The sequence below is a fragment of the Nonomuraea sp. NPDC059194 genome, assembly GCF_042754765.1.
Classification (GTDB): Bacteria; Actinomycetota; Actinomycetes; order Streptosporangiales; family Streptosporangiaceae; genus Nonomuraea.
The window spans coordinates 1-54,033 of the sequence record NZ_JBHZBH010000034.1 but is presented as its reverse complement, the minus strand read 5'-3'; the positions used below and the strand labels follow the sequence as shown (position 1 = coordinate 54,033).

General features: G+C 68.7%; 61 protein-coding genes (1 of these 61 only partly in view). 30 read left to right on the top strand and 31 right to left on the bottom strand.

The window, feature by feature from the left end; translation table 11 throughout:
- The 6 genes from ACFXJ8_RS32705 to ACFXJ8_RS32680 all read left to right on the top strand — a co-directional run.
- Positions 1-513: the 3' portion of a glycosyltransferase family 2 protein gene (locus ACFXJ8_RS32705; RefSeq protein WP_379647850.1), read on the top strand. Its footprint begins 384 nt before the window's first position; only the last 513 of its 897 coding nucleotides appear in the window; the start codon falls outside the window, past its left edge; its stop codon occupies positions 511-513.
- 2 nt (positions 514-515) lie between these two features.
- Entirely contained in the window at positions 516-1,784 is a 1,269-nt protein-coding gene (locus ACFXJ8_RS32700; protein ID WP_379647849.1) for an O-antigen ligase family protein, read from the top strand.
- On the top strand, positions 1,781-3,307 hold the full coding sequence (locus ACFXJ8_RS32695) for a polysaccharide biosynthesis C-terminal domain-containing protein (protein ID WP_379647848.1): 1,527 nt from the start codon (positions 1,781-1,783) through the stop codon (positions 3,305-3,307). The genes ACFXJ8_RS32700 and ACFXJ8_RS32695 overlap by 4 nt, the downstream gene beginning before the upstream one ends.
- A complete protein-coding gene (locus tag ACFXJ8_RS32690; RefSeq protein ID WP_379647847.1) occupies positions 3,304-4,197 on the top strand; it encodes a sulfotransferase domain-containing protein in 894 nt (297 codons plus the stop codon). Before ACFXJ8_RS32695 ends, ACFXJ8_RS32690 begins: the two co-directional genes overlap by 4 nt.
- An 83-nt stretch (positions 4,198-4,280) precedes the next feature.
- A complete protein-coding gene (locus tag ACFXJ8_RS32685; protein WP_379647846.1) occupies positions 4,281-7,076 on the top strand; it encodes a fibrinogen-like YCDxxxxGGGW domain-containing protein in 2,796 nt (931 codons plus the stop codon).
- Between the two features lie 38 nt (positions 7,077-7,114).
- Positions 7,115-8,146, top strand: a complete 1,032-nt coding sequence (locus ACFXJ8_RS32680) for a glycoside hydrolase family 26 protein (RefSeq protein WP_379647845.1) — start codon at positions 7,115-7,117, stop codon at positions 8,144-8,146.
- Here ACFXJ8_RS32680 and ACFXJ8_RS32675 read toward each other — a convergent pair.
- From ACFXJ8_RS32675 to ACFXJ8_RS32630, 10 genes are all read right to left on the bottom strand, one after another.
- Positions 8,121-8,633: a glycosyltransferase gene (locus ACFXJ8_RS32675; RefSeq protein WP_379647844.1), complete on the bottom strand. Its 513-nt coding sequence runs from the start codon at positions 8,631-8,633 to the stop codon at positions 8,121-8,123. The genes ACFXJ8_RS32680 and ACFXJ8_RS32675 overlap by 26 nt on opposite strands.
- Before the next feature lie 65 nt (positions 8,634-8,698).
- A complete protein-coding gene (pssD, locus tag ACFXJ8_RS32670; RefSeq protein ID WP_379647843.1) occupies positions 8,699-9,148 on the bottom strand; it encodes a PssD/Cps14F family polysaccharide biosynthesis glycosyltransferase in 450 nt (149 codons plus the stop codon).
- A complete protein-coding gene (locus tag ACFXJ8_RS32665) occupies positions 9,145-10,305 on the bottom strand; it encodes a hypothetical protein (RefSeq protein WP_379647842.1) in 1,161 nt (386 codons plus the stop codon). Before ACFXJ8_RS32665 ends, pssD begins: the two co-directional genes overlap by 4 nt.
- Positions 10,302-11,207, bottom strand: coding sequence for a polysaccharide deacetylase family protein (locus ACFXJ8_RS32660; RefSeq protein ID WP_379647841.1), 906 nt, complete (start codon positions 11,205-11,207; stop codon positions 10,302-10,304). Before ACFXJ8_RS32660 ends, ACFXJ8_RS32665 begins: the two co-directional genes overlap by 4 nt.
- Positions 11,204-12,259, bottom strand: coding sequence for a GNAT family N-acetyltransferase (locus ACFXJ8_RS32655; RefSeq protein ID WP_379647840.1), 1,056 nt, complete (start codon positions 12,257-12,259; stop codon positions 11,204-11,206). The genes ACFXJ8_RS32660 and ACFXJ8_RS32655 overlap by 4 nt, the downstream gene beginning before the upstream one ends.
- Positions 12,256-13,416 (bottom strand): ATP-grasp domain-containing protein, encoded by a 1,161-nt coding sequence (locus ACFXJ8_RS32650; RefSeq protein WP_379647839.1) that lies wholly within the window; start codon positions 13,414-13,416, stop codon positions 12,256-12,258. The genes ACFXJ8_RS32655 and ACFXJ8_RS32650 overlap by 4 nt, the downstream gene beginning before the upstream one ends.
- Positions 13,417-13,431: 15 nt before the next feature.
- Positions 13,432-14,886, bottom strand: a complete 1,455-nt coding sequence (locus tag ACFXJ8_RS32645; RefSeq protein WP_379647838.1) for a sugar transferase — start codon at positions 14,884-14,886, stop codon at positions 13,432-13,434.
- A gap of 173 nt (positions 14,887-15,059) precedes the next feature.
- Complete coding sequence (locus ACFXJ8_RS32640; RefSeq protein ID WP_379647837.1) at positions 15,060-15,401, bottom strand: hypothetical protein; 342 nt, start codon at positions 15,399-15,401, stop codon at positions 15,060-15,062.
- A gap of 28 nt (positions 15,402-15,429) precedes the next feature.
- Entirely contained in the window at positions 15,430-16,044 is a 615-nt protein-coding gene (locus ACFXJ8_RS32635) for a GntR family transcriptional regulator (RefSeq protein ID WP_379647836.1), read from the bottom strand.
- Positions 16,007-16,879 (bottom strand): DMT family transporter, encoded by an 873-nt coding sequence (locus tag ACFXJ8_RS32630; protein ID WP_379647835.1) that lies wholly within the window; start codon positions 16,877-16,879, stop codon positions 16,007-16,009. Before ACFXJ8_RS32630 ends, ACFXJ8_RS32635 begins: the two co-directional genes overlap by 38 nt.
- A 51-nt stretch (positions 16,880-16,930) precedes the next feature.
- Between ACFXJ8_RS32630 and ACFXJ8_RS32625 the strand changes: the two genes are divergently transcribed.
- The 3 genes from ACFXJ8_RS32625 (at position 16,931) to ACFXJ8_RS32615 (ending at position 18,035) form a co-directional block, all read left to right on the top strand.
- Positions 16,931-17,326, top strand: a complete 396-nt coding sequence (locus ACFXJ8_RS32625) for a ribonuclease domain-containing protein (RefSeq protein WP_379647834.1) — start codon at positions 16,931-16,933, stop codon at positions 17,324-17,326.
- Positions 17,323-17,628: a barstar family protein gene (locus ACFXJ8_RS32620; RefSeq protein ID WP_379647833.1), complete on the top strand. Its 306-nt coding sequence runs from the start codon at positions 17,323-17,325 to the stop codon at positions 17,626-17,628. The genes ACFXJ8_RS32625 and ACFXJ8_RS32620 overlap by 4 nt, the downstream gene beginning before the upstream one ends.
- An 80-nt stretch (positions 17,629-17,708) precedes the next feature.
- The gene (locus ACFXJ8_RS32615; protein ID WP_379647832.1) at positions 17,709-18,035 is read left to right on the top strand and encodes a DUF742 domain-containing protein; all 327 of its coding nucleotides are present in this window, start codon (positions 17,709-17,711) and stop codon (positions 18,033-18,035) included.
- On the opposite strand, the gene ACFXJ8_RS32610 is transcribed toward ACFXJ8_RS32615, so the two are convergent.
- Genes ACFXJ8_RS32610 through ACFXJ8_RS32600 form a run of 3 tightly spaced genes read right to left on the bottom strand, consistent with a single transcriptional unit; the run spans position 18,022 to position 19,761 of the window.
- A complete protein-coding gene (locus tag ACFXJ8_RS32610) occupies positions 18,022-18,402 on the bottom strand; it encodes a hypothetical protein (RefSeq protein ID WP_379647831.1) in 381 nt (126 codons plus the stop codon). The genes ACFXJ8_RS32615 and ACFXJ8_RS32610 overlap by 14 nt on opposite strands.
- A gap of 22 nt (positions 18,403-18,424) precedes the next feature.
- Positions 18,425-18,901 carry a GNAT family N-acetyltransferase gene (locus ACFXJ8_RS32605; protein WP_379647830.1) on the bottom strand — a complete coding sequence of 159 codons (477 nt, stop codon included), beginning with the start codon at positions 18,899-18,901 and terminating at the stop codon, positions 18,425-18,427.
- Positions 18,898-19,761, bottom strand: coding sequence for a hypothetical protein (locus tag ACFXJ8_RS32600; RefSeq protein ID WP_379647829.1), 864 nt, complete (start codon positions 19,759-19,761; stop codon positions 18,898-18,900). The genes ACFXJ8_RS32605 and ACFXJ8_RS32600 overlap by 4 nt, the downstream gene beginning before the upstream one ends.
- A 301-nt stretch (positions 19,762-20,062) precedes the next feature.
- Between ACFXJ8_RS32600 and ACFXJ8_RS32595 the strand changes: the two genes are divergently transcribed.
- On the top strand, positions 20,063-20,320 hold the full coding sequence (locus tag ACFXJ8_RS32595; protein ID WP_379647828.1) for a helix-turn-helix domain-containing protein: 258 nt from the start codon (positions 20,063-20,065) through the stop codon (positions 20,318-20,320).
- A gap of 93 nt (positions 20,321-20,413) precedes the next feature.
- Here the strand turns inward: ACFXJ8_RS32595 and ACFXJ8_RS32590 are convergent, their stop codons facing one another.
- Positions 20,414-21,187, bottom strand: a complete 774-nt coding sequence (locus tag ACFXJ8_RS32590) for a phosphotransferase (RefSeq protein WP_379647827.1) — start codon at positions 21,185-21,187, stop codon at positions 20,414-20,416.
- 40 nt (positions 21,188-21,227) lie between these two features.
- Between ACFXJ8_RS32590 and ACFXJ8_RS32585 the strand changes: the two genes are divergently transcribed.
- Positions 21,228-21,698, top strand: coding sequence for a hypothetical protein (locus ACFXJ8_RS32585; RefSeq protein WP_379647826.1), 471 nt, complete (start codon positions 21,228-21,230; stop codon positions 21,696-21,698).
- Positions 21,699-21,757: 59 nt separating this feature from the next.
- Here the strand turns inward: ACFXJ8_RS32585 and ACFXJ8_RS32580 are convergent, their stop codons facing one another.
- Entirely contained in the window at positions 21,758-22,090 is a 333-nt protein-coding gene (locus ACFXJ8_RS32580) for an MmcQ/YjbR family DNA-binding protein (RefSeq protein ID WP_379647825.1), read from the bottom strand.
- Between the two features lie 569 nt (positions 22,091-22,659).
- On the opposite strand from ACFXJ8_RS32580, the gene ACFXJ8_RS32575 reads away from it, so the two are divergent.
- The 3 genes from ACFXJ8_RS32575 (at position 22,660) to ACFXJ8_RS32565 (ending at position 24,386) form a co-directional block, all read left to right on the top strand.
- Positions 22,660-23,160, top strand: coding sequence for a DUF6879 family protein (locus tag ACFXJ8_RS32575; protein ID WP_379647824.1), 501 nt, complete (start codon positions 22,660-22,662; stop codon positions 23,158-23,160).
- 9 nt (positions 23,161-23,169) lie between these two features.
- A complete protein-coding gene (locus ACFXJ8_RS32570) occupies positions 23,170-24,018 on the top strand; it encodes a helix-turn-helix domain-containing protein (protein WP_379647893.1) in 849 nt (282 codons plus the stop codon).
- A 62-nt stretch (positions 24,019-24,080) separates the two neighbouring features.
- Positions 24,081-24,386, top strand: coding sequence for a hypothetical protein (locus ACFXJ8_RS32565; protein WP_379647823.1), 306 nt, complete (start codon positions 24,081-24,083; stop codon positions 24,384-24,386).
- 730 nt (positions 24,387-25,116) lie between these two features.
- Here ACFXJ8_RS32565 and ACFXJ8_RS32560 read toward each other — a convergent pair.
- From ACFXJ8_RS32560 to ACFXJ8_RS32525, 8 genes are all read right to left on the bottom strand, one after another.
- Positions 25,117-26,787: a DUF3987 domain-containing protein gene (locus tag ACFXJ8_RS32560; protein WP_379647822.1), complete on the bottom strand. Its 1,671-nt coding sequence runs from the start codon at positions 26,785-26,787 to the stop codon at positions 25,117-25,119.
- A 450-nt stretch (positions 26,788-27,237) separates the two neighbouring features.
- A complete protein-coding gene (locus ACFXJ8_RS32555; protein WP_379647821.1) occupies positions 27,238-28,161 on the bottom strand; it encodes a hypothetical protein in 924 nt (307 codons plus the stop codon).
- Between the two features lie 23 nt (positions 28,162-28,184).
- On the bottom strand, positions 28,185-28,676 hold the full coding sequence (locus ACFXJ8_RS32550; RefSeq protein WP_379647820.1) for a hypothetical protein: 492 nt from the start codon (positions 28,674-28,676) through the stop codon (positions 28,185-28,187).
- A 44-nt stretch (positions 28,677-28,720) separates the two neighbouring features.
- A complete protein-coding gene (locus tag ACFXJ8_RS32545; protein ID WP_379647819.1) occupies positions 28,721-28,879 on the bottom strand; it encodes a hypothetical protein in 159 nt (52 codons plus the stop codon).
- Positions 28,880-29,490: 611 nt separating this feature from the next.
- Positions 29,491-29,724, bottom strand: coding sequence for an HNH endonuclease (locus ACFXJ8_RS32540; RefSeq protein WP_379647818.1), 234 nt, complete (start codon positions 29,722-29,724; stop codon positions 29,491-29,493).
- Between the two features lie 410 nt (positions 29,725-30,134).
- The gene (locus ACFXJ8_RS32535; RefSeq protein WP_379647817.1) at positions 30,135-30,665 is read right to left on the bottom strand and encodes a hypothetical protein; all 531 of its coding nucleotides are present in this window, start codon (positions 30,663-30,665) and stop codon (positions 30,135-30,137) included.
- Positions 30,652-30,954: a hypothetical protein gene (locus ACFXJ8_RS32530; protein WP_379647816.1), complete on the bottom strand. Its 303-nt coding sequence runs from the start codon at positions 30,952-30,954 to the stop codon at positions 30,652-30,654. The genes ACFXJ8_RS32535 and ACFXJ8_RS32530 overlap by 14 nt, the downstream gene beginning before the upstream one ends.
- A gap of 17 nt (positions 30,955-30,971) precedes the next feature.
- Positions 30,972-31,130, bottom strand: a complete 159-nt coding sequence (locus ACFXJ8_RS32525; protein ID WP_379647815.1) for a helix-turn-helix domain-containing protein — start codon at positions 31,128-31,130, stop codon at positions 30,972-30,974.
- Between the two features lie 173 nt (positions 31,131-31,303).
- Between ACFXJ8_RS32525 and ACFXJ8_RS32520 the strand changes: the two genes are divergently transcribed.
- Complete coding sequence (locus ACFXJ8_RS32520; RefSeq protein WP_379647814.1) at positions 31,304-31,960, top strand: hypothetical protein; 657 nt, start codon at positions 31,304-31,306, stop codon at positions 31,958-31,960.
- Position 31,961: 1 nt separating this feature from the next.
- Positions 31,962-33,170 carry a tyrosine-type recombinase/integrase gene (locus ACFXJ8_RS32515; protein WP_379647813.1) on the top strand — a complete coding sequence of 403 codons (1,209 nt, stop codon included), beginning with the start codon at positions 31,962-31,964 and terminating at the stop codon, positions 33,168-33,170.
- A 61-nt stretch (positions 33,171-33,231) separates the two neighbouring features.
- On the opposite strand, the gene lpdA is transcribed toward ACFXJ8_RS32515, so the two are convergent.
- Positions 33,232-34,611, bottom strand: a complete 1,380-nt coding sequence (gene lpdA, locus ACFXJ8_RS32510) for a dihydrolipoyl dehydrogenase (protein ID WP_379647812.1) — start codon at positions 34,609-34,611, stop codon at positions 33,232-33,234.
- Positions 34,612-34,685: 74 nt separating this feature from the next.
- Here lpdA and ACFXJ8_RS32505 point away from each other — a divergent pair, with 74 nt between their 5' ends.
- Genes ACFXJ8_RS32505 through ACFXJ8_RS32495 form a run of 3 tightly spaced genes read left to right on the top strand, consistent with a single transcriptional unit; the run spans position 34,686 to position 36,052 of the window.
- Positions 34,686-35,204, top strand: coding sequence for a TetR/AcrR family transcriptional regulator (locus ACFXJ8_RS32505; protein WP_379647811.1), 519 nt, complete (start codon positions 34,686-34,688; stop codon positions 35,202-35,204).
- A gap of 53 nt (positions 35,205-35,257) precedes the next feature.
- Complete coding sequence (locus tag ACFXJ8_RS32500; protein WP_379647810.1) at positions 35,258-35,656, top strand: DUF4267 domain-containing protein; 399 nt, start codon at positions 35,258-35,260, stop codon at positions 35,654-35,656.
- 12 nt (positions 35,657-35,668) lie between these two features.
- Positions 35,669-36,052, top strand: a complete 384-nt coding sequence (locus ACFXJ8_RS32495) for a hypothetical protein (RefSeq protein WP_379647809.1) — start codon at positions 35,669-35,671, stop codon at positions 36,050-36,052.
- A gap of 4 nt (positions 36,053-36,056) precedes the next feature.
- Here ACFXJ8_RS32495 and ACFXJ8_RS32490 read toward each other — a convergent pair whose 3' ends face one another.
- A complete protein-coding gene (locus ACFXJ8_RS32490) occupies positions 36,057-36,416 on the bottom strand; it encodes a hypothetical protein (protein WP_379647808.1) in 360 nt (119 codons plus the stop codon).
- Positions 36,417-36,605: 189 nt separating this feature from the next.
- Between ACFXJ8_RS32490 and ACFXJ8_RS32485 the strand changes: the two genes are divergently transcribed.
- The 5 genes from ACFXJ8_RS32485 to ACFXJ8_RS32465 are packed head-to-tail and all read left to right on the top strand — an operon-like array spanning position 36,606 to position 40,914.
- Positions 36,606-37,208 carry a biotin transporter BioY gene (locus tag ACFXJ8_RS32485; RefSeq protein WP_379647807.1) on the top strand — a complete coding sequence of 201 codons (603 nt, stop codon included), beginning with the start codon at positions 36,606-36,608 and terminating at the stop codon, positions 37,206-37,208.
- Between the two features lie 7 nt (positions 37,209-37,215).
- Positions 37,216-38,541, top strand: a complete 1,326-nt coding sequence (locus ACFXJ8_RS32480) for a class I adenylate-forming enzyme family protein (RefSeq protein WP_379647806.1) — start codon at positions 37,216-37,218, stop codon at positions 38,539-38,541.
- Position 38,542: 1 nt separating this feature from the next.
- On the top strand, positions 38,543-39,646 hold the full coding sequence (locus tag ACFXJ8_RS32475) for a thiolase family protein (protein ID WP_379647805.1): 1,104 nt from the start codon (positions 38,543-38,545) through the stop codon (positions 39,644-39,646).
- Positions 39,647-40,321 carry an energy-coupling factor ABC transporter ATP-binding protein gene (locus ACFXJ8_RS32470; protein WP_379647804.1) on the top strand — a complete coding sequence of 225 codons (675 nt, stop codon included), beginning with the start codon at positions 39,647-39,649 and terminating at the stop codon, positions 40,319-40,321.
- Positions 40,318-40,914, top strand: coding sequence for an energy-coupling factor transporter transmembrane component T family protein (locus ACFXJ8_RS32465; protein ID WP_379647803.1), 597 nt, complete (start codon positions 40,318-40,320; stop codon positions 40,912-40,914). The genes ACFXJ8_RS32470 and ACFXJ8_RS32465 overlap by 4 nt, the downstream gene beginning before the upstream one ends.
- Here ACFXJ8_RS32465 and ACFXJ8_RS32460 read toward each other — a convergent pair.
- The gene (locus ACFXJ8_RS32460) at positions 40,911-41,735 is read right to left on the bottom strand and encodes an NAD(P)H-binding protein (RefSeq protein WP_379647802.1); all 825 of its coding nucleotides are present in this window, start codon (positions 41,733-41,735) and stop codon (positions 40,911-40,913) included. The genes ACFXJ8_RS32465 and ACFXJ8_RS32460 overlap by 4 nt on opposite strands.
- A 167-nt stretch (positions 41,736-41,902) precedes the next feature.
- Here ACFXJ8_RS32460 and ACFXJ8_RS32455 point away from each other — a divergent pair, with 167 nt between their 5' ends.
- A complete protein-coding gene (locus tag ACFXJ8_RS32455; RefSeq protein ID WP_379647801.1) occupies positions 41,903-42,622 on the top strand; it encodes a hypothetical protein in 720 nt (239 codons plus the stop codon).
- A 22-nt stretch (positions 42,623-42,644) separates the two neighbouring features.
- Here the strand turns inward: ACFXJ8_RS32455 and ACFXJ8_RS32450 are convergent, their stop codons facing one another.
- Positions 42,645-43,235, bottom strand: a complete 591-nt coding sequence (locus ACFXJ8_RS32450; RefSeq protein WP_379647892.1) for a response regulator — start codon at positions 43,233-43,235, stop codon at positions 42,645-42,647.
- 65 nt (positions 43,236-43,300) lie between these two features.
- The gene (locus ACFXJ8_RS32445) at positions 43,301-44,311 is read right to left on the bottom strand and encodes a histidine kinase (protein ID WP_379647800.1); all 1,011 of its coding nucleotides are present in this window, start codon (positions 44,309-44,311) and stop codon (positions 43,301-43,303) included.
- A 135-nt stretch (positions 44,312-44,446) separates the two neighbouring features.
- Here ACFXJ8_RS32445 and ACFXJ8_RS32440 point away from each other — a divergent pair, with 135 nt between their 5' ends.
- From ACFXJ8_RS32440 to ACFXJ8_RS32425, 4 genes are read left to right on the top strand one after another with little or no spacing between them, the layout of a single operon-like run.
- A complete protein-coding gene (locus ACFXJ8_RS32440; protein ID WP_379647799.1) occupies positions 44,447-45,034 on the top strand; it encodes an SPFH domain-containing protein in 588 nt (195 codons plus the stop codon).
- A 47-nt stretch (positions 45,035-45,081) separates the two neighbouring features.
- Positions 45,082-45,540 (top strand): CBS domain-containing protein, encoded by a 459-nt coding sequence (locus tag ACFXJ8_RS32435; RefSeq protein WP_379647798.1) that lies wholly within the window; start codon positions 45,082-45,084, stop codon positions 45,538-45,540.
- 8 nt (positions 45,541-45,548) lie between these two features.
- Positions 45,549-46,835, top strand: coding sequence for an SLC13 family permease (locus ACFXJ8_RS32430; RefSeq protein WP_379647797.1), 1,287 nt, complete (start codon positions 45,549-45,551; stop codon positions 46,833-46,835).
- A 41-nt stretch (positions 46,836-46,876) separates the two neighbouring features.
- Positions 46,877-47,830, top strand: a complete 954-nt coding sequence (locus tag ACFXJ8_RS32425; protein ID WP_379647796.1) for a helix-turn-helix domain-containing protein — start codon at positions 46,877-46,879, stop codon at positions 47,828-47,830.
- A gap of 43 nt (positions 47,831-47,873) precedes the next feature.
- Here ACFXJ8_RS32425 and ACFXJ8_RS32420 read toward each other — a convergent pair whose 3' ends face one another.
- From ACFXJ8_RS32420 to ACFXJ8_RS32410, 3 genes are all read right to left on the bottom strand, one after another.
- A complete protein-coding gene (locus ACFXJ8_RS32420) occupies positions 47,874-51,578 on the bottom strand; it encodes a S8 family serine peptidase (RefSeq protein WP_379647795.1) in 3,705 nt (1,234 codons plus the stop codon).
- A 141-nt stretch (positions 51,579-51,719) separates the two neighbouring features.
- On the bottom strand, positions 51,720-52,712 hold the full coding sequence (locus tag ACFXJ8_RS32415; protein ID WP_379647794.1) for an NAD(P)-dependent alcohol dehydrogenase: 993 nt from the start codon (positions 52,710-52,712) through the stop codon (positions 51,720-51,722).
- Positions 52,705-53,094 (bottom strand): nuclear transport factor 2 family protein, encoded by a 390-nt coding sequence (locus ACFXJ8_RS32410; RefSeq protein ID WP_379647793.1) that lies wholly within the window; start codon positions 53,092-53,094, stop codon positions 52,705-52,707. Before ACFXJ8_RS32410 ends, ACFXJ8_RS32415 begins: the two co-directional genes overlap by 8 nt.
- Positions 53,095-53,183: 89 nt before the next feature.
- Here ACFXJ8_RS32410 and ACFXJ8_RS32405 point away from each other — a divergent pair, with 89 nt between their 5' ends.
- A complete protein-coding gene (locus tag ACFXJ8_RS32405; RefSeq protein ID WP_379647792.1) occupies positions 53,184-53,762 on the top strand; it encodes a TetR/AcrR family transcriptional regulator in 579 nt (192 codons plus the stop codon).
- Positions 53,763-54,033 lie beyond the last annotated feature (271 nt).

The following is a 54,033-nucleotide window of genomic DNA, read 5'->3' as shown; positions in this document are numbered from 1 at the left end:
CCCCATGGCGTTGTCACGTTCCAGCATCTGCTGCGCGACCGCGTGATCGGGCTCAACGGCTCGACCCTGCTGATCCGGCGGGACGTCCTGGTCGAGAAGGTCGGCCCGGTGGACGAACGCCTGCCCGGCAGCTACGCCGAGGACTACGACCTGATGCTGCGCATCGCCAAGCAGGGCCCCATCCCCGTGGTGAAGGAGCCGCTGGTCGCCATCAACTGGGGCAGTTCCTTCTTCGCCGACCGCTTCCCGACGATCACCAGGGCGCTGACCTATCTGCTCGACAAGCACCCCGAGTTCGACTCCGAACCGGCGGGCAAGGCCCGCGTCGAGGGGCAGATCGCCTTCTTCCACGCGGCGGGCGGCGAACACGCCGCCGCCCGTGACTGGGCGATGCGGGCGCTGCGCCACAACTGGCGCGAGCGGCGCGGCTACCTGGCGCTCGGCATCGGGCTGCGGCTGATCAGCGCGCCCGCCACGATGCGCTACCTCAACGCCCGCGGCCGCGGGATCTGACCGTGACCGCCGTGGCGCTCGCTCCGCCAGGTGCTGCCCGCGCACGGGCCGCCCGCGACCTGCCGGTATGGCCGCTGGGGGTGCTGTTCGCCGCCTTCCCCCTGTGGTGGGTGCTCGGGCTCGGCGCGTTCGTCGCGCCGATCGCGGCCGTGCCGATGGCCGTGCTGATGGTCCGCTCGCGGCGCAGAACCAGGATCCCGCGCGGCTTCCTGGTGTGGGTGCTCTTCCTGCTGTGGATGGTCATGGCCGCCACCCAGCTCGACAGCGGCCCCCGGCTGGTGGGCTTCGCGTTCAGGCTGGCCGCCTACGTCAGCGCCACGATCTTCTTCCTGTACGTCTACAACTGCTCGAACCGGCTGCTGCCCGCGGGCAGGGCGTCCGGCTACGTCACGCTGTTCTGCTGCTGGGTGGTCATCGGCGGCTATCTCGGCGTGCTGTTTCCCGAAGGGTCGCTCACCACGCCGTTCGAGAAGATCGTGCCGGGCTCGATCGCGACGAACGAGTTCGTCAAGGACCTGGTGCATCCCAAGTTCGCGGAGATCCAGGCGCCATGGGGATCGCCCGAGGTGTTCGAGCGGCCGAGCGCGCCCTTCGCCTACACCAACGCGTGGGGCAGCCACTGGGCGCTGCTCATGCCGTTCGTGCTGCACTACCTGCTGACGCGGGCCTCGGGGTGGCGGCGGGCGGCGACCATCGTCATAGTGCCGCTGTCGCTGGTGCCCGCCTTCTCCACGCTCAACCGCGGCATGTTCCTGGCCATCGGGCTCGGCCTGGTCTACGTGGCGCTGCGCTTCGCGATGCGCGGACACGTGCGGTGGCTCGGCGCGGTCTGCGGCGTGCTGCTGGTCGGGATGTCGGCGTTCTGGCTGTCGGGGCTGAGCAGCGTGATCAGCACCCGCACGCAGTACAGCAGCACGAACACCGGCCGCGCGGCCGTCTACGGCGAGGCGTTCACCAGGACGCTCGAATCGCCCATCCTCGGCCACGGCGCCCCGAGACCCTCGGAGACGCTGGGGATTTCCGTCGGCACCCAGGGCCAGTTCTGGAACATCATGTTCTCCTTCGGCTTCCCCGCGCTGATCCTGTTCTGCGTGTGGATCTGGATCCTGGCCTGGCGCACCAGGCGGGTGCCCGCGTCGCTGCTGTGGCTGCACGCCGTACCGGTGATGGCGGCGTTCATGGTCTTCTACTACGGCCTCGACGGCACCCAGCTCGTCCTGATCTTCACGGCGGGAGCCCTCGCCCTACGCCCCGCGGAGGCACCTTCGTGACGACAGCCGAACGGCAGCTCGCCGAGACGGCCAGAGGCGGCCTCGTCGGCCTGGCCGGATCCATCGTCGCGGCGGTCATGGGCTTCGCCCTCACCATCGTGGTGGCCCGCCTGCTCGGCCCCGCGCAGGCCGGGGTCTTCTTCGTCGTGGTCGCGCTCTTCATGATCCTGTCGGAGACGACCGAGCTGGGCGCGGACACCGCGCTGGTCAGGACCAGCGCGCGGTTGCGAGCGCTGGGCCGGGTCGACGAGCTGCGCCCCGTGCTGGTCTACGCGTTCGTGCCGGTGCTGGCGGTCAGCGGGCCGGCGGCGGCGGCGCTGTGGATGCTGGCCGAGCCGCTGGCGGAGATGCTGGCCGATCCCGCGCACCGCGAGGTGGCGACGGTCTTCCTGCGCCTGGCGGCGCCGTTCCTCGCGCTGTCGGCCGCCCGGTCGGTGGCGCTGGCGGGCACCAGGGGCCTGGGCAGCGTGGCCACGTTCGCGCTGGTCAACAACATCATGATCCCGTCGCTGCGGCCGCTGCTCGCGCTGGCGGGCATGGCGTTCGGGCTCGGCGCGTGGTGGGTGATGTTCGCCTGGTCGCTGCCGGTCGGCCTGGGCTTCCTGCTGGCGGGCGTGGCGCTATGGCGGCTGCTGGTGCGCGCCGAGGCCGAGCCGCGGGAGCGGGTGCCGTACGAGGAGGGCGAGCCGTCGGCGGTCAGGGAGTTCTGGCTGTTCTCCGGGCCGCGCGGGGTGGCGGCGGTCATCGAGATCCTCATCATCTGGCTGGGCGTCCTCATGGTCGGCGCGATGGTCTCCAGCCACGACGCCGGCATCTACGCCACCGCCAGCCGCTTCATCACCACCGGCACCCTGGTCGTGGCCGCGAGCAGGATCGCCATCGCGCCGCAGATCGCGGCCCTGCTCGCCCGCGAGGAGCGCGCCCAGGCCGAGCACCTGTACGGCGTGGCGACCGGCTGGATCGTGGCCGGCTCGTGGCCGATCTACCTGGCCCTGGCCTGTTTCGGGCCGTTCGTCCTGACGATGTTCGGCGACGGCTTCGACGGCGGCGCGACGCCCATGGCGATCCTGGCCGTCTCGATGCTGGTCGTCATGGCCGCCGGCAACGTGCAGACCGTGCTGCTGATGGGCGGCAAGAGCTCGTGGAGCCTGCTCAACAAGTGCCTGGCCCTGGCCACGACGGTGGTGCTGACGCTGCTGCTCGTCCCCCGCTTCGGGATCGTCGGCGCGGCGGTGGCGTGGGGGGCGACGATGCTCGTCGACACCGTGGCGGCCGCCGTACAGGTGCGGACGCGGCTCGGCCTGCGGCTCGGCGCGGGTCCTCTCGCCTACCCGGCGCTGTGGGCGCTGTTCTGGTTCGGCGCGCTGGGCGTGGCCGTCCGCTGGCTGGCCGGGCCGGGCGCGGCGGCCTTCGCCGGTTATCTCCTCGTGGCCTGCGCGGGCTACGGGTTCACGCTGTGGAGGGGACGCGCCCGCCTGCATGCCGACGTGCTGCTGGGCGCGATCAAGAGGAGGGGCACGTGAGCATCGCCGCACGGATGAAGGACCGCTCGCCACGGTGGGCGAAGGATCTGGCCAACACCATGACCAGGCAGTACGGCATGCGCACGGCGTCGCGTCGGCACCTGCCGGACTTCCTGGTGATCGGCACCAAACGCGGCGGCACCACCTCGGTGTGGAACTACCTCATCCAGCACCCGCTGGTCATGCCGATGTATCCGCCGTCGCGCGGGCTGAAGAGCCCCTACTACTTCGACATCAACTTCGCCAAGGGCGACACCTGGTACCGCTCGCACTTCGCCACTGAGGCGCGGCTCGACCGGATGGAACGCGAGCTGGGCGCGCGCCCGCTCACCGGTGAGGCCTGCCCGTACTACATGTACTGCCCGCCGGTCGCCGAACGCGTGCTGGATCGGATGCCCGACGTCAAGCTGATCATCACGCTGCGCGACCCCGTCAAGCGGGCCTACTCCCACTACTGGGAGAGGGTCGGCGCGGGCGTCGAGCCGCTCGCCTTCGAGCAGGCGCTCGCCGCCGAACCCGGACGGCTCGCCGGAGAAGTCGAGCGGATGGCGGCCGACCCCCTCTACTACAGCAAGGCCCACGACTACTACAGCTATCAGGACCGAGGGGTCTACCTACCGCAACTCGAACGCTGGACGAAGCTTTTCCCGGCGGCGAACCTGCTCATTCTCCCGGCCGAGGATCTTTACCGCGACGAGCAACGAACAGTAAACCGGATCGCGGCCTTCCTCGGCATTTCCGAGTTCGCCCTGAGAACGAAGGAGCGGCACAACCACCTGCCCGCCCCCCGGATGGCGGACGAGACAAAGGCCCAGCTCACCGAGTTCTTCCGGCCACACAATCGCGCCCTCTTCGACTTTCTCGGAAAAGATTTCGGCTGGCCGTCCTGATCCGGACACGCCCCTTTCCACAAGCGGTCCAACACTTTAGGCTATTGCGGTCCGAGCAGTTTTTCCCGTGGGGGGATCCACCCATGCGCTTACCGTTGTTCGCATTATCGGCAATACTTCTCGCGCTTTTCCCCGCGACCGCGCAGGCAGCCGCACCGCCTCCTCCAGACGGCACGTCGGCGGTCACGGCCGCGCCCTCCTGCTGGGCGATCAAGCAGTCCTATCCGTCGAGCCCCGACGGCATCTACTACCTCCAGACGCCCGCGCTGGTCGCGGCGCAGCAGTTCTACTGCGACATGACCACCGACGGCGGCGGCTGGGTCCTGCTCGGCCGGGGCCGTCAGGGCTGGGAGTTCGGCTACGGCGGCCAGAAGTCGGCCGGCGACGTGCGCAACACCCCGACGGGCACCGCCGCCTTCGCGCCCGCCGCGATCAACGGCGACACCGTCAACGGCCTGCTCAACGGCGGCAGGGTCGACGCGCTGCCCGACGGCGTGCGCATCCGCCGCGCCGCCAACCAGGCCGGGACGAGCTGGCAGGAACTCCGATGGAAGTTCGCCAACCGCGACACGTGGTCGTGGACGTTCGACGGCCAGCACGCGCTGTCGTCGGTGAAGGCCAACGCCGTCACCTACAACGGCGGCAACACCCGCGACTGGAACCTCAACAACGGCTCGCTGCGCCTGTTCACCTTCGAGTGGAACAACCACGGCTGGAAGAAGGGCTTCTCCTACGGCTCCGGCATGGCGGGCGCCTCGACCAGCGCCTCCAGCTACCTGTGGCAGAACAGCACCGAGGGTCACCCGATCCCGTTCACCCAGGTCTTCATCCGGCCCAAGCTCACCACCGTGAGCTATCCGGCGATCCCCGACACGGGTACGGCCGCGAGCACCAACCCGCCGCTGGTCTCCAACGCCACCTCGCCCACTCCCTGGGGGGTGACGGGCGTCGTCGGCGGCGGCGGTGGTGAGGAGAACATCGAGGTCCAGGCCATGGCCGTGCTCGGCGACACGCTCTTCGTGGGCGGCGAGTTCGAGTTCGTGCAGAAGGGCGCCAACCCCGTCCCGGCCGACAAGATCGCCCAGCCGTACCTGGCGGCCTTCGACGTGAACACCGGCGAATGGATCTCCTCCTTCCGGCCCGCGCTCAACGGCACCGTCTGGTCGCTGGAGGCGGCCGACGGCAAGGTCTTCGTGGGCGGTGAGTTCACCAGCGCGAACGGCGAGGCCGACACCAGCGGCCTGGTCGCGCTCGACCCGGCCACCGGCGCCGTCGTGCCCGGCTGGCGGGCCAACGTCGTGAAGAAGAACGCAGGCGCGCTGCGCGTGCGGGCCATGGACATCCAGGGCGAGTGGCTCTACGTCGGCGGCGCGTTCACCCACGTCAAGGGCGGCAACCCGATGTCGCTGGAGCTGTGGACGGAGAACGCCGCCAGGGTCAGGCTCAGCGACGGCCGTCCCGACTCCACCTGGGCCATGCACTTCGACGCCAGCGTCATCGAGCTGGACGCCACCCAGGACCGGGTCTACTTCGGCGGCCGGTTCAAGGAGCTCGACGGCCAGCCGGTCAAGAACGTCGCGGTCCTGCAGACCAGCTCGCCGCCCACCAGGGTGGCCGGGCTGAACGACCAGAACTGGCTGCCGAGCCAGACCGGCGACCCCAACCGCATGTACCGCCAGACGATCCTGGAGGTGGGTGACCGCGTCTGGATGGGCGGTGCCGAGCACGACTTCCAGATCTACACGCGCGCCTTCGACCGGATGAGCGGCAACATCACCAGGGCGGGCGGCGACTTCCAGGCCGCCGTCGAGGTCAACGGCATCGTCTACGGCTCCTGCCACTGCGGCGGCCTGGTCTGGAACGGCGCCAACACCTGGCCGAGCCCCGGCACCAACTGGACCGACGTCAACCAGATCACCTTCATCGGCGCCTGGGACTCCCAGACCGGCAAGTACCTGCCGAACTTCAATCCCAACATCGACGCCCGCGACGGCGAGGGCCCGTGGGAGCTGGTCAACGACGGCAAGGGCTGCCTGTGGTTCGGCGGCGACATGAACCGCGGCTCCTGGGTGAACGGCTCCTACCAGTGGCTCGGCGGCTTCGGCAGGCTCTGCTCGGCCGACGCCACCGCGCCTGCCAGCCCCTCGAACCTGCGGCAGCAGGGCGCGGGCATCGCCTGGAACGCCGCCACCGACGACAGCGGCATCGTGAGGTACGAGGTGCTGCGCGACGACCGGGTCATCGCCAACGTCAACTCCCTGTCGTTCACCGACACCACGGCCTCGGGCACGCACCGCTACTTCGTGCGCGCCATCGACAACGCCGGCAACCGTTCGGCCAGCACGCCGGTGCTGCTCGTGCAGCAGACCGAGACGTTGCTGCCGCTCGGCGCCACGTGGAAGTGGGTGCACGACGGCGTCGACCAGGGCACCGCGTGGAAGGAGGCGGGCTTCGACGACTCGGCGTGGGCCGCCGGGGCCGCCGAGCTCGGCTTCGGCGACAACGACGAGACCACCGTCATCCCCGCGGGCGCCACGCCCAGACCCATGACGGCCTACTTCCGCACCACGGTCGACGTGCCGAACCCGTCGGCGTACGGCGACCTGCTGCTCGACCTGATCAGGGACGACGGCGCCGTCGTCTACGTCAACGGCGTCGAGGTCGGCAGGGACAACCTGCCCGCCGGAGCGATCACCCACAGCACCGCCGCGCTGGCAGGGCTGCAGACCAACGCCGAGGAACGCACACCTGTCCGCTTCACCGTCCCCTCGTCCGCCCTGGTCGCGGGGACCAACACGATCGCGGTGGAGATGCACCAGGCCAACGCCTGGAGCGCCGACCTCAGCTTCGCGCTGAGCGTCGCAGCCGTCGTGAACTGACCCGCCGTCGTGAACTGACCACAAGGAGGGGCTGTCCCATGCGTCTGGGCCGATCGACCCTGACGGCGATGCTCGGCCTCACGGCCGCGGCCTGCCTGACGCTCGCCTTCGTGCAGGCGCAGGAGCCGGATCAGGGACAGCCCTCTCCCGTGTGCTCGGTCGACGAGATCCTCGTCCCGTCGTGCGGAGCGTGGTGGGGCGTCTACTCCATCAAGGGGAAGACGCTCACCACCTCCGTCACCGACATCGAGCAGCGCGTCGGACGCCGGTTCGACATCGTGCTGCGCTACCACGACTTCTCCGGCAAACCGGGCCCCGGCGTGTTCCCCGACGCCTCCGAGATCGAGCTCGGCGCCTCCAGGATGCTGTTCTTCGCCTGGGAGAGCCGTCTGTACGGCGACGACGTCAACCTCACCTGGCCCGACCTCGCCGCGGGCGCGCACGACGAGGTGATCCGCCAGGCCGCGACCAGGATCAGGGAGTACGGCAAGCGCGTCTTCGTCTCCCTCGACCCCGAGATGGACCGCCTCAGCGACCACGGACCGAAGAAGGGCACTCCGGCCGACTATGTCGCCGCCGCGCGCCGCGTCCACCGCCTGTTCGAGGAGGCGGGCGTGACGAACGCGGTGTGGGTGTGGACGGTGACCGGCTATCTCGGCGGCGCCAACGGTGAGCGGATGAAGGCGATGTATCCGGGCGACGAGTACGTCGACTGGGTGGCCTACGACCCCTACAACTTCTACGCCTGCCAGCAGGCGCCGTGGGAGACGTTCGAGGAGTCGATCGCCAAGCCGTACCACTGGCTGGAGCGGGAGGGATTCGGCGACAAGCCGTTCATGCTCCCCGAGTACGGCACGCAGTTCGATCCCGCCGACCCCGGCAGGGCACAGCAGTGGTACAGGGACATCCCGGCAGTGCTGAAGGAGAAGTTCCCCAACATCAAGGGCATGATCCGCTGGAACTCCGACTTCAACTGCGGGCTGGGGCTCGACAACGGCCCCGGCATGCTCGATGCGTTCGCCGAGGCCGGTCGAGACCCCTACCTCAACCCCGGCGTCGCCACGGACTGACGAGCTGCTCGACGAGCCTGACGAACCGCTCGATCGCCGGGCCGACGTCGCCGCCGCCGGGCGGCACGGTGAAGGCGTCGGGCTCGCGGACCGCGTGGTCGAGCAGGGTGTGCAGTTCGTGCTCCGTCTCGGCCAGCGCGATCTTGCCCAGCTCGGCCACCCTGCGGGAGAAGCTCACCTGGTGGTCGTCGACCACCTCGTCGTACCTGGCCAGCCTGGGCACGACGATCGGCAGCCGGCCCGCGCGCCGCGCCTCCATGATCGAGCCGGGGCCGCCCTGGCAGACGACCGCGTCGGCGGTGGCGAACAGCTCCAGCATCTCGGGGTGCGGCAGGAAGTCGTGGCAGCGCGCGCCGCCCACCGGGCGGGAGGAGCCGTGCTGGACGACCAGCTCGGCGCTGCCGTTCCAGTTCTCCAGCCAGGTCATGAGCCGGTCGAACTTGTGGTGGTCGGTGCCGACGGTGACGAAGACCAGCGCCGCCCTCACAGGCCCTCCTTTGTCGGGCCTGTGAGGCCAAGCCGCTGTGTTGATTGGTTCGCTCGCAAGCTCGCTCACAGAAACTGCCCGACGACGACGCCCTTGGGATAGCGGCCCAGCTGTTCGGGCCACTGCAGCAGGAACAGGTCGGCGAAGGGATAGCACAGCCGCCCGGTGAGCGTGCCCGAGTCGATCCTGTCGTAGACCTCCAGGTAGACCAGGCGGGCCCGGAACACCTTGCCGAGCAGGAAGAACGGGAAGGCGACGGCCGCGCCCGTGCTGACCACCACGTCGGGCCGGAAGGAGGGTAAGAGCCGTAACGCGATCCAGGTGTTGCGTAACAGGTTCCACACGTTCCTGGTCGTCGGGTGGTGGGCCCAGGTCACGGCCTCTCCTTCGAGCAGCGAGCGGGCGTCGGCCTTCTCGAAGGTGACCCAGTGCCGCTCCTGCTCCGACCACCAGGGTCTGAGCTGGTTGAGCTGGGTGAGATGGCCACCGGTGGAGCAGACGAGCAGAACCTTCACCACTCCTCCAGACGCGCGAGCTCGTCGAAGATGTGCGGGTGGAAGCGGTGGCTCCACCCTCCGCCGCCGCGCTTGAGCCGGTAGGCGCGCAGGAACATCTCCAGCAGGTACAGGTTCGCGGCGGGCCCGGTCGTCCTGGCCGCTTCCACCGCGCCGCGCAGGCCGAGGCGGCGCACCACCATGGCGACCTGGAAGCGCCAGTGCGCCTCGTCGAAGCCGGACGGCACGCCGGCCGCGCTGTGCTCCCAGTCCCACACCTGGAGGGCGCCGCGGTGGCGGCCGAGGTTCCACGGCACCCAGTCGCCGTGCCAGCGGCCGAAGGTGTGGACGTCGTCGCCGTGCCGGTGCTCGACCCTGTCGGCGACGCGCGCCATCGCGGCCGACAGGTCGGGCTCGTCGGCGGCCATGCCGTCGATCTCCGCCCGGACGGCCGACCAGAAGCCGGACTCGCCGAGCGTCTCGGAGCGGGTGCCGTCGACGGCCGCGATCGCCTCCAGCACCGCCCGGCCGGGCGGGCCGTCGACGTCGGCGTGCCTGCGCGTGCCGAGCGGCAGCGGCGCGGTGACGGTGAGCGCGTAGTCGCGCCAGTGCCCGTGATGCAGCAGCTCCGGAACCTGGAACAGGCCGGATCCGCGCACTTTGGCCAGGACCTCCGCCTCGGTGGTGACCATGGCGCGGGTGGCGTCGTTCCAGCCGACCTTGACGTAGCCGACCGGCCTGCCCGCCGGTGAGAACAGCTGCAACACCGGCTTGAGGTTCGGGTCGGGGTAGCGGACGCCCGAGCCGATGACGATCTCCTGCCCGAGCACCTGGCCCAGGTGTTCCGACAGCAGCTCGGAGCGTTCCGCGGCGGGGACGCACACGACGAGGCGGTGTCTGAGCGCGGCCTGGGACAGGCCCACCAGGAAACCCGCGCCGAGCAGCGAGCGCGTCAGCCGCGTCTTGACCGGGCGCAGGCCGTTGTAGCGGCTGACGGTCGCGGCGGCCGACACCCTCGTGCGCAGCGGCACCAGGAACGCCGCCCGCTCGGGATCGGGCACCACGGCGTACGTCTCGACCGCGACGTGCCCCTCGGGCACCTCCCCCGTCGTGACGACGGCGGGGGCGGGCCAGAGCTGGGCGACGAGGTTGGTGAGGGAGCGGCGCTGCGGGTTCACCGCGCCACCACCTTCCTCAGCTTGCCCGCGACGCGTTCGACCGCCGAGCCGGTGAAGGTCCTGTGCGGGTCGAGCATGATCCGGTGACCCGCGGTCGCACAGGTCGACCTGCTGTTCAGGCCCGCCTCCGTCGTCAGGCCGTGCGCGTAACCGGCCTTGCGCGCGGCGCTCTCGGTCTCGCCGCTGACCGTGTCGGGCTGGCCGTACGGGTAGGCCACGACGTTGATCTCCACGCCGAGCCCGTCCTGCAGCACGCTCCTGGCCGTGGCCAGGTCGGCGACCTGCTCCTCGGGCGTCTCCTGCGCCAGCGCGGCGTGCCTGAGGCTGTGCGAGCCCACGTCGAACCCCCTGGCCACCAGCTCCTTCGCCGCGGCCCAGTCCATGAACATCTCCACGTCGCCCGGCTCGCCCTCGGGCGCCAGCGCCTTGACCAGCTCGGGTACGGCCTCCTGCCGGGCGCGCTCGTCCATGGCCCGCAGTTCGTCGGAGACCCTGACGTAGTCGGCCCTGCCGGTGGTGTAGATGCTGCTCCGCCAGCCGAAGGAGTCCTTGGTGCTGCGCTCGAACGCCCAGCCCAGCACCTCCCACCAGGCGCGGGTGCGCCGTGAGAGCAGCTCCGGTACGAGGAAGAACGTGCCCGGCAGGCCCAGCCGCTCCAGGATCGGCACCGCCAGGTCGAGGTTGTCGCGGTAGCCGTCGTCCCAGCACAGCGCCACCGCCCGCGCGGGCAGCGGATCTCCCGCGTGCAGCCGGTCCAGCGCCCACTCCAACGGCACCACCTGTGCGGTACGGCGCAGCCACCGCAACTGCCGTTCGAGGCCCCGCGCGCCGCGAGCGGCGGGCACCGGAAAGCACCAGGTCGACTCGACGTTGTGCCAGCCGAAGATCGTGAGTCTGTTCACCGCACCCTCGCCAGCAGCTTCTTGGCCCTGCGGGCGGTCTGGCGCAGCGCCGGGTTGCCCACGATGAAGGCGCGCACCGCGCGCGGCGGCACGTGCCGCAGCCGGTAGAGCGAGGCCCGCGCCGACGCCCTGGTCACCCAGCCCTCAGCGAGCGGGATCTCGTGGCTGGCGAAGGAGGCCTTGTAGGGGTTGTCGCCCCTGCCCAGGTCGAGGGTGGCGATCCCGTCGGCGGCCGCCGCCTCGGCCAGCCGTAACAGCAGGATGAGGCCCGGCGAGTAGGCCGCGTAGGCGGTGTCGTAGGCGGGGAACCACCAGGACAGCACGCCGCCCGAGCGGGGCCCGAAGTGCGCGGCGATCGGGACGTCGCCCGCGTGGAGCACCGACAGCAGGCATCTGTAGGAGTCGTCTCCCGTGCCGAACGACTCCTCGACCAGGCCGCGCAGCCACGGCCAGGCAAACCTGTCGTCGCCGCCCGTCCTGCGGTACTGGGCCGACTTCCAGTCCATGAGCGCCTGGAGCAGCTTGGGGTCGCGGCAGTCGTAGTCGAGCCTGACCTCGCCGACCTCGCGGGCGAGCTTGCGGGCCTTGCGCTCGGTGGAGGCGACGAGTTTGCGTGAGGAGGGCCGCCGGGCGTCCAGGTAGGCCTGGTATCCGGCGGACAGGTCGAGCGCGGGCGAGCCCACCGGCCGCACGTCCCGGTGGGCGCTCGCCTGGTCGGCGACGAGATGGTCGAACTCCCACACGGCCAGGCCGGTGCCGGACAGGATGGCGTCGGGCGAGATCCGCGCGCCGGGGGCGTGCACGGCCCCCTGGCAGTCGGAGACGCCGAGCCCGATCGCCCTGCCGACGCCGCCGCCGGCCCGCTCGAACGGCAGGAAGGCGTCCTCCATCACCGCCACCATCGCCGAGCCGCGATGCCTGGAGACGGCGAGCGTGAACTCGGGCGAGAGGAACGGATTGGCCAGCGCCGGGGTGGCGCGCTGCCAGGCACGCCACCGCTCCAGCTCCACCCTTCCCAGCTCCTCCGGCCTGACCTCGGTCAGCATCGTCATGACAGGCGGCTCGCGATCCGCTGCGAGACGCGCTGGCCGACCAGCCCGAGGAAGGGCATCGGGTCGTCCCACCGCCAGTAGCCCTTGGCCGCCGAGCGCAGCGCGAACGGGAACCACCGGGTCAGCGGCTCCTCCCACTCCCGCGCCGCCGCCAGGTCGCCGGGCGCCACCCACGTCGTGCCGTACCTGGGCGGCCCCGCCTTCGGCCGTGGCAGGCCGAGCAGGTCGGCGTAGACGAGCGCGGGCAGGTTGACGCCCGCCCGGGCGCCGGGATGGTGGACGAGGTTGAAGCGCGGATTGACCTCCATGAGATAGAGCCGCCCGTCGACGTCGCGCTTCATGTCGAACTTGGCGACCCCGCCGCGCAGGCCGAGCTTTCTGACCATCTCCCTGCCGAGCGCGGTGAGATCCGGCAGGTTCGAGACGCGCAGCGCGGTGGTGTGGCCCTGCAGCCGGGGCCGGGTGCGGATCTTCCTGTCGGTGAAGTCGGCGACGACCTCGCCCTGGCCGTCCACGTAGACGTGGTAGCTCTCGACCGAGGTCTCCTCGCCGGGAACGTACTGCTGGGCCAGGTACTTGCCGCCCGCCTCGGCCAGGCGCGGCCACAGCTCGGCCATGTCCTGCGCGGTGTCCACCCTGAGCGCCTTCTTCCAGCCGCCGATCGGGATCCACTGCGAGTCGAGCCGCTGGTGCGGCTTGATGATCAGCGGGTAGCCGAGGTCGGACAGGTCGGCGAGCGGCTCGGCGGAAGGCTCCACGAACCTGGTCGCAGGGACCGGCAGGTCCAGCTCGGCGGCCAGGTCGCAGAAGGCCCTCTTGTCGGTCAGCGCGACGTTGAGCTCGTGCGCGTGCAGCGGGATGCGCAGGTACGGCTCCAGCTCTTCCCTGTTGCGCGAAAGGAACAGCAGGTGCTCGTCCCACTCGTAGAAGACCGGTGGCCGGTCCCGCAGCCGCTTGGCGTAGCGGATCAGCAGGTCGATGGTCCTGCGCTCCCAGTCGGGACGGCTGGTGTCCCAGTCGCCCAACGTGCGCACGTGCCTGGACAGCCGGGTCGGGTCCCGGCGGGGGGTCATCACCGCGCAGCGGATGCCCTCCAGCGCCAACGGGCGCACCAGCTCGATGTGCCCGAAGACGATCGCCGGAAGGTCAGTTCTCATAGATGCGTTCCTTGATCAGTAGGCTCCGGCGCCGCGGAGCACCGCGGATCCGGTCTTCCAGAGGATCTGCAGGTCCAGGGCGAGCGACCAGTTCTCCACGTAGCGCAGGTCGAGCCGTACCGACTCCTCCCACGACAGGTCCGAGCGGCCGCTGACCTGCCAGAGGCCCGTCATGCCCGGTTTGACCACCAGGCGTCTGCGCACGTCCGTGCCGTACTGCTCGACCTCCTCCGGCAGCGGCGGGCGGGGGCCGACCAAGGACATGTCGCCGCGCACCACGTTGAACAGCTGGGGCAGCTCGTCGACGGAGTAGCGGCGCAGCCAGCCGCCGATCCTGGTGATCCTTGGATCGTTCCTAATCTTGAACAGCACGCCGTTGCCCTCGCTGCGGGCGACCAGGTCCGTTTTGATCGCGTCGGCGTTCAGCACCATGGTGCGGAACTTCAGGACCGTGAACTCCCTGCCGTGCTTGCCCACCCTGGTCTGGGCGAAGATCGCGGGCCCCGCGCTCGTCATCCTGATCAGCGCGACGATCGCCAGCATCAGCGGCGAGGCGAGGACGATCGCGACGATGGCCAGGGCCTTGTCGAAAGCGCTCTTGATGATCTGGCGCATGCCGTCGAGGTCCGGGTGTTCCACGTGCAGCAGCGGGAGCCCCGCCACGGGACGGATGCTGATGCGCGGGCCCGCCACCTCCATGAGGGCGGAGGCCACGTACAGCTCGGTGTCGGTCTCCTCGAGCTTCCAGGCCAGTCGCCTGAGCGCGACACCGTCGAGTTCGGGGCAGCTGAGCACCGCCACCGTGTCGGCCCTGGTTTTGATCACGACGGCGCTGACGTCCACGAAGTCGCCGAGCACGGGGACGCCTGCCACCTCGCGTGGCAGGGGAACGCCGGTGATCCTGGGTAAGCAGGCCGCCACGACCTCCATGCCGTGGTGCGGCGCCCGCCGTAACTGCCTGACCAGTTCGTCGACCGCGGCCGCGTGCCCGACGGCGACGACCCGGCGCAGGCATTCGCCTTTCTTGCGGCGGGCGGTCAATTTCCGCCGCAGCCGGTGTCGGAAAAGAAGATCCAGAAAGGCGGCCAGCGGAATACCGGCCATGACGAAACTCCGGGCCACCGGAGTCTGAGTGCTGTAGGCGAGAATCGCCACCGCCGACGCGAGCCCGATGGCTGCCTGGATTATCTTCCGGTATTCCTCCCACCCATCCCCGAGATAACGCTGGTGATACCCCCCGGCCAACGCGATTGCGGCCGGCCATAACGAGACCAAGATCAGCCCAAGCACCGGCTCGGACCAGTCGGTTCGTTCGATCAGCATCCGCACGGACACCAAACAGGCGAAAGCGGTCACGGAGCAGGCGACGTCACCCACGAACGCGCCCGCCACGTACCGCCTTTCCCATCCGGACGTCGGGGAATCTAACCCCTCATCCAGCCCGCGCGCCTCCCCAGTAATCGCGGTCATCCACTACCTCGTCGTCCTCGCAGACCCCACCCAACGCACGGTTAACCGCTTATCCGGAACGAACTTGAGCCCAAGATCCGAGAGTAGGAAGGCGAAGACGATATTGTAAATACGCAACGAACGTCCGAATGAGGACACAAATCTTGGGGTTGCGCGCTTGACGAGAAGGTCGCTCAGTCGTACTCGAGATCAGGCAGAGACGAGGGCGGCTCAGGACTGCGCCACACGACGATCACCGAATCGCGCGCCGTCTCGGCCGCCAGGTGCAGCCGCTCGAGATCGAAGTCGGGCAGATAGCGCAGCCGGGCCAGGAACGTGGCGTCGGTCGCCGACCTGGGCACGACACAGCCCTCCCCGTCGCGGTCGAGGAGGATGTAGAGGATCTCGGTCTCCGTCTCGGCCGCGACTCGCACCTCGACGACGTCTTCCCAGGCGAGGGCCTCGACGCTGCCGTCAGCGTAGTGACGGGTCACGCCCTCCTCTGTGACGTACACGTAGGAGTCCGGCACGTGCATGGGCGCGATTCTCGCGACATTTGCCTGGTTACCGCAAGGGATCGGCGCCCCAGGAATGGCCGAGATGTTGCTTGACAGCGGCCCGGGCGTCGCCGTCCGCTATCGCGTCAAGGAGCGCGCGGTGCTCGGCCACCAGTTGGTCGCGGTCCTCGTAGACCCTGCGCAGCCGGACCAGGCCCAGCCGCGTCTCGGCGGCCAGCGCCCCGTACAGCCTGACCAGCCGCGGGCTGCCGACCGCGTCGATCAGCGCGGCGTGCAGCGCCATGTGCTCGGCCACCACGTCAGACCAGGGCGCGTCGTCCGGCAGCGCGGCCATCCGCTCCAGCGCAGCGTCGGCCTCCGGCACCCGCCGGCCCGCCAGCGAGCGCGCCATCAGGTCCTCCATCGGCCTGCGGACGAACATCAGGTCGTCGAGGTCCTCGATCGTCACCTCGGGGACGTAGGCGCTGCGGTTGCGCTCGCGCCTGAGCAGCCCCTCGTGCACGAGTACGGCCAGCGCCTCCCTGACCGTGGGCCTGGCCACGCCGTAGAGCGCGGCGAGCTCCTGCTCGGGCAGCGGCGTGCCCGGATCGATCTCGCCCGACAGCACCCGCTGCCGCAGCGCGTCAGCGAGCGCGCTGACCGTCGACACCGGCCTCAGCACTGATCGGCTCCTTTTCCGACGCAGGCCGCCTTTCGGGGACGGCCACCGCCACGAGGCTAACGCCCAGCAGCACCAGCCCGCCCCACGACACCGGGCTCAGCGTCTCGTGCAGCACGACCACGCCGAGCAGCGCGGCGACCGCGGGCTCGGCCAGGGCGAGGGTGGCGGCGGTGGCGACGGGGGTGGTGCGCAGGCCCCTGCCGTACAGGAAGTAGGCCAGGGCGGTGGTGCCGAGGCCGAGGTAGAGCGCGGCGAGCAGGCCGCGCGGCTCGGCCAGCCAGCCGGGACCCGTCGCGATCAGGACGGGCAGCATGATGGCGGCGGCGCCGCCGAACATGACGCCCATCACGCCGTCGGACGGCGCGCCCGCGTTGATGGCGCGGGCGGCGGTGACCGCGTAGAAGGCGTAGATGAGGCCGCCGAGCAGGGCCAGCAGCACGCCCTCGACGACCTGGTCGCCCGCCTGGGCGCCGCCGCCGCCCGCGATCAGCGCGGCGCAACCCGCGATGGCGGCGGCGGTCGCCGCCGCCCACCGCGCGGAGAACTGCCGGGAGAGCAGGCCGGTGAAGACCGGGCCGCTGCCGATCGCGACGACGGTGCCGATCGCCACTCCGGTACGGCTGACCGCGGCGAAGAAGCACAGCTGGTAGGCCGCCACGGCGACCGCGCCCAGCAGCAGGGCGGGCGTGATCCGTACCCCTCTGACCATGAAGACGAGCACGAGCCCGCCGAGGACGAGGCGGGCCGCGGCGACCGAGACGGGATCGGCGGTGATCAGCAACCCTGCCGTGCCGGCCGTGCCCCAGAGGACCGCGGCGGCGAGGACGTTCTTCATAGGAGGATTGTCTGACAACTAGACAAGGTTCGTCTAGGGATTTGTCCGGGTATGCCACGTGAGGTGAATCTCAAGGGCATCGCGGCGGTCCCTCTCGTCATCGGGACGTTCATCGGGGGCTGCGGTGCCGCCACCGTTCCGGAGACACTGCCCTCTGTCGCCCTTCCGGAAAGAGCGCTGTCGTCGCTTCCCGCTGAGGCGGCCAAGACGTGGCGGCTCATCCAGAGCGACGGGCCCTTCCCCTACCGGCGCGACGGCGTGGTCTTCCAGAACCGCGAGCGCCTCCTGCCGCCGCAGAAGCGCGGCTACTACCACGAGTACACGGTGCCGACCCCCGGCTCACGCGACAGGGGCGCGCGCAGGCTCGTGACCGGCAGCGACGTCGACGAGCTCTACTACACTGGCGACCACTACCGATCATTTGTCGTGGTGGACGTGAAACAATGACATTCGAGCACCGGATCCACGGCACGCTGCTCGACACCTCCGACAGCGTGATGACCGCGATCGCCGCCGCGCTGAAGTTCCCCTCCTACTTCGGCTACAACCTCGACGCGCTCTACGACAGCCTCACCGACCTGTCGTGGCTGCCCGCCGGGGAGCACGTGCTCATCTGGTCCGACCCTGGCACGCTGCGCGCGGCCGACTCCTCCGCCTACGACGCGATCGCGAGCGTGCTGGCCGACGCCGTCGCCGACGGCACCGGCGGCGAGGCCCGCCTGTCCGTCCTCCTGCGCGCCGCCCGCTGACGCCGCCTTGTGGGCGATGGACGCCCCCGGATACTGTCTCCGACGTTCGCTGGTGTGGACTGCTTCGCCGGAGGCGAGGAATGAGTGAAGACTGGTTAGTCCGCCCGTACATGATGACGCGCGGCCGCACCCGCCCGACCGGCGACGACTTCGACCTCATCGCCATCGTGGCCGCCACCGGCGTACCGTCGCCCTCGGCCGGTCTCACCCCCGAGTACCTCAGGGTGCTGGCCGCCTGCCGCCACCCCGTCTCGGTCGCCGAGGTCGCCTCCGCCACCGGGCTGTCGATCGGCGTGATCCGCGTCCTGCTCGGCGACCTGCGCGAGCGCCAGCTGGTCACCGTACGGCACGCCGCCGAGGACGTGAGCGTGCTCCGCGACGTCCTGCAGGGCCTCAGATCTCTGTAGCTTCTTCCATGAGTTGCTCCAGCAGCCACCTCGCGGGCGAGACGACCTCCGCGGTCTGTGATTCCAGCATCGATAACGCCTCGTGGACGCTCTCGGCGCGCCTGACCGGCAGCTCGATCAGCGCCCGCTCCTCCACCGTCGCCTCGCCGTTGACATGGAAGAACTGCTCGGAGTGGGTGAAGGACACCGCGAAGCGCACCATCCGCCCGTCGGGCAGCGTGAACAGCACCCCCGTCGTCCACCCACCCGGCTGGAAGTAGGTCATCGGCTCGCGCCTGAGAAAGGGATGGCGCAGCTCGTCGAACGCGGCCGCCGCCCGGCTCATGGCCGCCAGCAGGCCGGCCACCGCCCGGCTCTCGCTGTCCACAGCCTGAGCGTAGAGGAGCCGATCAGTCGGTGGCCAGCCGAGCGTGCCGTTCGACGTCGTGCCGAACCCCGTCGTAGACGAGCTTTCCGCGCTCCACGCCCTCGACCCTGAAACCGGCCTTGACCGCGACCCGGCACGAGGCGGGGTTGTTCACCCGGTGCCCGAGCTCCAGCCGGAACAGGCCGCGCTCGGCGAACGCCCACTCCGCGAGCAGGCTCGTCGCCCGCGCGGCCACCCCCCTGCCGCGGGCGCGGGCGGTGGTCCAGTAGGAGACCCAGCCGTTGTCGTGCCGGTCGATCCCGGTGACGGCGACGTTGCCCACCACCTCGCCGTCCAGGACGACGGCGAACGCGTGCCCCCTGGCCGGCCAGCTCTCGATCCATCGGATGGCGTCGTCCGCGGTCGTGATCGGCTCGGCGGCCTGGGTCCGCATGTCGGCCGCGCCGAAGGCCTCCACGATCGCCCCGGCGTCGCCGGTCGTCCACTCGCGCAACCTCACAGCGCATACCTCTTCGGGTCGGCGGCAAGCAGATCTTTCAGGAACCGCGCGTGCCTGTCGACGTGCCACTCGCCGTTGATCGCCGTCCAGACACCCCACTCCAGCATCATGTACAGCAACGCCGTCGGCCACACCGCGCGCTCCCCCTCGGTGAGCTCCACCCTGGCCAGGTAGGCGTCGCGGAAGACCGCCCACTTCTCCCGCGTGAACAACCGGGCGGGCTCGCCCTCCAGGTCGTTGTGGAACAGCAGCGCCGCCAGCGCCAGATCGAGCACCCGCGGGGCGCGCTCCCCGTTGTCCGGGTCGACCAGCACGGGCCCCTCGCCGGTGTAGACGAGATTGACGGCCTTGAAGTCCATGCTGACCTCGGCCACCGGCAGGTCCGCGTCGCGAACGGCGGGCAGGGTGGTGGTCATGAAGTCACGCAGCGGCCCCTCGAACCTGTCCGTGTACGGCGCGAGCCCGTCGACGTCCTCCTCGACCGAGGCGGCGTCGTGGTCGGGCCACTCGAAGTCCTTGAGCCCCTCCTTGGTGCCCGCCGCGTGGATCCGTCCGAGCAGGTCACCCGCCGCCGCCAGGTCCGCCCGCGACCCGTCGTAACCGCGCCCCTCCACCCACGGGTAGGCGACCCACGTGTCGTCCCCGATCTCGTACGGCCCCGCGACCGGCGTCACCACGGGCAGGCCGAGATGATCCTTGAGCCTGCGCACCCACTTGGCCATCGCCTCGGCGTCATGGGTGCGCTTCACCGCCACGGGACGCCCGTCCACCTCACCCCTGAAGACGGGAGCGTAGGAGTAGATCGAGTCCTGCCGCGGGATGCCGAACCGATCGAAGACCGCGGTGTGGTCAGTGGTCACGGAGCCCGAGGCTAACGGCCCGTTCCAAGCCTCCGAATTTCGGCTGGCCGTCACTCGTTGCGGATATTGCGAATATGGCGGATACTTCGTTTGGAGGAGGTGGTAAGAGATGACGGTAGCCCCCATCCAGCCAGGTTCACCGGATGTCGCTGCGGCTCGAGATGCTCTGCGACGCGTTCGCGGGTACCTCAAGCGTCATCCCGAAAGCCCTTCGCGGATCCGAATCGCAGTAGAGGAGACTCGCGAGGAACTGACGCTGCCGCGAGGAGCTGTCGAGTTGCTTGCGGCCATACTCGCGCACATGGCTGCGGGGCGCGGCGTATCAGTGGTCCCCTCCCATGCCGAACTGACGACTCAGGAGGCAGCTGATCTGCTCAACGTGTCGCGGCCCTACCTCATAGGCCTCCTCGAAGCGGGAGAGATCGACTATCGCCTGGTCGGCACCCATAGAAGAGTTCGCGTGGACTCGCTGCTCGACTACAAGCGCAGGGACGACCTGAGGCGGCGCGAGGCGGCAGACGAGCTTTCAGCTATGACCCAGGAGTTGGGTTTCGACTGAAATGACCTTTGCTGCCGTCTTTGACGCCTGCGTGCTGCGGGCAGCCTAAGCCGATGTGTTCCAGCCATCCGGTGGTTCTTGGTGCGGTCCGGTTCAGAGGCGGGCCGTGACGCCTGCCAGCCCTGACTCCACGCTGGCAGGATCGTCGTTGTCGAGGCCGTAAAGAACCTCGTGCCAGGGGCCGAGCTGGTGCCAGACGAGCGCGCGGTCGCGCTCTTCTTCGGTCACGCCGTACTCGTCGGCGACGGCCTCGGCGAAGGCGCGGGGCGTGCCGTACAGGATCCAGGACAGGTCCAGCGCGCGATCGCCCACGTGGGCGTCGGAGAAGTCGATCACCCCGGTCAGCTCGCCGCCCTCGGCCAGCAGGTGCTCGGAGCCGAGGTCGCCGTGGACCACGGTGTCGGCCGGCAGCCCGCCGACCCTGTCGAGCAGCGCCATCGCCGGGCCACGGTCGACCAGCCTGGGGACGACCTCGTGCCGCAGCCGCTCGACGAGCATCTCGCGCTCCTGCGCGGCCCGGTCCGGCAGGCCCCGTCCGACCGCCTCCGCCACGTCCACGCCGTGCAGCGTCCTCAGGAAGGCGCCCACCTCCCGACCGTGAGCGGCGGTCAGCTCGTCCACCGGGCCGCCGGGCACGGCCTCGTGCCTGACCACCAGCGGGTCACGACTCACCACCCGGGGAACGGGAACCCGCATCGGGAGCCGCGGGGCCAGCCACGGCATCACGGTGGTCTCCATCAGCAGCAACGCGGCCACCTCGGGCCTGCGCGGCCGCCGGTCGATCCACCTGCCGTCGACCAGCGTCGTCACGCTGTCCCAACCTTGCGTCAGTTCCATGGAGTCGAAGTAGACCACGAGGCCGCGCATTGTGCGGGCCTGCATTCCACGGTCAGCAGACAATGAGAATGTGTGCACAAGAAATGCCGACGCCGTCACCTTCTCGGACCTGTCGAGAAACCCCCGAGCCGTCGCGGAACGCGCCGCACGCCTCGGTCGAGTGCGGGTCACTCACCGCGACGCCCCCGACTTCTACCTGACCGCGGCCGACCGTGAAGACCGGCGTGAGCAGACGCTGGCCACTGCGTCCCGGCTGTTCCTCGCCCTCATCAAGCACGATCCGACCGCCAGGGCGCTGGTCATCGCCATGCCCGAGGTCTTTCCGTGGGTCCGCCACCTCACCGCTGCCGAACTGCGCGCCTTCACCCTGGAACTGGTCGAGGCCCTCTCCGATGCCGCGGAACTCGATGTCGATTCCACCACGCAGGAGGTCATCGCGGGCTGGCGGGCAACCGCTCGAATCAAAGCCGACCCCGCCCACTACGCCCAGGCCCGCACGACCACGAGCGGCGACTTCGGGCCGGTGGAGGTTTCGGCCTGAGTTGGCTTTCCTGCTGGTACTGCCCGAGCCGCCTAACGCGAGCAGCGCGCCCCACACCGTCATACAGACGACAGCAGGCGTTTGGGCGCCGACAGCGACCACGCCTCGAAGACCATCTCGTCGAGCTCGTCGGCCTCGATCCCGGCCAGCTTCACCACGACCCACCCGAACCGGCCCGCCGTGAACTGGACCTCGAACACCTCGGGCCGCTCGGCCACCAGCGCGAGCTGTTCCTCGACGGTGGCCTTGAGCCCGACCGTCTCGGTCTCCTCCCACAGGTAGCCGAACCCCTTGCCCGCCACCTTGAACCCGACATAGCCGGCGCTCTCGTGCTGCGACACCTCGGGCAGCCGCATGACGATCCGCAGGAACTCCTCAACGCTCACACTCATGCCCCGATGAAACCAAACCCCACCGACAGTCCGGACGCGCCCCCGCAACCCGGGGACGCGTCCGGTCCAGGCGCGTCACATATTGATCATGTGGCGCTGTACTCGGTAGCACACCCAGGATGATCAGGTCAAACATTCCGAGAAGCCCCAGCTCATGCCCCATATCGTGAGTCTGGGGTTTCTTGTTGTTTCGGGTTGATCATGGCTGCTGTCAGCACTGGTGCTGACGTTGTGCTGACCCCGATGACGCCCCATCTAGCGGAACCTCTTGACGGTCCTGCCATGGCCGTTCAGGCTCACGGGTGCAAGTTCGAGCACACTCGGAGCAACGGAGGGCGACATGGCGCTACGGTTCATCGGCATCGACCCGAACACGGACGGGAACAACTGCCCCTCCGTGTGGGTGGACGAGAAGGACGGCAGCATCGTCATACAAGGGTGGGAAGTGACAGGGGCAGACGATCTAGCCCAGGTCGCCGCGCGTAGTCCCATCCCCGACAATGAGAAGGTCGTCCGCGTTCCGCGACGTATGGCCAAGCTCCTGATGGAGGCATGTGGTGGGGCCGCTCATGACGTTTGAGGACATGCTGGCAAGCGCCAAGCACTCAGCGGTTCACCTGGAGATGCGGGATGCCTACGTTCCCGACGATCCTTCGTTCATCGCCTGGCAGGGCGGGCCACCCTACGACCGCACGGCCAGGGAGCGGGACTGGCACCGGCTAATAGGCGACACCCGAGCAAGAGGCGTCGAGGTTCGCCGCGCACGGATCGTGTCAGAACCGGTTACCGACTACATCCGGTTCGAGCACTCCGTGACGGAGTCGATGAACATCAAGGCGGGAGAGCTGGTCAGGTGGCTCCCCCGGCGGCAAGCTTCCGACCTTCTCCTACCCGGAAACGATCTGTGGGTGTTCGATGACCACCTGGTCCGCTTCGGGTTCTTCGCTGGTGATGGTCGCTATCTCGGCGAGGACTTGGTCCAAGACCCCGGCGTGATCAAGCAGTGTCTCACCGCATTCGAAGCGGTCTGGGAACGCGCTATTGATCATGCGGAGTACCGGCTCGTCTGACCGTTGACCATGCGCACCTCGCCGTCTTCAAGCGCGCAACAAGCACGCCAGGGCATCTCTCAGCGCCTACGCGAGATTCGGCTTGATGCCGGATTGACCGCGCGTGCAGTCGCCAAGGCGGCGGGGTGGCATGAGTCCAAGGCATCGAAGATCGAGCACGGTCGAACCGTGCCCTCTGAGGCCGATATTCGCGCCTGGTGCGCCGCTTGCGATGCCGAAGATGCGGTCACAGAGCTGATCGGTGCCTCGCGCGCCGCTGACCTGATGTACGTGGAGTGGAAGCGGCTCCAAAAGACGGGCTTGAGACAGCTCCAAGTCTCAAAGATCAAGATGTATGAGCCCGTGAGGCACTTCCGTGTCTACTGCTCCAACGTGGTGCCCGGACTCTTCCAGACTCCCGCTTACGCTGAGGCCCTGTTGACCTCCATCGCGGACTTCCGGGAAGCCCCCAATGACGTTGCCCAAGCTGTGGCGGCGAGAGTGGAGCGGGCGCGCTTCCTTCACGAGGGCAACCACCGTTTCGCCGTCTTGGTCGAAGAGTGGGTTCTGAGGTGCCGCATCGGAGACGCGGAGGTTATGGCCGGACAGCTTGGCCATCTGTTGGCGGTCATGTCGCTGCCGTCTGTTTCGCTGGGGATCATCCCGCAGGGGGCGGGTCGGCGCATGTGGCCCGTGGAGACGTTCAACATCTTCGATGACACGCTTGTGCAGGTAGAGCTACTGACGGCGGAGATCAACGTAAGCCAGCCGTCAGAGATCGCCCAGTACGTCAGAGGGTTCAACCGGTTGTCCGAACTGGCCGTGTACGGGGCACCTGCACGACAGCTCGTGTCTGCGGCAATCTCGGATCTGAGCTGATTTCGGAGCAAGTTCGAGCACACTCGTTGAGACCCTGATTCGGACCCTCCTACCGTCGAAGCATGCCTCCCGGACGAACGGTAGAGAGTCTGTCTGACAAGCTCTCCCAGCGCATTCGTGACCTCACCACCGAAGAACTGGCCGCGCTCAACCAAGAGTCGGACGTGATCCCGTCGCCCTCGTGGACTCGTGACGAGTACTGGGCGCAGATGCTTGCGCGGGGTGTGGCCGAGTCCGGCCGCCCCGGCACGGCAGGCATAGACGGCTATCTCGCTCTGGCCGACGAGTTCGGCGTGCTGGAGAAGCGCCCCAACACGCTGTGGGCCGATGGGGAGTCTGACGTGAAGCGCGCAGGGGTGGTGATGTAGCAATGCGTTGGGACAACCCTCAGCCGTTCCTGATCGAGGGCTGGATTGTGATGGACGGAGCAGGTGGAGGCTACATCGCGTTGCGAATCGTCACCCAGACGCACAAGGACAACATCGTGTGCGCCGCCGACCCCCCAGCGCTGCGTCGGCGAGTTGCCAGTGTCGAGAGGATCACGCCCCTCCAACTGGCTACCCGCCAGCCCCGCAAGCGGGCGCACCTCAAGGCGGTGAGCTAGCTCGATGACGCTTGACGAACTGAAGACGAAGTACGGCTCCGGGTGGGAGTTCTTCCCCGACCTGGCTGTAGGTGTCGCGGCAGCACGCCGGACGGTCCCCTCTGCGGACGAGTACGCGCGTGGCATGCTGCCTGTCCTCTTCGCGTGGGATCTGAATGACCTGATACCGCAATTGGATGAGCAAGCGACGCGAGCCAGGCACCTGCCGTACTCATAGACCCACACCGATCTCCCCTGAGGGTCGGGTGTCGGGCGGCCGGGGCGACCCTCAGGGGGCATTCGGCCCCTGGATGGGCAGGAAGAGGTTCCGTTCATCCAGGGGCATTTTCGTTTGGTTTCGGCAGCGAACATCTTGATGCAGGCAGCTACTTGATTCATCATGCTCCGGGCGGGCCGCGACCGCCGTACGTCACCGATTTCACGTACGCCGGTCGGCGGGTGACGTACGACAGACCAGGCCCCCGCCGAAGCGGGGGACCTGGTCATTCGCTAGCTCAAGCGGCCACGTCTGCCGTCGCGTCGGCCTTGGCCTTGCTCCTGGCCCGGGAAGCCCTGGCGGGCTTGACCTTCGTCATGGTGCCGACCTTCGGAGCGGTACCGGCCTCGTTGGCGTCCAGGAGGGCGCGAAGCGCATCCATCCCGAGCGGCTTGGCAGGAGCGGCGTTGACCTCCTGAATGGGCTTCTCGTCCTTCGGGCCGTCCAGGAGAGCCCTCAGGGCTTCCACCCCCATGGGGAGGTTCGCGGGCACGTGCACCAACTCAGTGGGCGGGATGACTGGCTCAGGCTCAATGGTGGCCTGAGCGTCGATGACATCCCATTCGTGGTCCGAGAGATAAGGCAGGAACGCCGTGCTCTCCTCCACCGCCTCAATCTGCTCCGCAGGGGGAGCCGTGCCAGCGGCCTCCTCCACACCAATCGCGGGCTCCTGCCCGAGCAGTTCGTTCGTTTCCTCGGAGACCTCAGACTCAACGTAGAGGTATCGCATGGTCGGGCGTCCCCCGGTGCCCTTGGCGCTCTGCCCCTTCACGACCTCGATCGTGTCGAGCTGGGCGACGATTTCCCGAAGATCGATCGCCTTGATGTTCAGCGCTCGATAGATCTCGGTAGCCGTACGGCCTTCCGGCCCAGCCTCTCGAACGAAGTTCTCGACCTTGACGGAGAGACTGGCCTCCTCCGAAGCCTCAGCTTCGGGCAGCACGTATGCGATGGTCTCGATGGAGTAGCAGACCAGGGCCAGAGCAGCGTCAAAGTCCCGCTCGCTGATCTCGTCACGGCGTTCCGACAGTGCGAACAGTCCGGCCAGCCGGATCATGTACGCCATCGCTCGCTCTGCATACTGGCTCATGGCCTCGGTGGAGATCATGGCTTCCACAATTGGCCGGTGCTTGGCCTCGAAGACTCGTGCCACGTGCAAGGGCACGGTCACAGCGTCCACCTGGCGGGCGTAGTCGCCAGCCTGGCGAAGGGCACGCGCGGCCTGCCGGATGACCTCGTGGGCATCAGAGGACTCGAAGACGGGCAGCGTCTTGGACTGCTGCACCCAGACAGGGAGAACGCGGTTCCACGTTCCGCCCGTAGCGTCCTTGCCGTTTGCCACCGCTGCCCAGTTGCGCGGCTGCACGTGCATGATCAACCCCAGGTGGGGACGGCGCACCCGAAGGTCATCCATCTTGGTCTTGTGCGCGATGGTCTGGGCGTCGAACGCCTTGCGCAGGTAGACGCCCACCTTTGCGTCACGGCGCGCGTTCGACAGAAGGGCGTCCCCCTCCTCCTCGATGAACCAGACCGGGTTGGCGAGCGTCCCCTCAGCACGGTCAGCCAGCTCGGTGATGAACCCCAGGCCGGTGGCGGGGAGCCCTTCGACCACGCTCTCTTCTGCGAAGTTGGCGAACGCTGCCTCGACCACGCGCCGTGCGATGCCCGTTGCGGTGCCCTTCCTGCCGACGCCGCTACGCCCCACAAGAACGCCCCACAGCGCCAGCGGGGAGGAGCCCTTGCCCGTCTCCACGGTCGGCCCGTAGCCGATGTAGGCGCTGTAGGCGGACATCAGGGACACCATGACGCCGACCTTGGACCCTTCGGTGTAGGGGTCGAGTGCTTCAGTGATGCGGCCGAAGAGAGCGTGGAACGCTTCGTTGGAGATGACAGGGGCGTTGCTCTGCATGGCTTGATAGCCTTCCCTTGGTGGCCCCAGAGCGTTGAGACGCCAATCCGATGCGCTCTGGGGCTGTCCTATGTCTGAAGCTGGTCTCTCAGTCCCGAATTTCTTCGTTTGCTCGGTTGAATCAGAGCCAGCGACGAGAAAGCTAGCCATCAGAGTTTCGGCTGTCAATAAGAAACAACGAAATCCCAGATAAATGATGGTTTGTTAGCTCAGCCCCCTACCCCGGGGGTAAGCACTATCCGATCTGACCACAAGCCCCGTAGGGGGTGCCTCCTCCGACCAGATACGAGTCTGGGGTTTCCTACAAAGATACAAGAAGTGGTTCACGGCCAGGTCAGACAGGCCGCCCACAGCGTGGAGAAACTATTCCAAGTGACTGGCGGCATATACAAAAGACCTCCCAGACTCTCCATTTCGGAGAATCTGGGGGTTCAGGATCTAACTAACGAACTAGGCCGTCCACTTTACGGCGGCCTTCACCAGTCCTTCCGAGCCCTGCACAGCGGCAGCGGGAGTCGTGGGCTGCTTGCCACCAGGGAAGGACAGCACCCGCGCGCCGTACAGGTGTAGGGCGTCGATCTGGTTACGGCGGAACTTTTCCACCGGCTGTTCACGGAAGCTGGTGAACTGGCTCGCGAAGGTCGTGAATGCTCGATGGCCAGCAAGGATGTCTACTCCTGCGGGCATCGCCGTCGTGGACAGGACGGTGAAGCCTGCCAGAGCTGCCACCACGCCGATAGCGGTCGCGCCACCTTCGCCCAGGGCTGCGGCGTTCGCGATGTCAGGGGCGCGCAGCAGGTACCGCTTGGCCCTCGGACCGACGACCACGTATCGGCCGTCCGGCACCTTTCCGGTGTCGAGCTTCTCCATCATGTCGAAGATGGCTTCCAGCAGCGCCTCACCCTTGTCCCGGCTGTCGGCCTGGCCGCTGACGTCTACCTGGGGTAGGCCGGTGGCAGAGGCTGCAATGGTGGTCCCCACGAACGCATCCGTAGAGGCGGCAAGCGCTCGGATGGATTCCAACGATGCCGGAGCTGCCAGCGCCCCAGCCACCTGGACCTTTTCAATATCGCGAACATAGAAGGCCACATAATCGGCCTCAGTGATATCAACATACTGTTCAACGGTCTTCAGATCTTCGATCGTCATCCCGGCAACGTCGTTGTACTTTCCGACGTTGGGCCGAATCAGACCGTTGACCACCATTCGGTCACCCTGTGCGGTGATATCGCCCTCATAGTCGGTGTTCACCACAAGCGGCGAAGCCCATACAAGTAGCGGATCAAACTGGGTGAGTAGCTCGTTGCTCCACTCGGTGGGAACGAACGCATGCGTGCCCGCATGCGCGTATGCGGGGATCGGGGTAATTGCCAAAGGGAAAATCCTTTCAGTAGCGGTTAGCGGCGTGCCCGCGCGTCCAAGGACATGCCACGCTCAGGGGGTGTGCCGTTTCCCCCTTGCGGGCCGATGCCCACACCTTGGGGATACGTGGGCTTCTTGGCTGTTGATCCGAGAGAAGTAACGAACTCCGTGATTGCTTCAAGGTCTGTCGCTCCTTCCTCGGTAAGGAAGGCGGACATGTTGAGCTTGGACATCGCTTCTGGGGCCAACTCCATACCGCGCATATGCGCGGCCTGTTGAAGCTGGGTCTCAGCCAGCGTGAGAGCGTGCTCTTGCTTCATCACGGCCAGAGCCTGTTCCAGTTCTGCACTCTTGGCCGTTGCGGCCTCCAGTTCGGCGCTGGCGGCCTTCCAACGCGTCTCATTGGTTCGGCTGAGGCTCTTCCATTTCTCGATCTCAGAATCCATGTCAGGGCCTTCTAGAGTCACTTCTGCAGCGCGATCCGTTTCGGTTTCGGCGTCAGCAGGATAGCTAGGAGAGTCGTCCATTTCGGTTGCTCCCTTCAAAGGCTTGCGTCCCATCTGCGTACGGATCACCAAGTGCGCAGACGAAGCTCCTGGTGATCAGGCGTGGTGTGCCAGGCGTAGGTGATCGCGCGAGGGTTGTCCAGATCGCCGATGGCGGACACGATCCGAATCGACGGATCAAGGCGGCGTTCCCGCCAAGCCGTGAGGATCTCCAGAGCGGTCATGCTTGACAGCTGGTCATGGGTAATCATCAGTGCTGTACTCCAAACGGTTATGGGGTGTGAGGAAGGCCCCCGGCACGAGGTCACCGAGGGCCTTCAACATCAATGAACTAGAGAGGAAGAGTTGAAATGTCCTCTCACTTATTATTAGAGGGCCTAAACGCACAATGGTGCGAGAAACATCAGCTCACCACCGTGTACACCTCCCACCGCGCATCAAAACATGACGGCGAGCAATACGGCGCGAAGTCCTCGACCACAGCCTTCTCTCCACACTCCAAGCACACTCCCTTGCTGCGGCGATACCTGCGCTGGGCGTGTTCACGGTCCCGAAGCAACTTGGCTACCCTGCCGCACTCCGCTGAGCAGTACCGGCGCCAAGCACCCCGGCGACCTTCACCGAGCTTGCGCGTCTCCTGCACCCGCTTCCCGCAGTGCGGGCAATCAAAGACCTGGGTGAGGTGGCTGCCGCCACCCCTGGCATGCCACGACACGCCTTCTCCTCTCTGTTGGCAACTGTCACTGCGGTCAGCCGTTCTCGTCATCGCCGCCGTGACCGGCCGGGAAGCACAGCGGGCAGCGGACAAAAGAAACGAACACACGACTACCCAGACTCAGCGAGACCGCCGAACTCGGTCTCTGCGTGACTTCGCACCATGACAAGCACGATGGGCGCTGCGGAGGTTGGCCTGATCCCAACTACCGCCATCGGCGACGGCCACCACATGATCCACCTCATCGGCACCAACACGACCACACAAGTAACAAACTCCCCTATCACGCCTGAGAACCGCCGTCCTACGGCGGCTCCAATCCGTAGGTCTACTTAAGTTCCTCTTGGACGTCATAGCCCACGGCTTAGGCCGATGGGCCTGACACTTACCTCCAGGGCCGGGGGGAACAATCCCCCGGCATCCTGACTGTGAACAGATCTTGTTAGCTCGGGCCAAAGGCCCTCCTTCTAAGAGAGAACAGAACTTCCAAATCAACTGGCAGCCCTCAACGGCTGCCATGTGAGGTCACTGGTAAATAGGTAGCTGGCTGAGAATTTCCCCAAGGTCCTTCAGGCCCTTAGTGGGAGTAGGTAGGTCCAGCTATCATCTGCCGATGAGAGGGCTGGCCGCTGCCCAGCCCTTCACCTTCTGCTGATACTCCTTCTAGCTCTACAGCTAAGGCTGTAGCTAGGTCTTGAACTCAAACTGACACTGGTACTACTACTGCTACTTGGTCACCGGTATACGGTGCGCTAACGGCTACTTCAGTGCTTGAACGGGTCATAGTACGGACCAGTCTGCCACTGTCCTCCCGTGGCCGGTGGCGTGATCGACGGCTTCTGCTGGACCATCCGAAGGTCGGAAACCGCCACCGTCTCTTCATCAAGCGAATCCAGCAGCTCGCCGAAGCCGCCGTTCTTGACCTTGCTATACGGCTCGACAAGCGTGACCGGCATCGACAATTTCAGCCGAGGGATCTTCCCGCCCTTACCGCCTTCCCCGTCCTTGGTGAGAAAGCCGCGCATAAGGAGGTGACGAAGCTGGCCGTACATGTCATGTCCATTGCCGGAGTATCCGGCCATCCGTGCGATGTACTTCACTCCCACTTCTGAAACACCCGTGCGCCCATTCACTGTCATGGCAACACCCATGGCAAGTTCCAGCGCATCCCTACCGATCTCGCCATCCCGCAGGAGTCCCTTCCTGCCCCCGTATTCCCGATACACCATTCGGAGCCATTGCAGGGTGGAGGCGCTGTCGGGGCGCACAACATGGCGGGGCTCAACCGCGCTCATTGGCGTCCCTGGGCGTGAGACCAGCAGCGGTCATGATTGCCATAGCGATTGACCGTGCGGGGGCGCTGGTATGCATCAAGGGATCTTGCGGGTCTGTGCCGTACTTCTCTGGCCACAGGAGTTGGCAGACCAAGTCACAAAGATTGCTGTAGCGCTGGGCGTCGTCGGCCAGCACAACGTGGTCAACCGTGTTGGCGTACCTTCGCTCCAGGGCGGTGAGCAAGTCAGGGGTCAACCGGTCGGCAGGGTCGGGGATCAAGTTCTCGGCCTTCATCGTCTCAGCGTTCATCTACGTCTCCTTGGTGATCACTTGATGACCTGGCTTTCTAGCCAGGCCTCGATGTTGCGTTGCCTGAACTTCAGGTAGCGGCCCACCTTGTAGCCCTTCAGGCCCCAGGGTTTCCACTGGCTGTACACGGTGCTCTTCGGCACCCCCAGGTAGTCGGCGACCTCCTGAACCGACATCACTCGATTGCTGCCTCCGCTACTCAATCGGTCTCCTTGCTGCCGTCTGTGGGCGCGTGCCCGCGCCGGGGGCGTATGGCTGTTGCTGTCGTCGCTGTTGAGTTATCAAGCTGCATCTGCACCCGATTCCAACCTGGCCCCGTGTGCCGAACATTGCTCGACTATAGGCAATCGTGACACTCGGCGCAAGCCGGGTGTCGTGTGCTACCGTGGTCGGCATGGAACGACGACAACCGGTCAACCTGACCACCCACGGCTGGACACTCCCGCCCGGCTGGACCCTCTACACCGCAGCCCGCTACGACGACCAACCCGCCGAACTTGAAGGCGTCTACGACGTGCAGGGCTGCATCGTCACGATCACCTCCGACATTCACGCCCCCATCAGCGGCCCCGCAGAGGTCCGCATCCGCGACCTTCTCGCCCCCGACGCCATGGACCGCAGCATCCAACGCGACGGCATCACCCTCGACATCCTGCGTGCCGTTCCCCTCGGAGATGCACGCAAGGTCCTGGCCGAATGGCTGCCCCGTCTGCGAGCGGCCTTCTCCCCCGACGACGCCCCCAAGCCGCTACCCGCACGGGTGGAATCCCCGCACGATTACACCCTTGTCGCCGCCGAATACGTCCGACTGGTCAATGCCGGAGAACGCCGCCCGATCCATGTCATGTCTGAGGTCTCCGGCGTCTCCCGAAACACCATGAGCGCCCGCGTCCGGCGAGCACGAGACATGGGCCTACTCCTTCAGATCGGCACCGGCGCCAAACTCCGTGCCGAACTCACCCCACAGGCAATCGCCGAACTCAACGAGAGCGAGGAAACGAACTAACGTGGCCAGCCTGATCAAGAAGTGCGAGTGTTCCACCACCAAGGCCGGACGCACGCTCAACCTCCGCAAGACCGACGACCGCAAGACCGCCGAACGCACCTGGGGCAAGTGCGCACACGCCTGGGTCGTCCGCTACCGACTCGGCGGGCGCGGCACGAAGCAGCAAGAGCAGTCTTTCCCCCACGACATGAAGCGCGACGCTGAAGCGTTCATCCTGGAGATCAAGTCCGACAAGGTGAGCGGCCTACGTCGCACCATCGACCCCAAAGCCGGAGCGATCACCTGCGCGGATTACGCGGATAGGTGGCTCTCCGGCCGTGTCGGGCTGTCAGCCAGAAGCCGCGAGTTCTACAGCTCCGCTCTGAGAAACCAGATCAACCCGACCCTCGGTCACCTGCGGCTCAATGCCGTCACACGGCAAACCGTCAAGACGTTCGTCTCCGCCCTGATAAAGGGAGGCTACGCGCCGAACACCGTCCACAGCGCCTTCACGATCGTCTCTGCCATCTTCAGCGAGGCGGTCAAGGACAAGCTCATCCCCGAATCCCCCTGCACCGACATCGAGCTTCCCAGCACGGCGCAGAGGCAGGAGTTCCTGGTCCCCTCCTGGACGCAGATCAAGAAGCTCGCCGACTCCATGCCTGCCCGCTGGGCAGCGACGGTCTGGCTGATGGCCGGGTGCGGTCTCCGGGTATCTGAGGCATTCGCGGTTGCCGAAGGGTGCGTGATGTTCGGCGGCCGGAGGCTGCGCATCCACGAGCAGGTGACCCGGAAGCGCGTGTTGGGTCCTCTAAAGCACCGGGAGGAAGGTGACTACCGAGACATGCCGCTGCCGCCGTTCGTTCACGCCGCCGTCGCGACGCATATCGACACTCACGGGACCGCAGAGGGGTACCTGTTCCAGGCGGCGAGAGGAGGAGGCCGGGTCCGGTACGACTCCTATCGGGTGGCGTTCGCAGCCGCAGCCAAGGCAGCGGGTCTTCCTGAGGACTTCACTCCTCATGGACTTCGCCACGCCTATGCCTCCATGCAACTGGCTCAGGGCATCCCGATCACGGACGTGTCCCGATGGCTGGGTCACCAGGACATCGGGATCACGTTCCGTACGTATGGCCACCTCGTTGACGAAGCGTGGGACAGGGCGCTTGACGTCATGGAGGCCGCCTATCAGACAGGCATCTCGACCGAAGCCGCGTCAGCGGTGTGCTGACTTCGTGCTGACGTCGGAGAACCGGAAATGCCTGTCTACCTTGGGGTTTTGCCACCAGCGACTACATGTTGATCATGTGGCCCGCGAGGCCGTGGATCGCCTCCTTGACCGCCTCACCCAGCGTCGGGTGGGCGTGGATGTTGCGACCGACCTCGTGCACGGTCAGGTCCCACTGCTGGGCCAGGGTCAGCTCGGGCAGCAGCTCGGTGACCTCGGGGCCGATCAGGTGGGCGCCGAGCAGCTCGCCGTGCGTGTCGTCGGCGATGATCTTCACGAAGCCCTGGGCGTCGCCAAGTCCGTGGGCCTTGCCGTTCGCCGTGAAGGGGAACTTGACGACCTTGACGTCGTAGCCCAGGTCGCGCGCCTGCGCCTCGGTGAAGCCGAAGCTGGCGATCTGCGGCTGGCAGTAGGTCGCGCGCGGGATCATCACGAAGTCGACCTCCATGGTCTCCGCGCCGGCGATCGTCTCGGCGGCGATGATGGCCATGGCCTCGGCGGCGTGGGCCAGCATCAGCTTGGCGGTCACGTCGCCGATGGCGAAGATGTGCGGCACGTTGGTACGGCCCCGCCCGTCGACCTCGATCGCGCCGCGGTCGGTGAGCTTCACACCGGTGTTCTCCAGGCCGTAGCCCTCGACGCGCGGCTGGAAGCCGATCGCCTGCAGCACCTTGTCGGCCTCGAGGACCTGCTGCTGGCCGTCCTTGCTGACCGTGACCTTGACGGAGGCGCCGGTGTCCTCGATGTTGTCGACCCTGGTCGAGGTGAGCACGTCGATGCCGAGCTTGCGGTAGCGCTTGGCCAGCTCCTTCGACACCTCCTCGTCCTCCAGGGGCACCATGCGGTCGAGGAACTCCACGATCGTCACCTTGACGCCGTAGTTGTGCAGCACGTAGGCGAACTCGACGCCGATGGCGCCGGCGCCGGCGATGATGATGCTGCCGGGCAGTTCCTCGGTGAGGATCTGCTCCTCGTAGGTGACCACGCGGTCGGACAGGCTGGTGCCGGGGATCAGCTTGGTCGTGGTGCCCGCGGCGATGATGCAGTGGTCGAAGGTGATCGTGTCACCGTTCACCTCGATGGTGTTGGCATCACGGAAGGTGCCGCGACCGTCGAACTCGGTGATCGCGTTCTTCTTCATCAGGAAGTGGACGCCCTTGACCCGGCCGTCGGCGACCTTGCGGCTGCGCTCGAAGGCGGCGCCGTAGTCGAAGGTCACCTCGCCGTTGATGCCGAAGGTCTTGGCTTCCTTGGTGAAGATGTGCGCCAGCTCCGCGTTGCGCAGCAGCGCCTTGGACGGGATGCAGCCCACGTTCAGGCAGACGCCGCCCCAGTACTTCTCCTCGATGACGGCCGTGCGAAGGCCGAGCTGGGCGGCGCGGACCGCCGCCGTGTATCCCCCGGGCCCCGCGCCGAGGACGACAACGTCGAAGTGAGTGCTCATGTCCCGGACACTATTGGACGCCGTCCGCTGACCCGAACTTGACCCCGTTAGTGATTAGCCACTAACTTACCCTCATGGTCAGGATGAGCGCCGAGGAACGGCGAGAGAGCGTCATCCGCGCCGCGATCTCCGAGTTCGCGCGCGGCGGCTACCACGGCACCTCCACCGAGGCGATCGCCCGCCGTGTCGGGGTCAGCCAGCCGTACCTCTTCCGGCTCTTCCCCGGCAAGCAGGCCATCTTCCTGGCCGCCGCCACCCGCTGCCTGTCGGAGACCCGCAGGACGATGGAAGAGGCCAGAGACCCCGACGACCCCCACATGTCGATGGCCGCCGCCTACAAGGAGCTCATCAAGGACCGCGACATGCTGCTCATGCAGATGCAGGTCTACGTGGCCGTCGCCTCGTTGGAGGGCGAGTTCGGCGCGGAGATCCGCAGGCTCTGGGAGGACTGGTGGGACTCCATGCACCTGCTGCTCGGCGCCGACGTGCACGAGACGACCTTCTTCATGTCGTACGGCATGCTGATCAACACGCTCGTGTCGCTCGGCTTCCCCCCTGACCACCGCGTCTGGTCGAACTTCGCCGCCCCCTGACGGCGTTTCACGCCCGCAAAACTTAGTGACCAATAACTAACAAAGGAGCAGCCATGATGTCCCGCATCGCCACCGTCCTCGCCGTCCTGGGCGCCCTGTTCATCGGCTACATCGGTATCAGCTACCTCACCGACCCCCAGGCCATCGCCGCCGGGTTCGGATTCCGCCAGGTCCCGGCGGACAACTCGTTCCTGCTGGTCAAGGGCGTTCGCGACCTGGTCAGCGGGCTCATCATCGTGACTCTCCTCGTTACCGGCCAGCGCCGCGCCCTCGGCTGGACGATGCTCGCCCTCGCCGCCGTCCCCCTCGGCGACGCCATCGTGGTCCTCAGCCAGAACGGGGTGCCCGCCCTGGCGTACCTCATGCACGGCGGCACCGCCGTGATCGTCGCCCTGACCGGCGCGCTCCTCCTGCGCACCAGCCGCCGCCTTCCCACCAAGACGGCGGCATGATTGGCTGCCCTGGTGACCGATCAGGTAGTCAGCCGGATGCCCGCCACGGTGGCCGTGGCCAGAGGGATCATGGCCGTCCAGGCCGCCCTGGGCTGCGTCGGCCTGCTGTTCCTGGCGGGCATCGTCGACAGCGGTTTCCTCGGCCTGACCCTCTTCCTTCCGGCGCTCGCCGTGACCGCCACACTGATCCTGCTCGTCGCCAGGTGGCGGTCCCGCCGCCGGTGGGTGTGGATCGCCGCGCTCGCCGTCGAGGCGCTGGCGGTCGCTCTGCAACTGCTCCCACCGCTGCTGTATGAGCCGCGGCTGAGCGACGTGCTGAACCCCCACCTTGCCATGGCCGTCGCCACGCTCGTCCTGCTCGGGCTGCGCGACGCGAGGAGCTGGTTCGACCGCTGACCGCTCACGGCTCGTCGGGTGGTGGGGTGTCCTTCCTGGAGGATCTGATCATGCGCCCGACGACGAACCCCACGGCGATCGCCCCCGCCACGATGAGGACGGGGCGCTTCCTCACCAGTCCCCCGAAGTCCTCCGCGATCCCGGCGAACCCCCGCCGCTCCAGGTAGTCGGCGGCCCGCTCCCCCGCGTCCACGATCTCCTGGACCGCCGTGTCCACGGGAGATCCCGGCTCGGCCTCGTCCGTCATCGACTTCAGCTCGTCGGCCCACTGGCGGATGCCGCGCGCGGCCCGGTGCGCCTGGGAGTCCGCCTCCTTGCCGATCCGCTCCCTGAGGTAGTCGACGACTCCGTTCGGTTCGGACATCACGGCTGCACCTCCAGACGACCTCGAAGCAGACCACCACGAGACCCTGCCGCTACCCACGACGGACGAAACCACGCATGTCAGCGGGCCGGGTACCGTTGTCACGTCCTTGTTGCTCAGACGAATGCCGGGAATGTTGTGGGAAGTCTCCATGCTTGAACCCCCACGTCCTGGTGTGGGATCAGACGCATGAAGAATGAATCCCCCAACCGCCGCCGGTTCCCGACGGGAGACCTCGCGAGGATCAGCGTGTTCGCCGCGCTCATCGCCGTCCTCGGTCTGCCGGGCGCCCTCAACGTCTTCGGCAACGCCGTACCCATCACGCTGCAGACGTTCGGCGTGATGCTGGCCGGCGCGATCCTCGGCTCGTGGCGCGGCGCGCTCGCGGTCGCCGTCCTGATCCTGCTGGTGGCCGCGGGCCTGCCGCTGCTGGCGGGCGGTCGCGGCGGCCTCGGCGTGTTCACCGGGCCCTCGGTGGGCTTCCTCCTCGCGTGGATCCCGGGCGCGGCCCTCACCGGATGGATCGTCGAGCGCGGCGGGACGTCGCCGAGCAACCTGCGCCTGCTCGTCGCGTGCCTCGCGGGCGGCATCGGCGTGATCTACCTGATCGGCGTTCCCGTCCAGTCGGCGATCACCGGGCTGCCGCTCGGCGCGGTCGCGCTGGCCAGCGCGGCGTTCCTGCCCGGCGACGTGATCAAGGCGGTGCTCGCGTCGATCGTGGCGCGCGGCACGCAGCGGGCCTACCCCGACGCGATCCCGGCCGTCCACCGCGAGCGGGTCAAGGCTGGTTGAGCCGAGCATGCCCGTCGCCGCGCAGGTCAAGCGCCACGCCGTCGAGCGCCCTCACCGGCCTGCGCTGTGCGGCCCCCAAGGGTCCCTCACCTACGCCGAGCTCTGGCGGGAGGTGATCGCCCGGCCCCTGCCCCACACCGGCAAGGGGCTGGTCGCGATCACCCTGTCCGACCCCGTCGACCAGCTCGTCGCCGTGCTCGCCGCCGACCTGGCCGGCGCCACGCCGCTGCTGTGCGACGAGGAGCAGCGCGAGCGGATGGCGGACACGGTCCCCGTCGACCTGTCCGTCGACGCGCCCCTGCCGCTCGCCGAGGGCGCGGGTGTCACCACCGAGCCCACGGCCGGCGACCTGGTGTGGGCGTGCCTGACCTCCGGCAGCGCCGGCCGGCCGCGTGCCGTGGTCCGCACCCGCGCGTCGTGGGCGGGCTCCTTCCCGCACCTCGACGACCTGGCGGGCATCGGCCCCGACGACGTGGTGCTGGTGCCCGGCCCGCTGGTCTCCTCCCTGTACGGCTTCGCCGCCGTCCACGCCCTGGCCACCGGCGCGACCGTCATCGTCCCCGGCCGCTGGTCGCCCGGCTCGCTGGCCACGCAGCTCAGGCAGGCCACGGTCGTCCACCTGGTGCCGCACCGGCTGCCCGCCGTGCTCGACGTGCTCGCGGAGGTCGGCGGCCCGCTGCGCACCGCGGTCGTCGGCGGCGCGGCGCTGCCTCCGCATGCCAGAGACCTGGCGGCGCGGGCCGGAGTCAAGGTCGTGGCGTACTACGGCGCGACCGAGATGTCTTTCGTCGCCGTCGACGCCGACGGCACCGGCCTGCGGCCCTTTCCCGAGGTCGAGATCGAGGTACGCGACGGCGAGGTGTGGGCGCGCTCGCCATGGCTGGCCGAGGGCTACCTGGCGCAGGCGCCGGGCCCGCTGAAGACCGACGTCGAGGGCTGGATGAGCGTGGGCGACCTCGCCGAGCCGTACCGGCCTGGGCAGCCGCTGCGGCTGCGCGGGCGCGGCGACGGCGCGATCCAGACCGGCGGCGCGACCGTGGTGCCCGAGGACGTCGAGGCCGTGCTGCGCGGCGTGCCGGGCGTGACCGACCTCGTGGTCATCGGCTCGCCGCACCCCGAGCTCGGCTCGGTCGTGACCGCGGTGCTGGAGGGCACGCCGCCCTCGCGGGCGGCGCTCGAAGCGGTGGCGCGCGGCGGCCTCGACGCGGCGCAGCGGCCCAGGCGCTGGTACGCCATGGGCGACCTGCCCCGCACCCCCACGGGCAAGCCCGCCCGTGCCCTGGTGGCCGCCCGGCTGGCCGAGGGTGACCCCGAGATCAGGCGGCTCGGCTGACATGAGCGAACAGCCTGTCGTGGTGGCGGCGCGCCGTACCCCCATCGGGACGGCGGGCCACGCCTACAAATCGTTGACCGCCGACCGGCTCGCCGCGCCCGTGATCGCGGCGGTCGCCCGCGAGGTCCCGCACCTCGCGGTCGACGACGTCGTGCTCGGCAACTGCATGGGCCCAGGCGGCAACCTCGCCCGCGTCTCCGCGCTCGCGGCCGGGCTGGGGCACGAGGTGCCGGGGGTCACCGTGGACCGCCAGTGCGGCAGCGGCCTGGCCGCGATCCTGCTGGCCGGGCAGGCCGTCCGCGCGGGAGAGGCGGACCTGGTCATCGCCGGTGGCGTCGAGAGCGCGTCGACCGCGCCGCTGCGGACCATGCGCGGCGCCGCCGAGCCGTACCAGAGGGCGCCGTTCGCGCCCGCGGGCCACCCCGATCCCGACATGGGACCCGCCGCCGAGGCCCTGGCCGCCGCGCGCGGCGTGTCGAGGGAGCGCCAGGACGGCTACGCCCACCGCAGCCACGCCAGGGCCGTCGCCGCCCGCTTCGACCAGGAGCTCGTCGAGATCGACGGCAGGCTCGCCGACCAGCGGCCCCGCAACCTGCGGATGGAGACGCTCGCGCGGCTGCCCGCCGCCTTCGTGCCGGGTGGCACGGTCACCGCGGGCAACTCCTCGCCCATCAGCGACGGCGCGGCGGCCGTCGCCATCGTGCCCGAGCGGCTGCGCGACGGGATGCCGGGGCTGCGGCTGAAGGCGGGCGCGGTCACCGGCTGCGACCCTGCGCTGCCTGGCTGGGGTCCCGTGCCTGCCGTACGGCGGGTGCTGAGCCGTACCGGAGTGACCATGGAGGACGTCGCCGCTGTGGAGATCGTGGAGGCGTTCGCCGCGCAGGTGCTCGCGGTGACCGACGCACTGGAGGCCGACCTGGACCGGGTCTGCGCCGACGGCGGCGCGCTGGCCCTCGGCCATCCGTGGGGCGCGACTGGCGCGGTGGTGGTGACCAGGCTGTTCAGCAGGCTCGTGCGCGCGGGCGCGCCATCGGGGACGCTGGGTCTGGCGACGGCCGCGGTCGGCGGCGGCATGGGCGTCGCGGCCCTGTTCGAGGTGGTGTGAATGATCGAGTTCAGCGGTGTCAACGTCACGTTCGGCGAGCGCGAGGTGCTGTCCGGCCTGACGCTGGCGCTGCCCGAGCGCAGGATCGGCGTCGTCGGCGCGAACGGCTCGGGCAAGAGCACGCTCGCCCGCCTGATCAACGGCCTGGCCCTGCCCACCTCGGGCGAGGTCACCGTCCTCGGCCTCGACACGCGCCACCACGCCGCCCGCATCAGGCGCGATGTGGGCTTCCTCTTCACCGACCCCGACGCGCAGATCGTGATGCCGACCGTCGCGGAGGACGTCGCGTTCTCGCTGCGCCGCAAGGGTCTGTCCCGCGACGAGGTCGAGGAGCGCGTGCGCGAGGTCCTGACCAGGTACGGCCTGGCCGGCCACGCCGACCACCCCGCCCACCAGCTGTCCGGCGGGCAGAAGCAGCTGCTGGCCCTGTGCGCGGTCCTGGTGCTCGAACCACAGATCCTGATCATGGACGAGCCGACCACGCTGCTCGACCTGCGCCACTCCCGCCAGGTCGCGGGCCTGCTGCGCAGCCTTCCGCAGCAGGTCGTGGTCGTCACCCACGATCTCGGCCTGCTCGACTCCTTCGACCGCGTCATCGTGCTCGACCAGGGCCGCATCGTCGCCGACTCGCCGCCGCGCGAGGCGATCGATCACTACCGGAAGCTGATGTCGTGATCGGGCTCTACGTTCCGGGCGACTCGCTGCTGCACCGGCTGCCCGCGGGCGCGAAGGTGCTCGGCCTGGCAATGCTGTGCACGACGCTGCTGCTGCTCGGCACGCCCGTCGCGCTCGGCGCCTTCACGGCGCTGGTCGTGCTGCTGTACGCGATCTCAGGAGTGGGCGCCGCCGCGGCGTGGGCGCAGGTCAAGCCGGTGCGCTGGTTCGCGGTGGCGCTGTTCGCGATGCAGTTCGTGCTGGTCGACCTCTACGGCGCGATCTCCTCGACGGCGCGCATCGTCCTGGCCGTCGCCCTGGCCGGGCTGGTCACGCTCACCACCAGGTTCGCGGACATGATGGCCTTCTTCGAGCGCTGTTTCGGCCCGCTGCGCCCCCTCGGGATCGACCCGTTCCGCGTCTCGCTGCTGCTGTCGCTGACGGTGCGCAGCGTCCCGGTCATCTCGGAGCTCGCCACCAGGGTGCGGGAGGCCCAGCGGGCGCGCGGCGTCTCGTGGAGCATGCGGGCGTTCGCCGTACCGCTGGTGGTCAGCGCCCTGCGGCACGCGGACGCCCTGGGCGAGGCCCTGAGCGCCCGCGGCCTGGACGACTAACTCGGCTGGAAACGGGCCGCGTGTTCGGCCACCCACGAGGCGAACGTGCGCGGCGGGCGGCCGGTGATCTCCTCGACCGTCGGCACCACCGTGTAGGCGTGCGGCGGCGGGTCGCCCTGCCAGTTCGCCAGCAGCTCGATCAGCTCCTCGTCGTAGCCGGCCTGCCGCCAGCGCTCCCGCGCCTGCTCCTCGGTCAGCTCGACGAACTCCAGGTTCCTGCCGAGCACCTCGGCGATGGTGCGCAGCCGCTGCCGCGGCGTGAGCTGCTCGGGTCCCGTCAGCGAGTACGACCTGCCGCCGTGCCCGCCCTCGACCAGCACCCTGGCGGAGACGGCGGCGACATCGGCCTCGTGCACGATCGCGCTCGGCACGTCGGCGAACGGCTCGCGCACCACGCCTTCGGTCCTGATGGCGTCCGCCCAGCCGAGCGTGTTGCTCATGAAGTCGACGGCCTCCAGCCTGGTCCACTCCAGGTCGCTCGACTCGAACGCCTCCTCCACCGGGCCCACCTGCCCGTTCCACAGCAGGGCGACCCGCCGTACCCCTGCCTTCTCGGCCAGCTCGACGATCTCGGGCCCGGTCCGCAGGGTGGCGTAGTCGTCGCCGCCCACGGTCATCAGGTGCACGCCGGTCACGCCGTGGAACGCGGGCCCGAGCGTGGCGGGGTCGGCGAGGTCGCCGCCCACCACCTCGACCTGCTCGGGCAGGTTCGCCCTGGCGGGGTCACGGGTCAGCGCCCTGACGCGCTTCCCCTGCCGCAGCAGGTGGTCGACCACGTGCCGACCGGCCTTGCCCGTAGCGCCTGTCACGAGATACGTCATGACCGTGGACGTTACGGGCATGCCCCCGCTCAAGTCATTGGCCCGTCGGCGGAACCGTCCGTCGGACCTTCGTCCTAGGACCACCTTCCTGGTGGCCCCACCATGACCCAGGACTCTCGGCTCCGCACCCGTGTGCTCGTCGGCCCCGCGCCGATTCAATAGCGGGCATGACTCCCCGCCAACACACCCTCCCAGGTCCGTGGGTCGAGGGCAGCGGCCTCGTCCTGGGTCCGCTCCTGCTCGTCGCGGGCGTTCTCCTCCGGCTCGGCGAGGACGACTTCTTCCCCGGCCAGCTCGCCGCCTACGCCGCCGCGCCGGGCCGGATGGTCCTGTCCTACAGCCTGTTCGCCGCGGGGACCGTGCTGCTGTGGCCCGCCGTGATCTCGCTGGCGCGCAGGATCGGCGGCTCCCACCCCGGCTGGGCCCGATGGGGCGCCACGCTGGTGATCCTCGGCCTGTTCGGCCGTGTCTTCCACGCGGGCGCCGGCCACCTGGCCTTCCAGATGGTCGACACCCTCGGGATCGAACGCGCGCGGCAGGCCGTCGAGGTCACCTACGGCGCCTTCCACGTCTTCAAGATCGTGAATCTGTTCATCATGACCGGTTGGATCGTGCTGGCCGTCGGCGCCTACCGCGCGAAGGCGTTCGGCGCGGGTCCCGTGGGCGTCGTCCGCTGCGTCGCGCTCGCCTTGGCGGCGGGGCTGCCGCTGGGCGTGCTCAAGGGCAGCAGCGACCCGATCTCCCTGCTCGCCCTGCTCGGCCTGGCCGTCGCGCTGATCCCGGTCGGCGTCACGCTCCTCAGGCAGGCCCCTGCTCCGCCGTGGTGGGCCGTCGCGCTGACCGTCGGGCTGGTCCCGGTCGCCCTCTTCCTCGGGGTCTCGGGCTGACGGCCGAGGCGAATGTGACGGCTCAGGGTTCGACGAGGCCGGTGCGGATGGCGTAGCGGGTCAGTTCGAGCCGGTCGCGCATGCCGAGCTTCTGCAGGATGTTCGCGCGGTGCCGGTCGACGGTCTTCACGCTGATGACGAGCGTTTCGGCGATCTCCTTGGCCGAGTTGCCCTCGGCGATCAGCTTGACGATCTCCTCTTCCCGCTGCGTCAGCAGGCTGTCCGGCTGCCGCTCGCCGAGCCGGTCGCGCCGCAGGTACTCGCGGATGAGCGAGGTGACCGCGCCCGGATACAGGAACGGCTCGCCGCGCATCGCCGCTCTGCACGCCTCCAGCAGGTCTCTGTCGGCGACCGACTTGAGCACGTAGCCCGAGGCGCCCGCCTTGAGCGACTCGAAGAAGTACTGCTCGTTGTCGTACATGGACAGGATCAGGATCCGGATGCCCGGTGCGCGCCTGGAGATCTCGCGGGCGGCCTGGATCCCGGTCATCCTCGGCATCGCGATGTCGAGAATGGCCAGGTCGACCTGCCCGGTGGTGGCCGCCTCGACGGCCTCGGCCCCGTCGGCCGCCTCGGCGACGACCGTGAGATCGGGTTCGGCGTCGAGGATCATCCGCAGGCCGTGGCGGACGAGGGCGTGGTCGTCGGCCAGCAGGATCCGGGTTCGGTTCACTGTGTTCAGCTCCGCTCTTCGGCGTCGGGTACGACCAGGCGCACGTCGGTGCCTTCGCCCGGCGGGGAGGTGATGGTCAGGCGCGCGCCGATCAGCAGCGCTCGTTCGCGCATGCCGCGGATGCCCGCTCCGTCCTCGATCGCGCCGCCCTTCCCGTCGTCGGTGATGCGCAGCGTCAGCTCGCCGGGGTCGGAGCTCACCATGAGACGCACCTGGCCGGCGTGGGAGTGCCTGGCCACGTTGGTGAGGCTCTCCTGCGCGATCCGGTAGAGGACGAGCTCGGCGTCCGCGCTCAACGCCGGCAGCACCTGGTCGACCTTGCGCGTCACAGGGATCCCGCTGACCTGCGTGAACTCACTGCTCAGCGCGTTCAGCGCGCTCTGCAGGCCGAGATCCTCCAGCACGCCGGGACGCAGCCGGCGGGCGACCCTGCGCACCTCGTCGAGGCTGGTGCGGACCGACTCCTGGATGGCCTGCAGTTCCGGGCGGAGGTCGTCGGGCGCCCGGTCGACGGTGTGTTTCAGCCCGAGAAGTACCACGGTGAGGCTCTGGCCGATCTCGTCGTGCAGCTCGCGCGCGATGCGGGCGCGCTCGCCCTCCTGCGCGGCCAGCGCGTGGGCGCTGCTGGCGGTGCGTTCGGATTCGAGGCGATCCAGCATCGCGTTGAAGGCCTCGATGACGTGGGTGAGGTCACCGTTGCCGCTGTCGGTCATCCGGTCACCGGTACGCAGCAGGTCGACGCGCTTCATCAGGGCGGTGAGCGCGTTGAGCGGGGCCAGGCTGGTGCGCAGCAGGAGCGCGTTGGCGGCGAGGATGAGTGCCAGCCCGACGGTCAGCACGGGCACCTCGGTCAGCAGGATCGGCGAGGACACCGTGGCGGGCGAGATCGCGAGCACGAGCGTGCCGACGGTGAACACCAGCCCGTTGATCAGGAAGACCCGCCGGAACAGCGCCTGCGCGGGCCGCCGCTCATTGTTCATCCTGCCAGGGTCGCCACCGCGTGCGCGGTTGTCCATGCGGGCCACCTCCCATCTACCTCACGCCCTCCTACACGTTGTACCCGCACGCATATGGGTGCTGGACCCGATGGTGAGCGGCCCGACGCGATGGCGAGACTGAGGCACCTGGCACCGCATGCGGGAGGAGCACAGATGGACATCCAGGCGCCCGCCGTGCTCATCACCGCCGGACTGCTGCTGGCCGCGATCGCGGTCGTCGTCCTGCGGGTCGTTCCGGCAGGTCAACGCCTGGTGGTGTTCAGGTTCGGCCGCGTGGTCGCGGTGAAGAACGCGGGCCTCGTCGTCGTGATCCCTGGCGTGCACCGGGTGACCCCTGTGCCGTCCGGCGCGACGTACATCGACCTGCTCTGGCTCGAAGCCGTCACCGCGGACGGCGTCGCGGTGACCGTCAACTGCGCCGCTCTGGCCTCCGTCTGGGATCCGGTCGCCTACGCGATGAGCCCGGACGCGCCGAAGGCGGCCATGATCACCATCGCCGAGAACGAGATCCGCCGGTACGTCGGCGAACACGATCTGCTGGACCTGTCCGAGCTCGCGGAAGACGAACAACGCCGGCTGTCGGCCGCCATCAGCGACCGCACTCGCGCCTGGGGAGTGGACATCACCTTGATCGACTTCTCCCGCGTGGAGATACGGCTCAGGAAGGACCTGGCGAGCTGGGCGGAGGGGTTCACCGCCCGCGCCCGGCAGGCGTCCCGGCAAGAAGGGCGGACCCCATGACCACGGCGGAGACGGACCCTCGACCTGTTGCCCAACGGGATGGTGACATGCAAGCGCGCGACATCGCTGTGAGCCTGCCGACGGTGACCGTCGACGACCACGTCGCCAAGGCGGTGCGCGTGATGGCCCTGGGCAGGCTGCCCGGCCTGGTGGTCGTGGACGGCCTGGCGCGCCCATGGACGGTGCTGCCGGGAACCCAGGTGCTCAGGCTCGCGGTGCCCGGCGCCTACCAGGAGGACCCCGTGCTCGCCCAGGCGATAGACGAGGCCCACGCGGACCTGTTCTGGCAGGAGCTCGGCGACCGGCGGGTGGGCGACTGCCTGCCGCGCCAGCCGGCCAAGCCGGTCACCGTGTCCCTCGACGCCACGCTGCTGGAGGTGGCCGCGCTGATGACGCGGATGCGCAGCCCTCTGGTCGCGGTCGTCGACGAGGACGGCGCGCTGTTCGGCGCGATCACCCTGGAACGCCTGCTCACCTTCCTAGCGCTGGCCGATCCGGCCGGCTGACCAGCCGCATGAGCGCCGTCATCTCGCTGTCCGTCTTCGTCGTGGCGTTCTACTTCATCGCCACGGAGAAGGCGAACAAGGTCAGGGTCGTGCTCGTCGCCGCAGGCGCGATGGCCCTGCTCGGCCTGATCCCCGGCGCGAAAGTGTTCTTCTCCGAGCACGAGGGCATCGACTGGAACGTCATCTTCCTCCTGCTGGGCATGATGATCATCGTTGGCGTGGTCAAGCAGACGGGAGTCTTCGACTACCTGGCCATCTGGGCCGCCAAGAAGTCGAAGGGCGAGCCGTACCGGCTCATGGTGATGTTGATGGTCATCACCGCCATCGCCTCCCCGTTCCTGGACAACGTCACCACGATCATGCTCGTCGCCCCCGTCACCGTGGTGGTCTGCGACCGGCTGCGCATCCCCGCGCAGCCGTACCTCATCGCCGAGGTCCTCGCCTCCAACATCGGCGGGGCCGCCACGCTCATCGGCGACCCGCCCAACATCATCATCGGCAGTCGCGCCGGGCTGACCTTCAACGACTTCCTCGCGCACATGGCGCCGGTCGTGGTCGTCGTCTTCGTGGTGTTCGTGCTCTTCACGCGGGTGCTGTTCCGCCGGTCGTTCCGCTACAACCCCGAACACGTCGCCGCCGTGATGGCGTTGCAGGAGCGGCGTGCCATCACCGATCCCCGGCTGCTGGCGCGGTGCCTGGCCGTACTGGCCGGTGTCGTCTGCGGCTTCGCCCTGCACGCGGTGCTGCACGTCGAGCCTTCGATCGTCGCCATGGTGGGCGCGGGCGTCATGCTCCTGGTCTCCCGCGCCGACGTCTCGGAGGTGCTGCGCGAGGTCGAGTGGCCCACCCTGGTCTTCTTCATGGGCCTGTTCGTCATGGTCGCCGGGCTGGTGCACACCGGCGTCATCTCCACCATCGGGGGATGGACGGTGGCCGCGTTCGGCGATAACTACTTCCTCGCGGCGACGGTGCTGCTGTTCGGCTCCGGCGTGCTGGGCGCCTTCTTCGACAACATCCCCTACGTCGCCACCATGGCGCCCATCGTGGAGGGCGTGGTCGCGACGACGCCGGACCCGCAGACCGGGCAGGCGTTGTGGTGGGCCTTCGCCCTCGGGGCCGACTTCGGCGGCAACGGCACCGCGGTGGCCGCCAGCGCCAACGTCGTCGCCATCGGCATCGCCGCGCGCACCGGCCACAGCATCAGCTTCTGGCAGTTCACCAAGTACGGGATCCTGGTGACCTTGTTGAGCACGATCATGGCCTGGATCTACGTCTGGCTGCGCTACTTCACCTGAGTGCGGACGGATGCTGCGAGGTGGTCGGAAAGTGATGAAGGATGCTGGATAGGCTGGGGTTCAGCGAGCAGGAGGAGGCCGTCTACGTCGAGCTCCTGCGGCGTCGCCGGGCGATGGTCTCCGAGGTGAGCGAGGCGCTCGACCTGTCGGCGACGGTCGTGACAGCCGCCGTGGCCAGGCTCGTCACGCTCGGTCTGGCCACCCGCGACGACAGCGGATTACACATGGTCGTGCCTCCCGACGTGGGGCTCGGCACACTGATCGCGCAGCGGCAGGCCGCGCTGCAACAGCTCCAGGGCAGGCTGGCGGAGCTGGTGGAGGTCTACCGAACGGGGGCCGCCGCGCGCGCCGGCGAGATCGAGGCGCTCACCACGCCCGAACAGCTGTCCACCTGGCTCGAAAATCTGGAGCGCGGCGCCAAGCGGGAGGTGCTGGCCTTCTTCAAGCCCCCGTACGTCCTCGACGTCAACCTCGACGACTCCACCAACGCGCTGGCCACCTACCGCTACGTCTACGAACGTGCCGCGCTGGACGATCCGCGAGCGCCCGCCGAGGTCGGCAGGTTCCTGGAGAGCGGGTACGAGATCAGGGTCGCCGCCGAGCTGCCCAGCAAGATGATCATCGTGGACCGGGAGGTGGTGATGCTCCCGATGCTGCCCGACCAGGCGAGCGTCCATCCGGGCTTCCTCCTGGTGCGGGGCCAGTCCCTGGTCCACCTGCTGGTGGCGCTGTTCGAGCGGGTCTGGCAGGCGGCGACGCCGCTACGGCTGACCGCCACGAGTGTGGCCGAGGGGGAGGCTCCTGCCTGGGACGACACCGACGTCATGCTGATGACGTATCTGCTGTCCGGCATGCCGGACAAGACGGCCGCCAGCCGGCTCGGCACCAGCGAACGCACCGTGCAGCGCAGGATCGCCCGGCTGATGAAGCTGGCCGGGACCGACAGCCGGATGCAACTCGCCTGGTACGCCGCCAGGTCCGGCATGATCCCCTGACCCGAACCGGGGCGCCCCCGTCCATGGAGGCGCCCCGTCGGATTTACCGCCGCACCTGGTAGGCGCGGGTCACGGTCTGCTGGACGGTGTTGCCGTCAGCGTCGGTGGCCTGCGTCCGCAGCGACACGAACCCGTCGGCGGGGTTCTTGATCCGGCCGGTGAAGGCCGCGTCGCCGGTGGCGGCCAGCTTCACCTCCTGCCAGGTGGAGCCGTCGTCGTAGGAGGCCCACAGCTTCGCCTCGGTGATCCGCGCTCCGGCCATGCCCTTCGGGTACCGCACGCCGAGCCCGACCTTGGTCGTGGACCGCGCCCTGACGCTGTTGGCCTGGTCGACATCGAGGTCGTAGTCGACCGACAGGACCGGAAGCGGACTCTTGCCCTCGGCCTGCTCGGAGTGGAACGTCCAGTCGGTGTTCACCTTGGTGGAGGTGGTCCACCACGGCTGGTCCCGCTGCACGTCGACCACCACGCGGTACTGCGCGCGCTCCGGCACCACCGGGAAGGCGACGGCCGCGGATGGCGCCGTGCCGAGCAGCTCACCGTTGCGGTACACGGTGGCCTGCTCCTTGTCGGCGAAGGCGCGGAAGACGAGCAGTTGGTCCGGCGTCGTGTCGATCAACCCGCCGCCGAGCACCACGCCCACGCCGCCTTCCCTGACGGCCGACCAGTCCAGCCCGCCCGGCAGCGCCGTACGGACCACGGCCTTGTTCCAGTCACGGGACGCCCGCTGACCGGCCTTGAGCACCGCCGGCGCGGTGTACTTCCAGGCTCCGCCGGCCTCCCACACGGTGCCGACCTGCACCCACTCCCAGGTCGGCACGTCCGCCGAGACGAACTCGGTCACAGACCGCGGGCTGACCACCCGGTCGAAGACACCGTAGGCCGTGGTCTGCATCGGCGAGAGCATCGCCCGGGAGTACCCCGCCTCCGTGCCGGGCGCCGAGGCGTGGAACTTCGACTCGACCGTGGCGAGCTCACTCGCGCGCACCCGGTACCGCTGGTCGGCGGGGATGCCGCCCTGGCGGTACTTGAGCAGTTCGTACGAGTACGGGCTCACCGCGATGCCCGTGAGCTGGACCCTGGCCCTGCCACTGGCCGCCAGTTCGGCCAGCCGGACACCCTGCTCGCCCGACAGCGTCATCGCCGGGATCTTGGTCTCCGTCGTGGCCCAGTTGTTGGCACCCCAGTTGTCAGGCGTGTCGTTGTAGATGACGATCGCCCGTGCTCCGGCCGCCGCGGCGTCGTCGACCTGCTGCTGCGGCGTGCGGTCGGCGCTGCGCTTCACCAGGGCGAGCTTGCCCTGAACGTCCTGCCCGGCGTTCGCCACACGCAGCACCTGCGTCCCGTCGATGCGGGCGGAACCGGCCCTGCCCCGGAAGTACACCGGGTCGAACGGCGTGCGACCGTGCCCGACGACCTTCGCCCCGAGCTCCGGCGCGCTGAGCGACCATCCGACCCGCGACTCGAAGTGGTCGCTCGTGACCTGCGACGGGACGGAGTACACCTTCGTCTCGCCGCTGGCCCACTGCTCGAGGCCGTAGGAGTTCGTGCTGGTCGAGTCCCGCATGGCCAGGCCCAGCCTGATCCGGTTCGTCTGGCTCGGCTTCGGGGTGTCCATGGTGACCGGGCCGGCCTTGCTGCCGTCGAAGGTGACGGTCCGGTCGGAGTCGATGAGCGTGCCGGGCTCGCCGCCGTAGGTGTACTCCCAGAGACGGCTCCAGTCGGCGCTGTAGTGGAAGATCTGCGACACGAAGGCGTGCTCGCCACGAGGCAACCGCGCCACCACGGTGCCGTCCTCACCGGGCAGGTACACCTCGGGCAGGCTCAGCTTCCCCAGGTTGAAGTCGTAGATCGCGGCGACGCCCTTCGTCGGCTTGCCGTCCCGGTCGAGCACCTTGAAGGTGACGTCGAACCGCTCCACGTCCCTGACGAACCCGACCGCCGTCGTCACGACCGCCTGGCCGTCGGCGGAGGTCGCGGTGACGTGCGCGCCGTGCGCGCCCGCCGCGGTGGCCGCCGCGTCAACGGTGACGCCCACCGAGGCCTTGCCCTTGGCCGGTACGGTCACCGTCTCGGCGCCGAGGGTCAGCGCCTTGGCCGGCAGGTCCTCGCCCGCGCTCTTAGCCGAAAGCGTGAGGGTGACCGGCTGGTCGCCGTCGTTGACGTAGTCGATCTGCTTGGTGACCGGGCCGCCGGCCGCGTCCCAGTCCGAGAGGCCGAAGTCGACCACGCCGGACCCGGAGACCGCCTGCCGTACGGCGCGGCTCACGTCGACCCGGCCGGCGCCCTGCGCGTGCACCGGCGTACCGGCGGTGGCCTTCGCCGTACTGATGAGGTGGCTCTTCAGCCGAGGCCCGGTCCAGTCGGGGTGCATCTGGGCGAGGATCGCGGCGGCCCCTGCCACGTGCGGCGTGGCCATGGACGTGCCGCTCGCGGCGGTGTACAGGTCACCCGTCGGCGTACCCATGGAGGTGCCGGACGCGCGAGCGGCCACGATCTTGAAGCCGGGAGCGGTGATCTCCGGCTTGAGACCACCGTTGCCCCCGCGCGGGCCACGGCTGGAGAAGTCGGTGACCGCGTCGGCCGAGTCGACCGCGCCAACGGTCAGGGCCGCGTCGGCGGCGCCGGGCGAGCCCACCGTGGTCGCCCCAGGACCGCTGTTGCCCGCGGCGATGGTGAACAGCACGCCGGTCTCCGCGGTCAGCTGGTTCACCGCCACCGACATCGGGTCGGAGCCGTCCGCGCCTTCCTGGCCGCCGAGGCTCATCGAGACCACCTTCGCGCCCGAGTGGGCGGCCCAGGTCATCCCGTCGAGGATCCACGACTCCATGCCGCCGCCCTCGTCGGCGAGCACCTTGCCCACCAGGAGCTTGGCGCCGGGCGCCACGCCCTTGTACGAGCCGCCGGACCCCGCGCCGGAACCGGCGATCGTGGAGGCGACATGCGTGCCGTGGCCGTGGCCGTCCTGCACCGTCTCGTCAGGGACGAAGCTGCGGCTGTCGGCGATCCGGTCGGCGAGGTCGGGATGCTTCGGGTCCACGCCGGTGTCCAGCACCGCGACCTTGACGCCGGTGCCGTCGTAGCCGGCGGCCCAGGCCTCGGGCGCGCCGATCTGCGGCACGCTCTTGTCGAGCAGCGCCTTCACCTTGCCGTCCAGCCAGAGCCGCTGGATGCCGCCCGAGAGCCGGGCCTTGGGCGTACCCGTCTTGGCGCTGTCGTCGTCGACGGCCTCCCAGAACGTGTCGCCCTGCTTCTTGTCCGTGGTGATGGCCGCCGCGCGAACGCCGGGCAGGCTCCGGGTGATCCGCCCGCCCTCCGGCGCGGCGGCCTTGGCCATGGACTTGTCGGGGTACTGCACGATCACCGGGATCGACTCGCTGTGCGCGTCGTCGTAGCCCTGGGCGATCAGCTGGGTGACGTTGAACAGGCGCTTGTCCACCTGGCCGGAGCCGACGAGCAGCTCGGCCTCCTTCGGCATCACGTACACGTCGGAGCCGACCGTGTACGTGCGGATGTCGGCGGCCGAACGGTTGTACGGCGTGACGTTGACCGAAACGGGCTTGCCCGCCTGGCTGGCCACGGTGACCTGGTCACCGGTGATGAGGGTGACCCGCGCGGTGGTGGTCGACGACGTCGGTACGCCGATGACCCCTTCCGGCGACTCGCCGTACGCGCTTCCGGTGCTGGCCGCGACGAGCGTGGCGGCGAGGGCGACGCTGAGTAACGCCGCACGACGGCTGATTGGCATGGCGGGGCTCTCCTTCCACCGGTGGGGGGAGTTCGCAACCGGCAGAGCAAAGCTTCGTCAAGGAGAGATCGTCAGCGCTATGACTACGTCTGGCGGACAGCCGACATGTCAGGTCACCGCCACTCTTGGGTTCACATTTCGTCAGAGCCGGATGACGACCTTCCCCAACGGCTCGCCGGAGGCGTAGTAGCGGTAGGCGTCGGGGGCCTGGTCGAAGGGGAACACGCGATCGATGACAGGGCTGATGCGGTTGACGTCGATGGTGTGGTTCATCTCGCGGAACTGTGCGCGGCTGCCGACGGCGACCGCGCGCACGGTGGCGCCGGAGGCGAAGAGCACCCGCGCGTCGATCGGAGGTGCGGTGTCGGAGACGAAGCCCACGCAGGCGACGTGACCCGCGATCGCCACCGCCTTGAGCGATTGCTCCAGCAGACCGGCCACGTCCACGACCCGGTCCGCGCCCCTGCCGCCGGTCAGCTCCCTGACCTTGGCGGGCCAGTCCGGCGTGGCCCGGTAGTCGATGACCTCGTCGGCGCCGAGCTCGGCCAGGCGTCGCGCTTTCGCCGGGCTGCTCGTCGTGGCGATCACCCGGGCGCCCAGTGCCTTGCCGAACTGGAGCGCGAACAGCGACACCCCACCCGATCCCTGCGTTACCAGGGTCTGGCCTGGTCGCAGGCCTGCACCGTCGCCGGTCAGCGCGTTCCAGGCGGTGACCGCGGCGCAGGGCAGCGTCGCGGCCTCCTCGTACGACAGGTGGTCCGGGATGGGCACGAGCCCGTGCTCCTCGACCAGCGCGAGCTCGGTGAGCATGCCGTCCAGCGAGCCGCCGCGCTGCGGCAGGTGCTGAAGGCCGAACGGGCCGTCCTGCCAGCTCGGGAAGAGCGTGGCGGCCACCCGGTCACCGACGCGCACCCCGACGACGTCAGGTCCGACCGCGACGACCTCGCCCGCTCCATCCGACACCGGGATCACGTCGGGCTTCACCGGCAGCACGTAGTCGCCGCGCAGCACCATCAGCTCGCGGAAACTCAGTGAGGTGGCGCGTACGGCCACCACAACCTGCCCGGCTTCCGGGACGGGGTCCTCGTGCTCCCTGATCGACAAGCCGCCACCGTTGAGGTGGTAACTACGCACGGGACGCCTCCTCGGCGGCCAGCGGGACCTCGCCCGCGGTCTTGCTGTAGCCCAGGGCTTCGACGATGAGGCCGTCGCGGACGAGCATGAGGTTCACGCCGCGCACCGAGTCGGCGGGGCCGTCGCCGAAGCGGTAGCGCCAGCGGATCGTCGCCCGATCGCCGGCGACCACCACGTCTTCGGGCTCGAACTGGGTGGTGCTGTCCTGGGCCAGCGCCTGCCAGAACGTCAGACAGGCTTCGCGGCCTTCGTAGCGGGCGCCGTCGGGGGCCGGCTGGATGGCCTCCATCACGCAGTCGTCGCCGATCAGGTCGGTGAGCAAGGCGGGGTCGTGGTCGACGAAGGCGCGGTTGAAGCGGTCGATGACCTCGGCTGTAGTCATGCGAAATCCTTAGCTAGATAGAACGTTCTGTCTATTCAGACCATATAGACCGGTTGATCTACTTGTCAACCGATGGCAGGCTGAGAGCCATGAGCACCCGCGCGACACCCGGCCCACGAGAACGCCTGCTGGAGGCCGCCCAGAAGCTGACCTACAGCCACGGCATGAGCGTCGGCGTCGACACCCTCCTCAAAGCCGCGAACGTGGCCCGGCGCTCCCTGTACGAACACTTCGGCGGCAAGGACGGACTGATCGCCGAGGTGCTCAAGCGCAGCACCAACGAGGACGAAGCCCGCTACCGGGAGACCATGCGGGCCGCCGGCGAAGACCCACGCGACCGCCTCCTGGCCGTCTTCGACTGGCTCGCCGAGGCCATCGCCGAACCCGACTTCTGCGGCTGCCGCTACCTGGCCGCCGACCTCGCCCTCACCGACCCCGACCACCCCGGCCACGCCATCACCCGCGACTACCGCCTCCGCGTCCACGGCCTCCTCGAACACGAACTCGTCAAGCTCGGGCACCCGAGGCCCGCACACGCGGCCGACCAACTCCTCCTGCTCATCGACGGCACGCTCGCAGCCGGAGCCACCCGGCCCGGCACCCACCCCGCGGCCTCAGCCCGCGAACTCGCCGAGCAGATCCTCGACACCACCCCCAAGATCGGGTGATCTTCGCTTTCCCGAACCCTGGATGTGCTCGAGGACAGTACGGCCGAAGCTGGATCACCGGTCAGCTCGACGTGGCCACCATCGGAGCACCGGACCCGGCCAGCGGCGATGCCAGCCGGTTACCGGGACGACCCCGACCCCGGGCGCCTCCCCTCCCAGCCAGCCTCTGACGTCCACCCCACGAACAGAAAGCCGGGAGACCACTCGCCATGTAAGTCACCCACCGCTGCCGCACCACCCCCACCAACGGAACGGCCGCCAACCGCCGACC

Excerpts from the sequence above, each read along its gene's own strand:
- ACFXJ8_RS32430 (WP_379647797.1), top strand. The coding sequence starts at position 45,549 with ATGAGCGCCGTCATCTCGCTGTCCGTCTTCGTCGTGGCGTTCTACTTC.
- ACFXJ8_RS32455 (WP_379647801.1), top strand. The coding sequence starts at position 41,903 with ATGACTCCCCGCCAACACACCCTCCCAGGTCCGTGGGTCGAGGGCAGC.
- ACFXJ8_RS32475 (WP_379647805.1), top strand. The coding sequence starts at position 38,543 with ATGAGCGAACAGCCTGTCGTGGTGGCGGCGCGCCGTACCCCCATCGGG.
- ACFXJ8_RS32470 (WP_379647804.1), top strand. The coding sequence starts at position 39,647 with ATGATCGAGTTCAGCGGTGTCAACGTCACGTTCGGCGAGCGCGAGGTG.
- ACFXJ8_RS32595 (WP_379647828.1), top strand. The coding sequence starts at position 20,063 with ATGGCTGCGGGGCGCGGCGTATCAGTGGTCCCCTCCCATGCCGAACTG.
- ACFXJ8_RS32530 (WP_379647816.1), bottom strand. The coding sequence starts at position 30,954 with ATGAACGCTGAGACGATGAAGGCCGAGAACTTGATCCCCGACCCTGCC.
- ACFXJ8_RS32685 (WP_379647846.1), top strand. The coding sequence starts at position 4,281 with ATGCGCTTACCGTTGTTCGCATTATCGGCAATACTTCTCGCGCTTTTC.
- ACFXJ8_RS32650 (WP_379647839.1), bottom strand. The coding sequence starts at position 13,416 with ATGAGAACTGACCTTCCGGCGATCGTCTTCGGGCACATCGAGCTGGTG.
- lpdA (WP_379647812.1), bottom strand. The coding sequence starts at position 34,611 with ATGAGCACTCACTTCGACGTTGTCGTCCTCGGCGCGGGGCCCGGGGGA.
- ACFXJ8_RS32490 (WP_379647808.1), bottom strand. The coding sequence starts at position 36,416 with ATGTCCGAACCGAACGGAGTCGTCGACTACCTCAGGGAGCGGATCGGC.
- ACFXJ8_RS32440 (WP_379647799.1), top strand. The coding sequence starts at position 44,447 with ATGGACATCCAGGCGCCCGCCGTGCTCATCACCGCCGGACTGCTGCTG.
- ACFXJ8_RS32535 (WP_379647817.1), bottom strand. The coding sequence starts at position 30,665 with ATGAGCGCGGTTGAGCCCCGCCATGTTGTGCGCCCCGACAGCGCCTCC.
- ACFXJ8_RS32450 (WP_379647892.1), bottom strand. The coding sequence starts at position 43,235 with ATGATCCTCGACGCCGAACCCGATCTCACGGTCGTCGCCGAGGCGGCC.
- ACFXJ8_RS32480 (WP_379647806.1), top strand. The coding sequence starts at position 37,216 with ATGCCCGTCGCCGCGCAGGTCAAGCGCCACGCCGTCGAGCGCCCTCAC.
- ACFXJ8_RS32545 (WP_379647819.1), bottom strand. The coding sequence starts at position 28,879 with ATGACCGCTCTGGAGATCCTCACGGCTTGGCGGGAACGCCGCCTTGAT.
- ACFXJ8_RS32625 (WP_379647834.1), top strand. The coding sequence starts at position 16,931 with ATGCCACGTGAGGTGAATCTCAAGGGCATCGCGGCGGTCCCTCTCGTC.
- ACFXJ8_RS32680 (WP_379647845.1), top strand. The coding sequence starts at position 7,115 with ATGCGTCTGGGCCGATCGACCCTGACGGCGATGCTCGGCCTCACGGCC.
- ACFXJ8_RS32575 (WP_379647824.1), top strand. The coding sequence starts at position 22,660 with ATGACGTTTGAGGACATGCTGGCAAGCGCCAAGCACTCAGCGGTTCAC.
- ACFXJ8_RS32445 (WP_379647800.1), bottom strand. The coding sequence starts at position 44,311 with ATGGACAACCGCGCACGCGGTGGCGACCCTGGCAGGATGAACAATGAG.
- ACFXJ8_RS32460 (WP_379647802.1), bottom strand. The coding sequence starts at position 41,735 with ATGACGTATCTCGTGACAGGCGCTACGGGCAAGGCCGGTCGGCACGTG.
- ACFXJ8_RS32505 (WP_379647811.1), top strand. The coding sequence starts at position 34,686 with ATGGTCAGGATGAGCGCCGAGGAACGGCGAGAGAGCGTCATCCGCGCC.
- ACFXJ8_RS32655 (WP_379647840.1), bottom strand. The coding sequence starts at position 12,259 with ATGACGATGCTGACCGAGGTCAGGCCGGAGGAGCTGGGAAGGGTGGAG.
- ACFXJ8_RS32425 (WP_379647796.1), top strand. The coding sequence starts at position 46,877 with ATGCTGGATAGGCTGGGGTTCAGCGAGCAGGAGGAGGCCGTCTACGTC.
- ACFXJ8_RS32620 (WP_379647833.1), top strand. The coding sequence starts at position 17,323 with ATGACATTCGAGCACCGGATCCACGGCACGCTGCTCGACACCTCCGAC.
- ACFXJ8_RS32500 (WP_379647810.1), top strand. The coding sequence starts at position 35,258 with ATGATGTCCCGCATCGCCACCGTCCTCGCCGTCCTGGGCGCCCTGTTC.
- ACFXJ8_RS32540 (WP_379647818.1), bottom strand. The coding sequence starts at position 29,724 with ATGACGTCCAAGAGGAACTTAAGTAGACCTACGGATTGGAGCCGCCGT.
- ACFXJ8_RS32645 (WP_379647838.1), bottom strand. The coding sequence starts at position 14,886 with ATGACCGCGATTACTGGGGAGGCGCGCGGGCTGGATGAGGGGTTAGAT.
- ACFXJ8_RS32525 (WP_379647815.1), bottom strand. The coding sequence starts at position 31,130 with ATGTCGGTTCAGGAGGTCGCCGACTACCTGGGGGTGCCGAAGAGCACC.
- ACFXJ8_RS32570 (WP_379647893.1), top strand. The coding sequence starts at position 23,170 with ATGCGCACCTCGCCGTCTTCAAGCGCGCAACAAGCACGCCAGGGCATC.
- ACFXJ8_RS32405 (WP_379647792.1), top strand. The coding sequence starts at position 53,184 with ATGAGCACCCGCGCGACACCCGGCCCACGAGAACGCCTGCTGGAGGCC.
- ACFXJ8_RS32485 (WP_379647807.1), top strand. The coding sequence starts at position 36,606 with ATGAAGAATGAATCCCCCAACCGCCGCCGGTTCCCGACGGGAGACCTC.
- ACFXJ8_RS32550 (WP_379647820.1), bottom strand. The coding sequence starts at position 28,676 with ATGGACGACTCTCCTAGCTATCCTGCTGACGCCGAAACCGAAACGGAT.
- ACFXJ8_RS32410 (WP_379647793.1), bottom strand. The coding sequence starts at position 53,094 with ATGACTACAGCCGAGGTCATCGACCGCTTCAACCGCGCCTTCGTCGAC.
- ACFXJ8_RS32615 (WP_379647832.1), top strand. The coding sequence starts at position 17,709 with ATGAGTGAAGACTGGTTAGTCCGCCCGTACATGATGACGCGCGGCCGC.
- ACFXJ8_RS32640 (WP_379647837.1), bottom strand. The coding sequence starts at position 15,401 with ATGCACGTGCCGGACTCCTACGTGTACGTCACAGAGGAGGGCGTGACC.
- ACFXJ8_RS32580 (WP_379647825.1), bottom strand. The coding sequence starts at position 22,090 with ATGAGTGTGAGCGTTGAGGAGTTCCTGCGGATCGTCATGCGGCTGCCC.
- ACFXJ8_RS32560 (WP_379647822.1), bottom strand. The coding sequence starts at position 26,787 with ATGCAGAGCAACGCCCCTGTCATCTCCAACGAAGCGTTCCACGCTCTC.
- ACFXJ8_RS32630 (WP_379647835.1), bottom strand. The coding sequence starts at position 16,879 with ATGAAGAACGTCCTCGCCGCCGCGGTCCTCTGGGGCACGGCCGGCACG.
- ACFXJ8_RS32435 (WP_379647798.1), top strand. The coding sequence starts at position 45,082 with ATGCAAGCGCGCGACATCGCTGTGAGCCTGCCGACGGTGACCGTCGAC.
- ACFXJ8_RS32565 (WP_379647823.1), top strand. The coding sequence starts at position 24,081 with ATGCCTCCCGGACGAACGGTAGAGAGTCTGTCTGACAAGCTCTCCCAG.
- ACFXJ8_RS32590 (WP_379647827.1), bottom strand. The coding sequence starts at position 21,187 with ATGCGCGGCCTCGTGGTCTACTTCGACTCCATGGAACTGACGCAAGGT.
- ACFXJ8_RS32420 (WP_379647795.1), bottom strand. The coding sequence starts at position 51,578 with ATGCCAATCAGCCGTCGTGCGGCGTTACTCAGCGTCGCCCTCGCCGCC.